At 58.2% G+C, this 57671-nt stretch carries 42 protein-coding genes, 1 tRNA gene and 1 pseudogene (1 of these 44 running past the window's edge); 24 read left to right on the top strand and 20 right to left on the bottom strand.

The window, feature by feature from the left end; all coding sequences use genetic code 11:
• The 12 genes from ACQY7R_RS11270 to ACQY7R_RS11215 all read right to left on the bottom strand — a co-directional run.
• Positions 1-251 carry the 5' end (the start) of a DUF1559 domain-containing protein gene (locus ACQY7R_RS11270; RefSeq protein ID WP_428305698.1) on the bottom strand. The gene continues 673 nt to the left of window position 1, outside the view, so the window shows 251 of its 924 coding nt (coding positions 1-251); the start codon lies at positions 249-251; its stop codon lies beyond the left edge, outside the window.
• A 278-nt stretch (positions 252-529) separates the two neighbouring features.
• Positions 530-2017, bottom strand: coding sequence for a Gfo/Idh/MocA family oxidoreductase (locus ACQY7R_RS11265; protein ID WP_428305697.1), 1488 nt, complete (start codon positions 2015-2017; stop codon positions 530-532).
• Between the two features lie 237 nt (positions 2018-2254).
• Positions 2255-3166, bottom strand: a complete 912-nt coding sequence (locus tag ACQY7R_RS11260) for a sugar phosphate isomerase/epimerase family protein (RefSeq protein ID WP_428305696.1) — start codon at positions 3164-3166, stop codon at positions 2255-2257.
• A 114-nt stretch (positions 3167-3280) separates the two neighbouring features.
• Positions 3281-4735: a DUF1501 domain-containing protein gene (locus ACQY7R_RS11255; RefSeq protein ID WP_428305695.1), complete on the bottom strand. Its 1455-nt coding sequence runs from the start codon at positions 4733-4735 to the stop codon at positions 3281-3283.
• Between the two features lie 35 nt (positions 4736-4770).
• Positions 4771-7143: a PSD1 and planctomycete cytochrome C domain-containing protein gene (locus ACQY7R_RS11250; protein ID WP_428305694.1), complete on the bottom strand. Its 2373-nt coding sequence runs from the start codon at positions 7141-7143 to the stop codon at positions 4771-4773.
• A 140-nt stretch (positions 7144-7283) separates the two neighbouring features.
• Positions 7284-8999 carry a LamG domain-containing protein gene (locus ACQY7R_RS11245; protein WP_428305693.1) on the bottom strand — a complete coding sequence of 572 codons (1716 nt, stop codon included), beginning with the start codon at positions 8997-8999 and terminating at the stop codon, positions 7284-7286.
• A 12-nt stretch (positions 9000-9011) separates the two neighbouring features.
• Entirely contained in the window at positions 9012-9464 is a 453-nt protein-coding gene (locus ACQY7R_RS11240) for a hypothetical protein (RefSeq protein ID WP_428305692.1), read from the bottom strand.
• A gap of 12 nt (positions 9465-9476) precedes the next feature.
• The gene (locus ACQY7R_RS11235; RefSeq protein WP_428305691.1) at positions 9477-10493 is read right to left on the bottom strand and encodes a DUF1559 domain-containing protein; all 1017 of its coding nucleotides are present in this window, start codon (positions 10491-10493) and stop codon (positions 9477-9479) included.
• A gap of 73 nt (positions 10494-10566) precedes the next feature.
• Positions 10567-11970, bottom strand: coding sequence for a dockerin type I domain-containing protein (locus tag ACQY7R_RS11230; protein WP_428305690.1), 1404 nt, complete (start codon positions 11968-11970; stop codon positions 10567-10569).
• Between the two features lie 308 nt (positions 11971-12278).
• The gene (locus ACQY7R_RS11225; RefSeq protein ID WP_428305689.1) at positions 12279-13400 is read right to left on the bottom strand and encodes a LamG domain-containing protein; all 1122 of its coding nucleotides are present in this window, start codon (positions 13398-13400) and stop codon (positions 12279-12281) included.
• Between the two features lie 617 nt (positions 13401-14017).
• On the bottom strand, positions 14018-14572 hold the full coding sequence (locus ACQY7R_RS11220) for a sigma-70 family RNA polymerase sigma factor (RefSeq protein ID WP_428305688.1): 555 nt from the start codon (positions 14570-14572) through the stop codon (positions 14018-14020).
• A gap of 474 nt (positions 14573-15046) precedes the next feature.
• On the bottom strand, positions 15047-15859 hold the full coding sequence (locus ACQY7R_RS11215) for a sugar phosphate isomerase/epimerase family protein (protein ID WP_428305687.1): 813 nt from the start codon (positions 15857-15859) through the stop codon (positions 15047-15049).
• A 538-nt stretch (positions 15860-16397) separates the two neighbouring features.
• On the opposite strand from ACQY7R_RS11215, the gene ACQY7R_RS11210 reads away from it, so the two are divergent.
• The 15 genes from ACQY7R_RS11210 to ACQY7R_RS11140 all read left to right on the top strand — a co-directional run bounded on the left by ACQY7R_RS11210 (position 16398) and on the right by ACQY7R_RS11140 (position 38982).
• Positions 16398-16925, top strand: coding sequence for a sigma-70 family RNA polymerase sigma factor (locus tag ACQY7R_RS11210; RefSeq protein WP_428305686.1), 528 nt, complete (start codon positions 16398-16400; stop codon positions 16923-16925).
• An 11-nt stretch (positions 16926-16936) separates the two neighbouring features.
• Positions 16937-18658 carry a LamG domain-containing protein gene (locus ACQY7R_RS11205; protein WP_428305685.1) on the top strand — a complete coding sequence of 574 codons (1722 nt, stop codon included), beginning with the start codon at positions 16937-16939 and terminating at the stop codon, positions 18656-18658.
• Between the two features lie 395 nt (positions 18659-19053).
• Entirely contained in the window at positions 19054-20469 is a 1416-nt protein-coding gene (locus ACQY7R_RS11200) for a hypothetical protein (protein WP_428305684.1), read from the top strand.
• Positions 20470-20550: 81 nt separating this feature from the next.
• Positions 20551-21630, top strand: a complete 1080-nt coding sequence (locus ACQY7R_RS11195; RefSeq protein WP_428305683.1) for a DUF1559 domain-containing protein — start codon at positions 20551-20553, stop codon at positions 21628-21630.
• Positions 21627-22019, top strand: coding sequence for a hypothetical protein (locus tag ACQY7R_RS11190; RefSeq protein ID WP_428305682.1), 393 nt, complete (start codon positions 21627-21629; stop codon positions 22017-22019). The genes ACQY7R_RS11195 and ACQY7R_RS11190 overlap by 4 nt, the downstream gene beginning before the upstream one ends.
• A gap of 98 nt (positions 22020-22117) precedes the next feature.
• Entirely contained in the window at positions 22118-23815 is a 1698-nt protein-coding gene (locus ACQY7R_RS11185) for a LamG-like jellyroll fold domain-containing protein (RefSeq protein WP_428305681.1), read from the top strand.
• Between the two features lie 249 nt (positions 23816-24064).
• On the top strand, positions 24065-25252 hold the full coding sequence (locus tag ACQY7R_RS11180) for a hypothetical protein (protein ID WP_428305680.1): 1188 nt from the start codon (positions 24065-24067) through the stop codon (positions 25250-25252).
• 139 nt (positions 25253-25391) lie between these two features.
• Positions 25392-27830 carry a PSD1 and planctomycete cytochrome C domain-containing protein gene (locus ACQY7R_RS11175; protein WP_428305679.1) on the top strand — a complete coding sequence of 813 codons (2439 nt, stop codon included), beginning with the start codon at positions 25392-25394 and terminating at the stop codon, positions 27828-27830.
• 4 nt (positions 27831-27834) lie between these two features.
• The gene (locus ACQY7R_RS11170) at positions 27835-29334 is read left to right on the top strand and encodes a DUF1501 domain-containing protein (protein ID WP_428305678.1); all 1500 of its coding nucleotides are present in this window, start codon (positions 27835-27837) and stop codon (positions 29332-29334) included.
• Between the two features lie 561 nt (positions 29335-29895).
• Entirely contained in the window at positions 29896-30201 is a 306-nt protein-coding gene (locus ACQY7R_RS11165) for a hypothetical protein (RefSeq protein ID WP_428305677.1), read from the top strand.
• A gap of 523 nt (positions 30202-30724) precedes the next feature.
• A complete protein-coding gene (locus tag ACQY7R_RS11160; protein WP_428305676.1) occupies positions 30725-31399 on the top strand; it encodes a response regulator transcription factor in 675 nt (224 codons plus the stop codon).
• A 5-nt stretch (positions 31400-31404) separates the two neighbouring features.
• Positions 31405-32823, top strand: a complete 1419-nt coding sequence (locus ACQY7R_RS11155) for a sensor histidine kinase (protein WP_428305675.1) — start codon at positions 31405-31407, stop codon at positions 32821-32823.
• A 47-nt stretch (positions 32824-32870) separates the two neighbouring features.
• Positions 32871-34157, top strand: a complete 1287-nt coding sequence (locus ACQY7R_RS11150; protein WP_428305674.1) for an efflux RND transporter periplasmic adaptor subunit — start codon at positions 32871-32873, stop codon at positions 34155-34157.
• Between the two features lie 45 nt (positions 34158-34202).
• Positions 34203-37280, top strand: a complete 3078-nt coding sequence (locus tag ACQY7R_RS11145) for an efflux RND transporter permease subunit (protein WP_428305673.1) — start codon at positions 34203-34205, stop codon at positions 37278-37280.
• Positions 37281-37674: 394 nt separating this feature from the next.
• Positions 37675-38982, top strand: a complete 1308-nt coding sequence (locus ACQY7R_RS11140; protein ID WP_428305672.1) for a TolC family protein — start codon at positions 37675-37677, stop codon at positions 38980-38982.
• Between the two features lie 587 nt (positions 38983-39569).
• Here the strand turns inward: ACQY7R_RS11140 and ACQY7R_RS11135 are convergent.
• Positions 39570-39875: a hypothetical protein gene (locus ACQY7R_RS11135; RefSeq protein WP_428305671.1), complete on the bottom strand. Its 306-nt coding sequence runs from the start codon at positions 39873-39875 to the stop codon at positions 39570-39572.
• 308 nt (positions 39876-40183) lie between these two features.
• Here ACQY7R_RS11135 and ACQY7R_RS11130 point away from each other — a divergent pair, with 308 nt between their 5' ends.
• Positions 40184-41455, top strand: a complete 1272-nt coding sequence (locus tag ACQY7R_RS11130; RefSeq protein WP_428305670.1) for a VWA domain-containing protein — start codon at positions 40184-40186, stop codon at positions 41453-41455.
• Here the strand turns inward: ACQY7R_RS11130 and ACQY7R_RS11125 are convergent.
• The 4 genes from ACQY7R_RS11125 to ACQY7R_RS11110 all read right to left on the bottom strand — a co-directional run bounded on the left by ACQY7R_RS11125 (position 41432) and on the right by ACQY7R_RS11110 (position 45573).
• Positions 41432-42334, bottom strand: a complete 903-nt coding sequence (locus tag ACQY7R_RS11125; protein WP_428305669.1) for a serine/threonine-protein kinase — start codon at positions 42332-42334, stop codon at positions 41432-41434. The genes ACQY7R_RS11130 and ACQY7R_RS11125 overlap by 24 nt on opposite strands.
• 133 nt (positions 42335-42467) lie before the next feature.
• Positions 42468-44216 carry an ATP-dependent nuclease gene (locus ACQY7R_RS11120; protein WP_428305668.1) on the bottom strand — a complete coding sequence of 583 codons (1749 nt, stop codon included), beginning with the start codon at positions 44214-44216 and terminating at the stop codon, positions 42468-42470.
• Positions 44217-44260: 44 nt separating this feature from the next.
• On the bottom strand, positions 44261-44887 hold the full coding sequence (locus ACQY7R_RS11115; protein WP_428305667.1) for a hypothetical protein: 627 nt from the start codon (positions 44885-44887) through the stop codon (positions 44261-44263).
• 428 nt (positions 44888-45315) lie between these two features.
• Complete coding sequence (locus ACQY7R_RS11110) at positions 45316-45573, bottom strand: hypothetical protein (RefSeq protein WP_428305666.1); 258 nt, start codon at positions 45571-45573, stop codon at positions 45316-45318.
• 357 nt (positions 45574-45930) lie between these two features.
• On the opposite strand from ACQY7R_RS11110, the gene ACQY7R_RS11105 reads away from it, so the two are divergent.
• From ACQY7R_RS11105 to ACQY7R_RS11095, 3 genes are all read left to right on the top strand, one after another.
• The gene (locus ACQY7R_RS11105; protein WP_428305665.1) at positions 45931-46506 is read left to right on the top strand and encodes a hypothetical protein; all 576 of its coding nucleotides are present in this window, start codon (positions 45931-45933) and stop codon (positions 46504-46506) included.
• 1042 nt (positions 46507-47548) lie between these two features.
• Positions 47549-47998: a phage integrase SAM-like domain-containing protein gene (locus ACQY7R_RS11100; RefSeq protein WP_428305664.1), complete on the top strand. Its 450-nt coding sequence runs from the start codon at positions 47549-47551 to the stop codon at positions 47996-47998.
• Between the two features lie 23 nt (positions 47999-48021).
• Complete coding sequence (locus ACQY7R_RS11095; RefSeq protein WP_428305663.1) at positions 48022-48792, top strand: tyrosine-type recombinase/integrase; 771 nt, start codon at positions 48022-48024, stop codon at positions 48790-48792.
• Positions 48793-48794: 2 nt separating this feature from the next.
• Here the strand turns inward: ACQY7R_RS11095 and ACQY7R_RS11090 are convergent.
• Positions 48795-48877, bottom strand: a tRNA-Ser gene (locus tag ACQY7R_RS11090).
• A 382-nt stretch (positions 48878-49259) separates the two neighbouring features.
• Between ACQY7R_RS11090 and ACQY7R_RS11085 the strand changes: the two genes are divergently transcribed.
• From ACQY7R_RS11085 to ACQY7R_RS11070, 4 genes and pseudogenes are all read left to right on the top strand, one after another.
• A complete protein-coding gene (locus ACQY7R_RS11085) occupies positions 49260-49553 on the top strand; it encodes a hypothetical protein (RefSeq protein WP_152100116.1) in 294 nt (97 codons plus the stop codon).
• A gap of 359 nt (positions 49554-49912) precedes the next feature.
• Entirely contained in the window at positions 49913-50935 is a 1023-nt protein-coding gene (locus ACQY7R_RS11080; protein ID WP_428305662.1) for an NADP-dependent oxidoreductase, read from the top strand.
• 438 nt (positions 50936-51373) lie between these two features.
• A pseudogene (locus ACQY7R_RS11075) lies at positions 51374-51697 on the top strand (AAA family ATPase); the annotation flags it as partial.
• A gap of 111 nt (positions 51698-51808) precedes the next feature.
• On the top strand, positions 51809-53080 hold the full coding sequence (locus ACQY7R_RS11070; protein WP_428308891.1) for an ATP-dependent nuclease: 1272 nt from the start codon (positions 51809-51811) through the stop codon (positions 53078-53080).
• Between the two features lie 1203 nt (positions 53081-54283).
• Here the strand turns inward: ACQY7R_RS11070 and ACQY7R_RS11065 are convergent.
• The gene (locus tag ACQY7R_RS11065; protein WP_428305661.1) at positions 54284-55660 is read right to left on the bottom strand and encodes a carbohydrate porin; all 1377 of its coding nucleotides are present in this window, start codon (positions 55658-55660) and stop codon (positions 54284-54286) included.
• A 195-nt stretch (positions 55661-55855) separates the two neighbouring features.
• Between ACQY7R_RS11065 and ACQY7R_RS11060 the strand changes: the two genes are divergently transcribed.
• Entirely contained in the window at positions 55856-56413 is a 558-nt protein-coding gene (locus tag ACQY7R_RS11060) for a hypothetical protein (RefSeq protein WP_428305660.1), read from the top strand.
• A gap of 171 nt (positions 56414-56584) precedes the next feature.
• On the opposite strand, the gene ACQY7R_RS11055 is transcribed toward ACQY7R_RS11060, so the two are convergent.
• Entirely contained in the window at positions 56585-57634 is a 1050-nt protein-coding gene (locus ACQY7R_RS11055) for a DUF1254 domain-containing protein (RefSeq protein WP_428305659.1), read from the bottom strand.
• Between the last annotated feature and the right edge of the window lie 37 nt (positions 57635-57671).

Genomic DNA, 57671 nt, shown 5'->3' with positions numbered 1-57671 from the left:
GCGAGCTGCCAAGCCGCCGGCAGGCGCCCCATGTGGTCGTGATGGCTTTGGAAGGCGATTCCAACTTGTCGCAGGTGGTTAACGCAGGTCGTTCGTCGAGCCGCTTCGCGGGCCGCCATGACCGCCGGCAACAACAGTGCGAGAAGCATCGTGATGCAGCCGATCACAATTAACAGTTCTAGCACTGTAAAGCCACGGTTGCGGTCTCGAAGGCCGTTCCTTACGCGCGACGTTAAATGTTCGCTTGCCATACCCTGCACCGGCTCGGAGTGTCGATAGAGCCGTTTTACTAGGTTCTTCGTAGTTAGGGCAACGCCAGTTTCAGGGGAACCCTTGCGCGAGGCGCTGCCGCTATCTAGGGACGCTGGCGCCGTAATCATGGTTCGGCTCGGCGGGCGTTGCCCACTACTGCGGAAATTCGGCTTGTCCAGTCTTGCGGCGCGTTTCACTGCTCTGCCAATTGCCGCGAAGAGGCAGGTTGTTCAACGGCGATTCTGTTTGCTGAAGAAGGCGCCAGTATTGCCATCGCCTAACGCTTCGCCGCGGTTGTCTCTTTTAGCTGGCTCTCAATGTCTGGGACGATGAAAGGTGCTCGACACTTGCGCTGCCACAGTTCGGCCGCCCGGTCGTTGGCCACAAATTGATCGGTGTTGGGATCAACGTCGAGCCACTCGCCGAGAGTCAGCGCCGGCTGGCTAACGTCGTCGATATCAACTTCGTTTCGTCGAACGTTGTCGCAGAGACGTCTGAAGCCTTCGGCGAGCAAGTTTGTGTCTTTGACGCGCTCGTCAATCTCTTGCGTTGAGGCCCTCTTACCAAGCCGATACGAAACATTTCCCGCGTGGCACAGACCGCTAGAAATGTGGCCATCGTAGACCGGCGCGTTGAGGAGCGAGGCGTCGTTGGCCTCAATTGCACGAAGCCAATTGTCGTGATGCGCCGGCTCGCCGCGCCAGCTTTTGATCTCGGTGCCGTCGCGATCGAATGCGTGCGCCTCTGTGTAATTGGGAATTAACAGGTGCCCCTTCTCGCACTGGACGACGACGCCCACGCTGGATCCTCGGTAGGAATCCATCGCATTGGTATTTTTGTTCTTTGGCAAACCATGGACTTCGAAGAGCAGCGGCGCCGCAGGATACTCATGGTAGATCAGTTGAGTGTTAGCCGTGGTTCCAGCGTCGTCGTAGCCAAGTCGTCCCCCGATGCTGAGCACGCGCGGCGCGAGTGCTGACTCGCCTAAGCACCAGCGAGCAACGTCCATTTGGTGGATGCCTTGATTGGCAAGGTCGCCGCCGCCGGTATTAAAGTCCCAATGCCAGTCGTAGTGAGGGTTCTCTACGCCTTGTGAGTTGATTGCGGGACGGTAGATCGCTTGATCCGCCGCTGGGCCAATCCAGAGATCGCGATGGATATGGCTGGGGAAGACGAGCGGCTTGTCGCTCTTGCCGATATCCGGCCGCCGTTTGTAGCAGGTCCCGACCGCGTACTGCACTCGGCCCAACCCTCCGTCGTGAAGCCAAGTAATCGCCTCTTTTAAGGCAGGACTTGAGCGGCTCTGCGTACCGATTTGCACCATCTTTCCGTGCTTGCGTGCAGCTGCCACCATTTGGCGGCCTTCCCATATATTGTGCGACGCGGGTTTCTCGCAGTAGACGTGCTTCCCGGCCTGAAGCGCAGCGATTGTTATTAAGGCATGAGTGTGATTGGGGGTGGCAATCGAGACGGCATCGATGTCGTTGCGTTCAAGCAACTTACGATAGTCGACGTACGTTGGGATCTTCTTGCCAGATGCGTCGTTATACTCAGCGGCTTTGCTGTTGAGCACATGCTCATCAACGTCGCATAGCGCGACTATATGGTCTCCAAGCGCAGAGAGGTGCGTTGCGCCTTGAGCACGGAATCCAATCTGCGCAACGCGAATGCCATCCGTGGATGCGGCGCGCGCAGGCTGACGTAGGGTGACCGCGGCGGCCGTAGCGAGCGAACATTTCAGAAAATGACGTCGATGGAGGTTCATCGTGTTTTCTCTTGGATGACGATTGGTGGCGTTAGACAGTTATTAGACTCAGTCTTAGTCGGAGATTGACGCATCGATTCCAGCGACCGACAAGTCGGTGCTTTTAGCCGTCTCCCAGCAGGGTCGCGGCACTCGCATTCATGCCGCGAGAATATTCTGCTTTGACGAGAGCCATAAACAAGCATTCCAGACTCTGTACCACCGTCCGCGAACGCGCAGCGAACTTTCTGCTAACAACTACGCGATCGCAGCTCGCAGTTCGTTCACGTACTTCTCACATTCCTCGCGGGCATCGCCATCCGTTTCAAGTTCTAAAACGACGTAGCCGCGATAGTTCGCAGTCCTCAGCATGCGTGCCAAGCGACCTAGATCAGCTGGTTGAACATCTTGGCCTTCCGGCTTGATGAGAACCTTCACCTGGACGTTGATTGCATAGGGAGCCAGCTTCGCCAAATCGCCGTAAACGTCCGCGCTGTAGAAATTGCCCGTATCCATGTTGACGCCGAACCATGGGCTCTCCACCGCGCGTACGATCGTCAGCATTTCGTCCACGTTCGCAGTGATTCCGCCATGATTCTCTAACGCGAGAAAGACGCCATATTTCGCCGCGTGTCGGCAACACTCTTCGATTGCTGCCGCAGCCAGCTTGCTGGCTTCCGCGAACGACTGCCCAGGCTGAGCGGCGCCGGCGAAAATGCGGATCACCGGCGCGTCCATCATGTCGGCGTATTCGATCCAACGTTTGACGTGGGCAATCTCGCCGTCGCGACGTTCTCCAGGCGGTAGACAAAAGTCATTGCGAATAGCGGTTCCGGAAACGTCGAGCCCGCGTCGGAACGCATCGCCTTTCAACCGACGGAGGTACTCGCCATTCAGTTCCGCTGGAAAGTAGTACGAAGTCAATTCCGCGCCGTCCAATCCCAGTCGTTCGCATTCGTCGAGGAAGTCGAGCATGCTCATCTGAGGCGGATCGGCTTGGAGCAACTCGCGGTAGCTATAGGCCGCGAGGCTAAGCTTAAAGTGGTGGCCGGCAACTCGCGGAATCGGCTCCATCGCCACGGATGACGATGCGGCCAACGCGCTGGTGCCCGCGGCGGCGGTTAGCGAAGAGCGAATGAAATCTCGTCGGCCGAGGGAAGAGTATGGCATGATTTCGAATGGCAGTCGCCGATGAGGAATCGATTGCAGTGAAAGAACTTTTTTCCGAGCGAGAAAGGCCACAGTGGGTTGGCACACGCTCGCAAGCTGAGCGCAACGAATACTCTACGACATAATCTCGTCGACTACCCGAGCCTCTTCGACGCCGGTCAGCTTCACGTGGAGGCCTTGGTAGCGAAACGTGAGCGAGTGGTGATCGATGCCCAGCAAATGGAGCATCGTGGCATGCAGGTCGCGCACATGGACGATGTTTTCAGCAGCGTGGTAACCGAGTTCATCCGTCGCGCCGTAGCCGAAGCCGCTCTTCACGCCGCCGCCCGCCATCCACAGCGAGAAGCCTTTGATGTGGTGATCTCGGCCTGGTCCGCCGCCGCCGTGCTGCACCATGGGAGTGCGACCAAACTCGCCTCCCCAGATAACTAGCGTGTCATCCAGCATTCCGCGCTGCTTGAGATCGGTGATCAGTGCATAGGAAGCTTGATCCGTATGTTGTGCGCAGCGCTGGATGTCTCGCTCAAGTTCGCCGTGATGATCCCAGCCGCGATGATAGAGATGAATAAACCGCACGCCACGCTCGGCAAGCCTTCTGGCAAGGAGGCAATTGGACGCGAAGGAGCCGTCGCCAGGCGTCGCGCCGTACAGCTTCAGCACGTGCGCCGGTTCCGCTGAGACGTCCATTAAGTCGGGGACGGAGGTTTGCATGCGGTACGCGGTTTCATAGGCGGCGATGCGAGTCTCAGTTTCGGGATCCGCAAGGAGTGCGTTGCGATGACGATCGAGTTGGTGAATCGCGTCGACGCTCGCACGCTGCAGATGCGGCGGGACTCCTGGCGGGTTGCGCACATAGTGAACCGGGTCGCCGCTCGAATTGAACTCGACCCCCTGAAAACGGCTTGGCAGAAATCCCGAACTCCACTGTCGCGACGCAATCGGCTGGTCCGGCTCGCGCCCCCCGATGCTCGTCAGGACCACAAAGCCTGGCAAGTCTTCGTTCTCCGAGCCGAGGCCGTAGTTCACCCACGAACCCATCGACGGACGGCCGCTGATCGCCGTGCCGCAGTTCAAGAATGTGTGGGCCGGGTCGTGGTTAATTTGCTCGGTGACCATCGAGCGGACGACGCAAATATCGTCGGCCAATTTGTGGTGCCACGGCAGCAAATCGCTCATCCACTGACCGCTTTGGCCGCGCCGAGCAAACTTGAACATCGGACGATGGGCGACCAGTTGCTGCCCTTGCAATTGGGCTACTGGCTGGCCGGCTGTGTACGACTCCGGCATCGGCTGGCCGTGAAGTTCCTCGAGCTTCGGTTTGTAGTCGAACGTCTCCAAGTGCGAAGGGCCGCCAGCCATGCACAGAAATATCACGCGCTTCGCCCGAGCGGCGATCCGCGGCAAACCGACCAAGCCGTGATACCCGACCGGAGCGGCGGTGGCTCCCTTCGCTAACTCGCCGTTTAGTAACGTTGAGGCCGCGATCGAACCGAGTCCGACGCCGATTTGCGAGAGAAATGCGCGCCGCTGGATCTGGCGAATCAATTTGGATTGTGGAGACTCAAACACGTGCGTTCCAATTGCGGTAGGCTCTGTGAAACTTGCTAGTTGCGCGTAGTGACTTCGCTGAGATTAAGGATTGTCCGTGCCACGCACGACCACGCCGCCAGTTCTGCTCGATCAATCTCTTGTGGCACGGGCGCCAGGCCGACTGCGAGCAACTCGCTGGCCTGCTGTGGATGCTCGCGGTAGTAGTAATGACTCTCTTGGAGGAGCTGCGCGAAGACTAACTCTTCTTCAGAATCGGGCGCGCGCGACGCAGCCTCGGCAAACGCAAACCGAAGCCTTTCCTCGGTCGCATGACCTCCCTCGCGGATGATCCGGGCTGCAAACGCCCTCGCTGCCTCGTTAAACGTCGGATCATTGAGCAATACCAGCGCCGCCAACGGCGTGTTTGACCGAGGGCGGTGCGCTGTGCACTCCTCACGCGTCGGTGCGTCGAACGCCTTCAGCATCGGATGCAAATACTGCCGCTGCCAATGCGTGTAGAGCCCCCGGCGCCATTGCTGGTCGCTGCCACTCGGCTGATATTCGCGCACGGGGAAGTTCAAATGCTTGTAGTACCCCGCGGGCTGGTACGGTCGGGCGCTCGGGCCGCCGATCGTCGGCTCCAACAAGCCACTGACCGCAAGGGCCGTGTCACGGACCGATTCCGCTGGAAATCGGAATCGCGCCTGCCGCGCGAACAACTTATTCAGCGGATCGCGTTCACGCGCTTCCTCAGTGACCAAGGAACTCTGACGATAAGCGTGACTGGTGACGATTGTCCGCACAATGCGCTTAACGTCCCAGCCGCTCTCGATGAACTCAAGAGATAGCGCATCGAGCAGTTCCGGCTGATCGGGAGGCGAACCTTGGCCGCCAAAATCGTCCAGGGAGAGAGAAAGTCCGCGGTCAAAAAATAGATACCACAATCGGTTCGCCATGACTCGGGCCGTCAGGCCGCCGGCTCCCGAGTGAGCGTCGGTGAGCCAATTTGCCAGATCGAGCCGGGTCGCTCGCCGGCCGCCAACGTCGAGTTTCCCCAGAAACTCGGGAATGGCGGGCTCTACGATCTCGCCGCTTTCGTCAAGCCAGTTGCCGCGCGGCAGGACGCGCGTGACTCGCGGAGCGATCGCCGAAGAGACCATTGTGCGCGGCGCCTGCTTGCGGATCTCGGCAGCTTTGCCAAGCGCCTGGTCAATGTCCTTTTGCAGCGAGTTCGCGGCGTTCTCATCGCCTCCACTCTTCGCACGCTCTTGTCGCTCGGTTAACTCGCGAACCTCGCTCTCCAAACCCTCCACGACAGCTTGTTCGTGCTCGGTTAGTATCTCGAGCTCCGGTGCGCGAATGGTGGGCGACAGGTCGACGCCCTCGGTCAGATGCCGCGCTTCGTCCAGGTCGGCAAAGAATGCCGACATCGCGTAGAAGTCTTTCGTTGTGTACGGGTCGAATTTGTGGTCATGGCACTGGGCGCACCCAAGCGTCGCCCCCATCCATACCGCCGACAAATTGCGAACATGATCAGCCGCGTAGATCGCCAGATACTCCTTGGGCTGGACGCCTCCTTCGTGAGACGTCTGCAGCACGCGATTGTAGCCGCTCGCTATTCGTTGCTGCGTCGTCGGCGATGGTAGCAGGTCGCCTGCGAGTTGCTCGCGCGTGAATTGATCAAACGGTCGGTTCTCGTTAAACGACTGGATGACGTAATCGCGATAGGGCCATATGTGATGCTCTTGGTCGCCATGATAGCCAACGGTATCAGCGTACCGAACTAAATCGAGCCAATAGACCGCCATTCGCTCGCCGAAGTGCGGCGATTGGAGAAGTCGGTCGACGAGTCGCTCATAAGCGTCGGGCGAAACGTCGGACAAAAAATCTTCGACTTGTGCAGGCGTCGGCGGCAGTCCGAGCAAATCGATGTAAATCCGCCGCACCAACGTCGTCTTGTCGGCGTCGGGCGATGGCGACAGTCCTTCCGACTCGATCTTCGCCAGGATGAAATAATCGACCCAGTTGCGCGGCCATGATTCGTTTTGCGGATTTGGCCGCTCGCGGTGCGCCGGCGGCACATAGGACCAAGACAACTGCCAGGGGGCCCCCTGATCAATCCAGCGAGTTAGTAGGTCAATCTGTCGCGGCGAGAGCGGCTTGCCATGCTCAGCCGGCGGCATGCGGTCGTCATCGCTGACGCTCGTGACCCGCGTGATTAATTCGCTTTCGGCGCTGTCGCCCGCCGCAATCGCCGCGTAACCGCCGCGGTCGGCTTTCGCCGAGCTCTCCCGGTCGAGACGAAGATCCGCCTCGCGAGATCCGGCGTCGGGCCCATGACAGGCGAAGCACTTATCCGACAGTATCGGGCGAATGTCGCGATTGAATTCGATCTCCTCCGCGAAGCTGCCGGAACTACAGTTCAACGCTAGCGCGGCAATTGCCACACAATTCCATCGCATCAACGCGGCGAAATGCGCAGTGACGCAGAATTGAGTCGGCGACTTGACTGACGTCAGTCTCGATTGAATCACTTCCTCAGACCCCATTCTTAGTTCGCCTGCTCTCCGTCATCCTCGCGCGAGCGCTACTTTTGAACCTTGCCGGCCAATTCTTCGATGGCGGCTTCACCGACGGCTCGGTCGTACAAACGGACCTCGCGGATTTTGCCGTTAAAGTGCGCCTGAGATCCGAAGCCGATTCTAAGCGGCGCGTCGCTGGCGGCGGAAATTGGCGTCGTCGCCGTCGAGTTCTCCGCAACGAGCTTGCCGTCAACGTAAAGCTTGAGCGAGTCTCCGCTTCGCACCGCGGCGACGTGTCGCCAGCCCGAGGCCAAATTGCGATCGAAGCTCACGCCCGGGCCTGTCTCGTAACAAAACACCTTTCCGCGAGGGTCGTTCGGGCGCGGTTGTTCAATCAAGGCGCGGTAGCAGGTCGCCGTGCTGCAAAACATCTTCCCCTGGAATAGTCGCATGCTCGATGCGCGCGACCAATCTTCGACATCCTCTTTTGCGTCATAGTCTTTAGGATCAAATAGCCGTCCGAGCGAAGTCCATTGATCCACCCCATCGAAGCGAAAAACTTCAGCGCGGGGAATCGAACCGCCGTACAGGCTGCCGTTGTAGACCAGCAACTGAACGACCTCGGTGGCGTCGCCGAGGCGGCCCATATCGACCCACTGACCTTCGCGTCGTACGGCTACCTTCCCCAGCGGCCACGTGCCGACATACAACTCGCCGTTGAAGACGCCTTGGGCGTGCAGCTGATTGCACAAATCCAAAGCGCCGTACGGATTATGTAAATTCTTCCAAACGCTTCCGTCATAATCGAAGACCTCGCCATTGGGGAACGCCGCGAACAACTGACCGTCATTAACAGAGGTTGTGTGAGGCCGGCCGAAGTCTCCGCACTGCGTCCACTTGTTTCCTTCTTCAAGGACGTAGACGCCGCCATGCGTTCCGTAGGTATCGATAGCGCAGGCGTAGAGTCGTCCGCGATAAGACGCGAGTGAGTTGATTCGATAATGCTTGCCGGGTTGCCCGACGTCTTCCCAGGACTTGCCCCCTCGGTAGCGGTAGACTCTGCCATAGTCGCCCGTGTTTGCTTTAGAACCGCTGTGCGGGCCCGCGGTTCCTGCGTAGAGGGCGCCGTCGTGCACGATCATCGCATAAACGCCGCGAGTTTTTCCTTCGCCCACGCGCCCGCAGTCTTCCCACCGCTGGCCGCCGGCGTACCGAAATACATGGGCCCAGTCCTTTTCGTCTGGTGCATCGGAAGTGCCGGCGTAGAGACTGCCGTCGAAAACCGTTAGAGCGTCGCTTGAGTAGGCGACGCCGCCAGGTCGCCCGCAGTCGATCCACTCGCCCTTGCAGTTGTCGTCGATCCCGAAGAAAAGTTGCCTAACGTCGCTTTGCGAGTTGTAGCCCGACGTATTGCTGGCGAACGTCAAGCTAAAGCCGCGCCGCTCTTTCAAATCGAATTTGCTGACAATATCGCCGACAACGTCATCCACGCCATCTTCAGTCCGTACTTCAATTTCAGCCGCGACGGTGAAGTCGCCTTTCCCGAGGTCGAGCGACGGCGTGGACGCTACCTCGACGTACGCCCCTCGACCGTCGAACGCGGAAGTCTCAAGATCAACGCCGTGATTCTTGCCGTGGCGACCATGGCCGGAGTGATCTTGGCAATCGCCTTGCAGCGTCCAGTACCCAACGAGACCTTCCTTCGCAGCGTCCTCGTGAGCGTTGCAAGAAGCGATCCAAATCAAACTCGATATGAGGCAGAAGCCGCTAAGTAACCGCATCGTCGTTCCTCGTTACTTCTTCAGTGGTACGTCTAACGTCAATTCAACGACGGTCGCCGAGGCATCAACGTCGAATTCAATAGGTTGATAGTCGCGTGGAATATGGTTTAGGCGTTCGAACGAGCCAGGATCTTTGTTGGACGGCTCGCCCTTCCAGCAACTGATAATTGCTCGGTAGCGCCCCGGAAGCAGGCCGTCGCCGGGAGCGAACGATGTTGCTTCGAACTCGCCGTCAGCTTGAAACTCAGCGGATCCCGGCCTTCGTGGCGTGTTCGCCCCGGCCTGCACCGGCGAGAAGGCGATCGCTCCTCCCGCCGGACAAGGGCCCCCGGCGAAGGTCACCTTCCCTCTAACGGGGATGGTTTGATGGTCCTTCGTTTCACACCCCGGCAGCATCATGAACGCAACGCAACAAGCGAGTGCGGCGCCAACCTTCTGCCGAGATGCATCCAACGCGCAGCGCATTGCGATTCCGTTTCAAAATTCCCCTGAAGTCGCCGCGTCGTCACTAGCGCGAGACCCCAGCTTGTTGTAAGCGAGGTAGTCAATCGATTCGGAGAGAAAACGTACGCTCGCATCGCCCATCACTACGCCAATCGTGGCCGGGTGAGAACTTTTGAAGCCAGTCGATTTGGAAAAATTGACGGCCAAGTCAGACTTAACCATCCACGAGTTCAAAGGGATGTGGGTCGATGAAACGGGGAAGTTGTCGCAGAATACGCAATTCCAAGCCCAATGAGACGGGATGGTCTCGCCCGCCATAATTGTGTTCGAGAGTCCGTCTGTTACAGTGCGAAACTTCATGCCTTCGTGACGCCGGCAGATCATTCCGGCGCAACTGTCAGTGCTGCCTGCCGGGTGAATCGCTGAGCAAGGCAGCAGCGTTTTTCCGTCTAGTCCGATCGTGCCAAATGAGCACCCCTGACAGGTATACGGGTAGGTACTCGAGCTTGGCGTATCGAACTCGCAGATGTCCGGAATTGTCGGCCCCATTGACCCCGTGTACCACAGGCCTTGAGCCGTGATGGGGTTGTGCGAACCCGCGCCCTGGCGTCTGTTCCGCAGGATAGGCTGAGCCGCGTCCTCATCGCTCGGACAGACGAGCGAGGGTATTGTTAGACTTGCCGCCAACTCCAAGTTGGGCGACTGATCAGAATACTTCTTAAAGTCGTACCGCGTGAACAGGGCCGTCTGCTCCAGATAAGGAGCGATCGCAACCACCCACGTACCCTTCGGCTCGGTTCGATCGTAACCCGCTCCGGCTGGCAAAGCCCCCTTGCCGCTCTCGTAGTTATGCAACGCAATGCCAACTTGCTTAAGATTGTTGGTGCATTGCGATCGACGCGCCGCTTCGCGCGCGGCTTGCACCGCGGGCAACAATAACGCGACCAGCACGCCGATAATTGCGATTACCACTAGCAATTCGACTAGCGTAAATGCATCGGATCGGCGTCGGCGTGCGCCACGATTTTTGGTGTGTCTCTTCATCGACATCAGTTCGCGCCTTCCAGTTACAACAGGCACTGTTTACTTTTCTGCTGCGAGCCTTCTATCGAACTGCGCTTGCCTAGTGGCGCGAGCTAAGTAGACCTCTGCGTGAAGCAAACAGGAGTACCCCAACGCCCACTAACGCAAAAGCCGATGGCTCCGGCACTGCAACAGTTGGCGACGGCGAGCTGAAGTCCTTCTGCCAAACCAGGAAGTCGTTGCCGTCGACGTCTTGATCGCCGTCAGCATCGCCGGTAGCGGTGGTTGCACCGGACGCGGTCCCAAAGTGAGCTTTCCAAATGGTCAGATCTGCCTGGCTCACCAATCCGTCTCCATTGAAGTCTCCCGCGATCGCTGGGTTGACTTCGCTCAGTTCGAAGCCATTCAGACGCGTGCCGCCGTAGTTCGCCGTGCTGGCCCCATGAATGGTCAGTGTGCTGGTCGTTGAGCTGACAATGATTGTCGTGGAGTAGTCGTTAAGCGACGCTGGCAAGGGCGTGGCAAATTGCGTCACCGAACCTGAAGTCCCTGAAGTACTGGAATTCGCCGCGGGACCGAACTGCGTCGGCGTCGAGTAAACGGTATTGTCTGCGTTATACGACCATACTTTTACCGCATATTGCTTATTTGGCACGACGCCATCGATCGTTAGGGTGAGGCCGCTGCCGTCGTTGAGATCAAGATTGTTGACAAGAGCGTCACCAAACAGTCCACGGATGCTTTCGTCAATCGCGGCGGCTCCGGAGTTTTGCTCGAACCCGACGCGCGAGTAGTCGGTGTCGTGATATGGGTCGCCTGAAACGGTCACGGTATACGAACCGAACGTGTTCGTTAGAGAAGGCGCCGGCGAATTTGCGCCTAGCGGAAAGTTACCGGACATTCCGTTGAAGCCTGGTTGGACCGGACTTGGCGGCGGTACGGGGACGCCTAAGTCAACCGACAGCACATCGGTCGAGCCGTCAGTGAGGCGAAATCCATTCAGGCGTGTGCCGCCTGAACCTGAAACGGTGCTCCCAAGCACATCGAGCACGCTCGTCGTCGACGAGACTTGGATGGTAGTGCTATAGTCTGCAAGCGTTGTGGGCGTAGGATCGGCAAAGTTAGTTATGAAGCTGCTGCCCCCGCTCGTATTAGAACCCGTCGGTCCCCAAACAGTATCAGTAGGACTGAAGAACTGATCTCCGTCGTACGACCAAAGCGTCAAGCTGTAGTCATGGTTGGGAATTACGTTCCCAATTGAGAGGGACACTCCCTCGCCTGGTAAGTCGCTGTTGTTGTAGTAATAGTCGCGATACAAGCCTCGCACTGACTGATCAATGGCCCCCGAGTGGCCACTCGACGCAGTTCCAAAGCCTTGGCCGGCAAGATTGACGGTGTACCCCCCGAGCGTGGCGCTGGCCGTTGCTTGGCTGGCATTACCCGCCACCTCCAAAAAGCCGGTCTGCGGCAAGATTCCCGCCGTACCGAAGTCGACCGCCAGCAAAGGCGCCGCCGTCCCTGAATTGGCGCTGAACGCCGTCGCCGTCAGGGCCAGAAGAAACGATCCCAATCGCCGCTCAGTTCTCACAGTGGTTTTCATGATTGCATCCTTTGGCGGCCAGCGGCCCGTTGATGACGTCGCCTACATTCGATTCAAAGTTTGATGCCAGGAGTCCGTCTCGTGACGACTAGCAGTGGATTGCAACTGCCGCTCGATTTGCAGCTACTATGCATCGCGCCGCTCCCACTCACTGGCCTGGCATCCAAGCTAGCGAGCGCGATTCGCGAGATTCGGGAAATGGCAGTTCAGCGTTATTGCGTATTCGGCTGAATAGGCTCTGCACTAGGTCGAGACAATCGGACGTGACTTTCGATTTCCGCGCCATCTAGTGCGCGGCCGTAGAGCGCGACTTCGTCTAACTCGCCGCCGAAGAGTCGCGAGGTTACTTCATCTCTCAATTGCGGGCTTTCAGGAAACAACTGGCCCATCAAAACTCGCAGTCCGGATGCGAGGCCGCCAGCGGCCGCCTCCGTTTGGACCAATTCACCGTCGACGTACAGCGTCATCGTCGCGGCGTCCTTCACCGCCACGATATGTTGCCACCGTCGCACTGCATAAGGCGCTGGAGAGAAGCATTCTGCGTCGAAGTTCTTTCTCACTTCGTGAATGAAACGGATTCGGCCGGGAGTCGAATCCGTAGACCGATATGGACTCGTGAATCCAGTCACTGGCCCGCATAGCTCAAGCGCCATGCGGTGCGTTCCTAGCGGCGATTGAGAGGGTATCCAATCAATCAGGCCGAACAACGTACCGTGGTGGTAATACGTCGGCTTTGCCCACAATTCAAGAGAGTAGGCCTCTTGCAAGTCATCTTTTAGCGAGTCGTCGCTGATGAGATACCCCGGGCCGCCGGCGACGCCGAATTCGACGCTTCCCCCTTCCGATCCAGCTCGCCAGCGGACTGCATCGCCCACCATCCGCAAGTGCAGTCGTTCGCTCACCTCGTTGTGCATGACGCCGCCAGCGTTGCGTTCGAATCTCCAGTACGCGATTGGATCTGCTTCAATGACTGCATCGACGTAGGCTTGCGGAATCGTCAATTGGCTTTCGGCAATTGCCTTCGGCGTCACGAACCAGCTTTCATGGGCCTGGTCGCGATTGATGTCCACCGCCCCGCCCGACTTCGCGTTCACCCGCAGCGAGCTTCCGGACACTACGGTGAGCTCATCGGCGACTTGGTCTAGACCCATCGTCCATAGCTTGAGCGTCGCGGAACCTGAAAAAACATGGAGCTCGACCTCGTTGGCCGCCGCCATCACTCCAATCGACGTATTGCCGGAAACAATAATTCGCCCGAGCGGAGTATCGAGCGCGAACTGGTCGTGGTCGCCTTGGAAGACGCCTATAATCTTTCCGTAGAATAAGTTCGGCATTCCCGTATTGGTAAACGTCAAAGCCAAGGGGCCTTCCAGTTGGAGAGACGTAATTTCTCCACTTGACGTTGATGTGTGAACTTCAGCGATCCCCTCCAGTAGGTGAAGAGATTCACCGGGACGCAGCATACTCCCGCGTTCGGGAATCGCCGAATTTGGGCCGAGATCCCAGCGACAATTGGAAGCGCGGACCAACGTCGTCGTGTAAGCATGCTTCAACGTCTCGCCGTCTGGAATGCTTTCATCGCTTATCTGAATGGGCGTCGACGTTCGATGCGAGGCTATCTGCCAAGTCACGACGCTGCTCACTGTCATCGCGATAAAGAGCAGTGCAGCGAGCAGGCCTGTCGAATTCCAAGCAGCTGCAACCCATCGTTCTCCCAGTGGCGCGGTCGGCGTAGCATTGCGAGAAGGGACGTCGCTGAGAGCTTTCGCACTGACGACTAAGCCAGCTTCGATGGCGGCGTATTCCCAGTACGCCTTTCGCGCATCCGAATGCGTCGACAAACACGCGTCTAGCTCTGCGAGCTCTGCGTCGACCAACGCTCCGCTGAAGTAATTCGAGATAAGTTGTTCGATGCGCGTAGCATCGTAAGGCGGACTAGATTCGCGAGAATTCAAGTAACTCCCTCCCCTCTTGAATACTGCGACAACGATCTCCGTACGCAGTCTCGCAAAAGGCTTCGAATGCGCGTCAGCGTTCTGTAAATGCGGCTGGGAGGAGCTCCAGTTTCGACGGCAATCTCCTCGGCTCTGGCGCCCCGTCCATAGAACGCTGCGACGACTGCGCGATCATACTCCCCCAATCGCATCAGGCAGCCGGCCAATGCGTCGCGGCGATCCTGAGCGAAGGTAGCCTCTTGAGGCCAGTCGACTGCGAGTTCTTGGATTGTCGTGTCACTAAACCAGAGACGCGACTTGGCTGATCTAGACCTGAAGTTACGAAGTTCAAGGATGGCAAATCCGAATGCCCAGGCGTTGAAGTCTTGATCTCGCTTGTATTGGCTCCGCTTCCGCCACAGCGCCAAATTTACTTCTTGCAGCACGTCGTCTGCATCTCCCCGGCACGGCGTCAACCCGACGACGTAAACTTGCAGCGCCGGCTGACACAGCGTGAGTTTGGTGACGAAATCTTCGTCGGCTCCTTCAGGATCACCTAAATCTTGGGTCATGAGGCCGAACGCTTGTGAACATCGTGCCGAGGCGACTGTGTGATCTACCTATACTCAAGGCGAGCGTGGCTTTTTATCCTTCGAAATTTCGAAAATCTCCGAAAATTCTTGGTTCCGGATGATGGAGAGCTTATCAGCGTTGTCGCGACCATTCGAAGTTACGTTACATAAACGTAAGCTGCCGCGCGCTTGCCCGAGAGTCTGAAATCGATCGCCGAAGATAAGCTGATAAACTTCGATTCTGCCGTGCTGAAGTGCGCTTAGCTGCCGCCATCAATTGCCACAAGGTTTGTCGTCTCTTGTGGAACGAGCGGAGCCATCTACTTGCTGAGGTTAAAGCTGCTGCGTGGGCGCCCAGCTGATGCTGGCCGCCCACGCGAGCAGTCCCCAAACCATCCGGACCGCCGGTCTTCGCTCACACGCGACCGCCCGAGTTGTCTTCCTTTGTTTACTATCTCAGCTCGTAGTTCTCTGCTATTTCAGAGTCATTCTGTCGAATGCAGCGCGCTGGTTCGCTAACGCGGCAATGCGATCCTTTGGCAGATCGTTGCCCTCGATGAGGAACCACCCCTCATACTCGGCGTCTAAGAGCTGACGGAACAGGTCGGCGTAGGGGTAGTTCGACCCCTCCAGTTCTCGCCCATGGACTGTGGCCCCCAGACGATTGCGAACCATCGCAAAGTTGTCGATAAGCCCTGCTCCCTCCAAATCTTGCGGATTCGAATTCCAGCAAACGCTGACGTTCGGGCAATCGGCTACCTCCATGATCGAAGCAATGATGGGCAGAGGCGCGCATTGCCCGTGCACCTCAAGCCGAAGCTGCTGCCCCAGATCCGATGCATAGGAGCCGACCTCGTTGAGGGCGCGGCCAATTTGTTCAATCGTCTGCTGATGAGGAACGCCCTCGGGAAGGTCGTTCGGCTTCACTTTGACGCCGCTGGCGCCGACGTCGTGGCTGAGTTTGACAAACTCCTTGGCGCGCTCAATTGACGCTTTCAGCGATGCAGGATCGACGTCGTGAAAATCCTCGTTGCTCCCCAATCCCACAAGCGTGATCGAGCTATCGGCGAAACGACTCTTCACTTCACGGCGCGCGGCGTCCGATAGCGTCGGCTCCACTCCGTGCGCGTGTTGCGTGCGAAGTTCAACTCCTTCAGCGCCCGCTTTTTCACAGTTCGCCAGCAACGTTGGTAAGTCCCAATCATGGCCCCACATGTAAGTGACGAGCCCGAATCGTATTGCCGCCGCACTCGACTGCGAATTCAGTCCGGCTGCGAAAGCGCTCATCGGATTAGAATCCACGCGCCACCCGAAGGCTGCGACGCCCATGGTGGCGCCGATGGTAGTGCGGAGTAGTTCTCTCCGGTTAAGCATGTTCACCCACCTTATGGCAATGTGGTAACTGCGCTGCGCGAACGGTCGGTTGGCCCGCCGTGACAGGCGGCATCGACTCCGGTGAAGATCAAATCAAGTTGACGATCCCGTGCGACGCCTGCGCGCTTGAGGCTAAACAGGGGCGCTGCTCTTGCCGTTAAGGTTTGCGACGCCCCTTATAATCAAACCGGGATTCGTTTTTTGTCATTGGAAATTTGAAAAATCTGGAAAAACGCGAGGCCTAGTTGTTTCGGGATGCCATTCGATCGGTACTCGGGCGACGAGAGGTGTCAGTTGCGGCTGGTTTCCTCAAAGCGAAGCAATACGCGTCAAACGTAGTACCGTCGCATAAGAAAAATAGAACTTTTCAAAAAAATCGTGTAACGCTTTCGCAACTTTATGAAAGTTAATTTACGAGCATCATTCCACCACCTCGTCCCGCAGTCATCGCATGCACTCACAAGGCTCCGAACAGTTGGCGCGGCTGTGGACGGAATCCCAGCCAGTGGTTGGCGCGTACATTCATTCGCTGGTGCCGAATTTCCACCAAGCTGAAGACGTTCTGCAGCAAGTAGCAGTCATGCTGGTTCGCGAGTTTGATAAATACGATGCATCGCGTCCCTTCCTGCCATGGGCGCTGGGCATTGCGAGAAATCTAGCCATGGCTTCGCGTCGCACTGCGGCTCGAAGCGTGGAGTGTTGTCTCAGCGATGACTTGGTCGGACGGATTCAAGTCGCGTTCCAAGAGCAGGGCGACAGTTGGGCCGGCGTGCGGCAGGCACTGCGGATGTGCATGAAAAAGCAACCGCAGAAAGTCGTCGAAGTGTTGAAGTTACGGTATGCGTACGACCTCAAGTATGGCGACGTCGCCAAGCGGATGGGCATCACCGACGGAGCTGCCCGGGTCATGTTGCATCGAGCGCGCGAAGTTTTACGTCGCTGCATTCAACAGCATGCTGGAGGTACGACGAAGTGGTAGTAAACTTCGAAATGCTGATTGACCGCTACATGGACGGCGACCTGGATGCTCAGGGAAGCAACGATTTGAATGCGTGGCTAGCCGCCGACGAAGTGAATGTGCGCATGTTCGTTCGCCGTGCATTTGTGCACTGGCAGCTACGAGAGAATCTGGTTGCTGAGAACACGGCGCTCGCGCTGAGCGAGGTCGAGCCGAGCCAAGAGTCGCTGGCGTCTGCTATGTTTGGCGGGACCGCAGACGCTTCCGGCGGTTTCCGGCGATGGATGGCGCATCCAGCAGCGCTGTTGGCGGCCACAATCGCGGGCGTATTGGTTGGAGGCGTTTCCGCGTGGCAGGTGGCGACGCGGTCGGTCACGACCTTGCCTGTCGCTCGTGCGCCCGTTCAGGATTCGCTTGCACCGCGCGATTTGTACGTTGCCGAGCTAGTGAACGTCACCAATTGCCGTTGGGATACCGCCCGAAGCACCGCAGATTTGCGGACCGGCAGCACGCTACGCGCCGGCGAGTCGCTTCATCTCTTGGAAGGCGTGGCGCAAATTCGGACAGGCCTAAGCGATAATTCGCCTACAGTGCAACTTGAAGGTCCCGCAGCAATCTCGCTCGCAAGCGACGGGCCCCCTGCACTTCTTTACGGAAAGCTTACCGTCTCGTTGCCCGCGCACGCGACGCGTTTCGATTTCACAACGCCGCTCGGATGCGTCCACGTCTCTAGCGACTCGTCGGTCGGGGTGATGAGTTCGCCGAATAGCGTCGAATTGCACGTCTTCCGAGGCGCAGCAACGCTAGAGCCAGGTTTGCTAGGCGCTGCAGAAACCCAAGAGATTAGCGTCGACAGCGGCGCCTCAATGAGAGCCACGACTTCGGCGCACGGCGTCATCTCGACGGTGCACGGGAAAGCGCACGAAAGCTGGTTCGTAACGCCAGCGGCGCTGACGGAAAGCCAACTTCCTATTTCCGAGAAGTACGTCGATGCCGTCTACAACGCGAACCCTGTCGCGTATTGGCGGTTCGAGAGCGACGAGGGCGGCGTCGTTCGTAATCAGATGTCAGACCGGCTGCATTGCCGTCTGGTGGGCGACGCAGTGCGTCTTCGACCTAACTCTCAGAACGGCACTGCGGAATTCGGGCTGACGGCCGGACCTGGATACTTACTCTCGGACGATCTAATTGATCTTCCGGACGATAGCTACACGCTGGAAGCGTGGATGAAGCCGACTTACTACCACCATGGCACCATGTTTTCGCTGATCGATTGGAAGCCGTCGGAATCGCCGCTTGGCTCTCACCGTCTTGAGGTCGAATTGGTGGGCCCGGTTTCCGGCTTTCCTCAGGCGTTTCGACCAACGGAGTTTAACCCCGGCCGCATTCGCTACATCCATCAGAACTCAGAGGCCTTTTCGGCGACTCCATACATCGTGCGAAAGTGGCAGCATCTGGCTACGGTGAAAAATGGCGCCGAGATGAAGATCTATCTCGACGGAAAGCTCGTTGCTTCAAACAGGGACGAGCGACCCGTTGGCCCTCAACTTCGCGTGCTCATGGGTCAACTCTTTCCGCAGAGCCCTCACATCGAAGACGAAGTTACCTCTCGTTTGTACGTAGGGCAGCTTGACGAGGTGGCGCTATACGATCGCGCGTTAAGCGAAGAGGAGCTGCGTCGGCACGTTCAATTGGCCAAGCCAATGCTTCCTGCCGTCGACCCTGACGGGATCAACCGCGATGAGACGCTGTGAAGTTCCAACTGCATTCAATGAAGGAGGACAAATATGAAGTGAGAACGCATGCGATGGGCGGCAATGAAAGGAATAGTTGTAGGGGCAAACAGAGCAGCTTCCGTCTGATCAAACCGGATTCACTGAGGATGGCAAGCCTCGGCGCTGGTTAGGTATGTGTTTGGAATGCCGTTAACGCACCGCACGCGCGGATTGCGATAAGCGGTGCAGTACGAGCGAATCAGCTCGATTGACCGTATTTCTGCCATTCCACGTTTTACGTGTGTATTAAGCGTGGGGCTCGCACGGGCAGTCTTGAGAATCACCCGCTGTCGAACGCTCGACGATGTCCCGCTCAAATTTTGTTCAATCCGCCCCAATGACTGTTGGGCGCAACTTCTGAGGAGAACGATTCCATGATGCTCAACGCCGTGAAGGCCGCACTCGCACTCACGTTACTTCTGCTGTTCGACTCCGCCGCACATGCCGCACCGTTATTGGCCGTCGACTTCGCCAGGGACTACGAGAGCGGCGTGCAGAGCGGCTTCTCGGAGCTGACCGGCGAAACCAGTCAAACCGCCGCGACCGGGACCTTCGGCGCCTACACGGTGAATTTGACGGGGCAAGGGTTCGCTGACTCGAACTTCGGCAGCGCCGTCACGCCGGCCGTTCGCCCCCTTTTCCGTGACTACTACTACAATAACTCTGACATCAATGGCGAGGGCGTTACGCTTTCAATCACTGGCGTCACGCCCAATCATCCCTACACGCTCCAGCTTTGGTCTTACGACGCCGACCAATCGTTCAGCTCAACCGAAACGACTTGGGCGCCTTACTTGGATAGTTCAGGCACGAACGGGAGCATTACGAATTTTGCGACCCCTCGACCCGCGACGCTCAACGACCGCAGCGCCACTATTTCCGTTTCGTCGACGACAGGAACGCTCGACATCTTTGGCACGACGGCTTCAGGGTTCGGCGGTACGCGGCTCAACGGCTTTCGTCTCAACGACGGTGCTGCCGACGTCGTTTCCGTCGACTTTGGCCGACCGTTAAAGCAACCGTACCCGGTGCAAACTGGCTACACCGCGATGCGAGGGCTCGCGATTCAAGGGTCGGCGACGCAAACCATCGGTCAATACACGTTGACCGTCGAGGGCCAGGGATTTGAAGACACTTCAGATGGCAACGCAAACGCCATTGATGCAAGTATCCGCGATCTCTACCGAGGAGTTTACTACAATAACAGCGACGTTAATGGACAAGGAATTCACCTCACGATCGCTGGCGTCACGCCGAACACTGACTACGACGTCAAAGTATGGTCATACGATCCCGCGCAGTCTTTTAGCTCGACGCCGACTTTGTGGAGCCCGATGGGCAACACCACAGGCGGCACGGGTAACATCACCAACTTCGCCTTCCCTCGCCCCGCTACGATCAATGACTATAGCGCCGTCATTCGCGTTCGCTCCACGTCTAACGTACTAGAGCTATTTGGCACGACGACGGCGGGCTTCGGCGGAACACGCCTGAACGCGGTGGAGTTGAACGCAGTTAGCACCGCGACTCCCGGCGACTTCAACAGCGACGGCAGCGTAAATAACGCCGACCTTGTGATTTGGAGGAGCAACTTCGGGACGGGCAATGCCCTCGCGACAGGAGACGCCGATGGCGATCAAGACGTCGATGGCGCCGATTTTTTGATTTGGCAACGTAATTTCAGCCAAGCCGGAGCGGTGCAAAGCGTTCCCGAACCCAGCGTGCTTGCACTGGGAATCGTCGGGATGACCTTATCGCTTTGTGCAACTCGCCGGAGTCGCCTTGCTTGAACGCGAGGCGGCGTCTTCTGCGACTACCGTACCACGGCGCTCCATAAAACTTACGTTGCCTTAGGCAGTTAGGGATGTCACATGATTCGTCGTCCGCTTAGCCGCTGGTGCGCATTGAAACGCCGCGCATTAACGTCGCAGCGCGGTTTCACGCTCGTAGAACTGCTCGTGGTTATCGCAATCATCGGTACGCTCGTTGCCTTGCTTTTGCCTGCAGTGCAAGCAGCTCGCGAAGCGTCGCGACGCATGGCGTGCATGAACAACATTCGGCAAGTGGGCATTGCGTTATTGAATTACCACGACGCGACGACGCGCTTCCCGCATGGGTCGTACAACTACATCGACATCCATACATCGACGCCGTCGCCGTACGACGGCGCGCAGAATCGCCGTTGCTGGATGCAAGACGTCTTGCCCTACATGGAACAGCAAGCACTGTACGCGCGTTTCAGCGCCTTCATGAAGACGCACAACTTTGCCTACGACTTTCCCGAATGCAGCACGCCAATTTCAATGCTGATGTGCCCCTCTGATCCGGCGAACCCCAAGACGCAAACGTTCTCGTTCTCCTCGGCCGGCGTCACTGGGCCGCCGGCGTCGTTGGACGGGATGGGAGCCAGTCAGGGGTTCTCCGGGAACTACGTAACATGCTCGGGCAGCACCTATTTCAATCCGGGGCCAGCTCTGCCGAACAAGCCCGCGTACAAGAACAGCGCAGATCTTGACGGGCTGTTTTTCGCGGTATCGAAAATTCGGATGAAAGATGTGTTAGACGGAAGTTCGAACACCGCGATGTTGGGGGAGCTGATTCTCTCCCCGGACAGCGGCGACGACGATATGCGCGGGCGTTACTACAACTCCTGCGGCGGCGTCGTTAATTTCACTACCCTCTACCCTCCCAACACCTCGACGGCTGATCGTACGAACTGGTTGTCTCAGAACGCCGTCCCGGAAGCGCCAGCGTTCCCTTGCTCTCGCTGCTTTCAGCAAGACGCTTACCTATCTACGCGAAGCTACCATCAGGGCGGAGCGAGCATGGTAAATGCGGATGGTTCGGTTCATTTTGTGGCCGACGGCATCGATCCTCGAGTCTATCAAGGGTTTGGCAGCCGCAATGGCAGCCCGGATCCGAACGCCACCGAAGTCGGAGGCTCGCTATGAGCACGGCTGCCTGTTGTAAAGTTCCCTTCGCCCTGCTGCTCGTCTGGGCCGTCGGTTGCTCGCAGCCTGAGTTCTTGGAAGTTTCAGGAACGGTGAACTGGCAAGGGAATCCCGTTGAGGTTGGTGAAATCATCTTTCATCCGACAGACCCCTCAGTGAGCGCTGCCGCAGGGAGAATTCGCGGCGGCGCGTTCAAGTTTTTGAGTAAGTGCGGCAAGATGAGAGTCGACATTCAGGCGGTCCGAAAAACAGGCAAACGCGACCCCATCGAAGGGTTTGAAATTACCGAGCTGTACATTCCCGAAAAGTTCAATGCTCGCTCGGAGCTGGAGATCGAAGTGACTCGCGACGCGGAGAATCACTTCACCTTCGATCTCACTGACGGCTGACCGCTCGCGAGTCTTCTGTTTACATCCTCACCTGCGGCTTTGAATAAATTATGGAACCAATCCGAAAATATGCGCGCATTTTTTTCCTGACGCTCTGCGTGCAAATAGCGAGCGCGTACGGCGTCGACGACGTCGGCCTTGTAGGTTACTGGAAAATTGCGGGCGATTGCCGCGACTATTCAGGCGGCGAGCATCATGGAACTAACCACGGCGTTCACCTTTCGGAAAGCCTTTTCGACGGGAACGAGGCCTACATCGAAATTCCCGATGCGCCAGCGATGCAGTTCGGGAAGAGGGATTTCTCGATCAGTGCGGACGTCTACACCGATGCGGCGCTCACCGACGTCATCGGAGACATTGTCACTAAGTTCGACGGATCGGCGCGCCGTGGCCTCAACCTGACGGTGTCCGAAAGCAATCCTGGCTACAATTCGCAAGCAGATACGCGGAACGTCTTCTTCGGCGTCGACGACGGTACGACGGGACAGTGGCAAGACTGTGGACGACCCGGCGGAGGCGCAACTCACATCAGCGACGCACTGACGGTATTCGACGGCCATCTTTACGCTGGAACGACGGACGGCGAAAAGGAGTCCGATTGGGCGCACGTTTACCGTTACGATGGAAACAAGAAGTGGATTGATTGCGGTCGATTGGGCGACGGCAAGACGCGCGGCGTCTACGCCATGATCGTTCACGACGGCGAGTTGTACGCCGCAACGACTTCCAGTCATGGCCAGCAACCGCCGGAGATGGATGCAGGACGCGTGTACCGCTATCGGGGCGAGAAGAATTGGGAAGACCTCGGAGCGCCAGGTAAGAACTGCCGCGTCAACGCTCTCGCTACGTTCAACGGCAAGCTCTACGCCGCCGCGTTCAATATCAATTACACGAGCAAAGCTGAACCAGGACACTGCTACGTCTATGAGGGCGGCAAGACATGGCGTGAGTGTGGCGAATTCAATGGCTGGCCCCACTCGCTCGCCGTGAACGACGGCCGTCTTTACGCCGCCTACCCACAGGGAGAGGTGTACGAATACGACGGAACGTCGTGGCGCAATCTCGGCAACCCCCATCGCACGCACGAAGCGTGCAACCAAATCCACTCACTAGGCGTGTATCGCGGAGAGCTATACGAAGGCAGCTGGCCTCAAGGAAGAGTCGCCGTCTGGCGCAATGGCCAGTGGATCGATCTCGGGCAACTCGGCGATTCTACGGAGGTGATCGGTCTCACCGTATACAACGGCTGCTTCTACGCGGGGACAATCCCTCGCGCTGAGGTGTTCCGCTTTGATCCTGGCGACAAATGGACGTCGGTTGGGCGTCTGTACGACCCGCCTGAATTCGAACCGGCGCCGGTTGGCTCAGGCGCGCACGAAGTTCAGGATTGGACTCGCGCCTCGAGCTTGGCAGTTTTTGACGGCAAGTTGTTTTCCAGCACTGCAACATGCTATCGCGAGATGATCGATCCCGCGGTTTCCAGTGAAGCCCGCGGCACGGTGTATTCGTACGCCGCCGGGGCAGGGCTTTCACTGGACCGCGATCTCGGCGCCGGGTGGCATAGCGTGGCTGCGGTACGGCGAGGCAAAACGCTGTCGATCTACGCGGACGGGAAGCTGGCGATGACGCGCACTTGCGACGAGGATCCGCTCGACGTTTCCAACGCGGAGCCCTTACTGATCGGCAACGGCCCTCAAGGTCCGTTCTCAGGCAAGATTCGTGAGGTGAGGCTATACAATCGAGCGTTGGCCGACAGCGAGGTTTTAGAATTGGAAAAGACGCTTCCTGATCGCTGACAACCTGCGATTCTCGCCTCCAGTCTCGCCGTCAATTGGGCAACTTCTACCGCAGCGAATTGTTCGACAAGGACGATTCGGATTGTAGGCCTCGCGGAGCTGCGCGGTTGGTTGCATTTCATCCCCTCGTGATTCAACTTCGACGCTATGCCCTCGACAGTCGGGGCAACTTTTGCAGAGGCACTGACTACAGTGAATCGATCATTGCATACTCGACGCCGTTTTCTTCAGGCCGGCGCCGTCGCTGCCATGGCGACAAGCTTGGCCCGGGCTGAAACGCCGGAGTCTTCGCCGCCGCCGGTGCGAGTGATCACGCACGGCCCCAAGCACCATTGGTTTGGCTACTACGATAAGCTCGAATTTGATCCCACCGATCGTTTTGTGCTCAGCATGGAAGTCGACTTCCAGCACCGCTCCCCGACTCCTGACGATGAAATCAAGATCGGCATGGTCGATCTGGTGGACGACGACCGTTGGATCGAGCTGGGGACGAGTCGAGCGTGGTGTTGGCAACAAGGCTGCATGCTGCAGTGGGTTCCGCAGACTGAATCGACCATCCTCTGGAATGATCGAGACGGCGATCACTTTGTTTGTCGCATTATGGATGTGGCGACTCGCAAGCTACGCACGATTCCTCATCCCGTCTACGCGCTGCACTCAAACGGGAAGACGGCCGTATCCACCAGTTTCAGTCGTCTCGCGGAAGTGCGGCCTGGTTACGGTTACGCAGGCGTGCCCGATCCGGATCGCGATGATCCCGCTCCCAGCCACAGCGGAATCTCTTCGATCGATCTGACGACAGGCGAACAGCGGCTGATCCTGTCGTTAGCGGAAGTTGCGCAGTTCGGCCCTCCGATGCGGACGATGGCAGGCGCGAAGCACAAATTCAATCATCTGCTTTACAGTCCGGACGGAAGTCGTTTCGCATTCTTGCATCGGTGGACCGGTCCTTTGGGCCGCCAAACGCGACTTCTCACCGCCAAGCCGGACGGAACCGATCTGCGCGTCGTCGACGATAACGGCCTGACGTCGCATTACTGGTGGCGAGATCCCGGGCACATCCTTGCGCTTTCCAGCCATCCGCCCTACGGGATGCGGTTTTTTCTATTCGAAGACGGCGGTAAGAAAAGTATCGAGGTCGTGGGCGCCGATGCCATGATCGGCGATGGCCACTGCAGCTATCTGCCTGGGGGCGAGTGGATCTTGAACGACACCTACCCGCAGGATGGGTTTCAATATCCGTACCTCTATCACCCCCAAACCAGTCGTAAGGTGTCGCTTGGGCGCTTTCGCGCACCGGAGCAGTACGTCGGCGAATGGCGTTGCGATACGCATCCAAGATTCAGTCGCGATGGCAAGAGCGTTGTGATCGACGCGCCGAGTAGTCGCGACGGTAGGCAACTGCACTTGATCGACGTCAGCGGCATTGTGGGATGACGTCGCGGCGCGAACGCTCTGAATGCAATGTTTAGGCGCTTCTAGAGGCGTATGTCCTGCCAGCCGATCGAATCGCCGCACTATCGGATTAGCGCTCTGCGTTTGAGCGATTAATTGCAGGCCACTGAGATCCTTTTCCATGTCTTGCGACGCGTTATCTAGGATTGTTTGTGCAATCTTCTGCGCGAGTATCTCCCTCTGCAGTCGCTCGTTCGCTCAAACGACCGCTGCTGATTTGGAGAAACTGCCCGCCCCAGCCACTGAAGTTGTTGATTACGCTAACGACGTTCAACAGATCTTTGCTGCTCATTGTTATGACTGCCATGGACCTGATTCCCAAGAATCGGGCCTTCGACTCGATCTTCGTAAAACAGCGCTGGCAGGCGCCGATAGCGGTCTCGTTATCGTGCCCGGCAAAAGCGCTGAAAGTCGCCTTATTCATGTGGTGGCCGGCCTCGACGAGGAGGTGGGGCAGATGCCGCCAGAAGGCGCGGGAGATCCGCTGAGCGAGCGTCAGATCGCGGTGCTCCGCGCCTGGATCGACCAGGGCGCGACTTGGCCCGACGAGCTGGCAGGCGTCGAGCCAGAACATCCGGCGGCGGAGCACTGGTCGTTTCAGCCGATCAGTGCTCCTCAAGTTCCTGCTGTGAAGAACAGCAAGTGGGTACGAAACCCCATCGACGCCTTCATCCTGGCCAAACTCGAAAACGAGCAAGTCGAGCCCTCGCGTGAGGCAGACAGGCCAACGCTATTACGGCGAGTATCTCTCGATCTCATCGGGCTCCCTCCCACGCCGCCGGAAGTTTCCGCCTTCGTAGCTGATGAGTCGCCCGATGCTTACGAACGCGCGGTCGACAACTTGCTGCAGTCTCCGCACTACGGCGAGCGATGGGGGAGGCATTGGCTCGATGCCGCACGATACGCCGACAGCGATGGCTACGAAAAAGATCCTGGCCGCCCCTTCGCATGGCGATATCGAGATTGGGTCATTGGCGCACTGAATGTGGACATGCCATTCGACGTGTTCACCATTCAGCAACTCGCTGGCGACTTGCTCGCGCCAGCCGACGCTGAGTTTGACGGCGGAGCCAGAGTGGCAACTGGTTTCCACCGCAATACCCTGCGAAACACGGAAGGTGGCGTCGATCCTGAAGAAGACCGAGTAAAACGCACCATCGATCGCACGAACACCATCGGCTCCGTCTGGCTGGGCTTGACGGTGGGGTGCGCCAACTGCCACACGCACAAGTACGACCCTATTACGCAGCGCGAGTACTTCGGCCTTTACGCTTTCTTCAACAACTTGTCAGAAGTTGATCTTCCGGTGGCGCCGCAGGGTCAGCTTGACCGCTGGCGGAGCGACAGAGCGGAACTGCCTCAGGGACGCACCGGCCAATCGGCGGCCACGGCCGGCGAGGAGGCTTCGCGCCAAGCAGCTCGGCGAGCCGAGGATGAAAAGTACTCGTCTTTTCAGGCCATTGGGGAGGACTCGGCGTCGCGCGTTACCTACGTCCACGTGCGAGGTGATTTTCTTTCAAAAGGTCCGCAAGTTGCACCGCACACGCCAGAAATCTTGCCGGCCATCTCCTCTCGAGGCATCGCCCCGGATCGGCTTGATCTCGCTCGCTGGATCGTCAGCGAGAGCAATCCATTGACGGCGCGCGTCGTCGCGAATCGAATCTGGCAACTGCACTTCGGGCGAGGCCTCGTCAGCACGGGAGACGACTTCGGCACGCAAGGCGAGCCGCCTTCGCATCCCGAACTGCTCGAGTGGCTTGCTCACGAATTTCGTTCCAACGGATGGCTGATGAAGCCAATCCATCGGCTGATCGTCACGTCCGCCGCGTATCGTCAGTCGTCGGTTAGCCGCCCCGAACTGATGGATCGCGACCCCTACAATACCTGGCTTGCTCGCCAGAATCGTTTTCGAATCGAAGCCGAAACGGTTCGTGACGTCGCCCTCTCGGCAAGCGCGCTCCTGAACCTGTCAGTTGGCGGTCCAAGCGTCCGTCCGCCGCAACCAGCGGGCGTCGCGGAACTCGTCTTCGATAACCAAGCCCCTTGGGTCGAAAGCACGGGAGCAGATCGCTTCAGGCGAGGACTCTACACTTGGTATCAGCGCACTAGCCCGCACCCATCGCTGTCAACGTTCGACGCGCCCGAAGCCAATCTCGCTTGCACGCGGCGGGAGCGAAGCAACACCCCGCTGCAGGCGCTGACTCTGCTCAACGACGTCGCGTTCGTCGAATGCGCCCAGGCGTTCGGGCGTCGAATAATGGCAGAGTCTGGTCGCGACGCGGCTTCGTCCAGCGACGTCGTTGGCGCGCGGATCAGGTTCGCAATCAACGCGGCAGTCTCGCGCGATCCTTCAAGCGACGAGTTGCTCATTTTGCGTCGACTCTACAGCGACGCTGTGAGGCATTGCCAAATTGATGCTGTGGCGACCGAGCAGATCGTAGGTCGATTGCAAAAGGAAGAGCACACAGCTTCAGAAACGCCGATCGACGCCGAGGCCGCCGCTTGCGTAATTTTGGCTCGCGCCGTGCTCAATCTCGACGAATTTGTCACGAGAGAATAAAGCAATGTCTGCTCAACATAACGCCTTCTCGCGCACGCGCCGCCACTTCTTGACTTCGACCGCGAGCGGGATCGGGCTCGCGGCATTGGCATGCCAGTTTCGGGACGACGGACTACTAATGTCTAGCGCTGTGGCTGGAGGAACAGCGACTCCAGCGGGCGATTCGAAGACGCTCCACGCTCCGCCGCTTCTTCCTTCCGCCAAACGATGCATTTGCATTTTCATGGAGGGAGGGCCCAGTCAACTCGATCTCTTCGATCCGAAGCCGGAACTCACGCGGCTCGACGGCCAAAAGATGCCCGAGTCGCTCACCACCAATGTCCGCTTCGCTTTCATCAAGAAGGAAACGGCAACGATCATGGGTAGCCGGCGCATTTTCCGGAAGCACGGCGAATGCGGCATGGAGTTGTCCGACTTGCTCCCTAACCTCGCCGGGTGCGCCGACGATATCGCGCTCGTCCGCTCGATGCATACCGAGGCGTTCAATCACCATCCCGGCCAGCTACTGATGAACAGCGGCGTATCGCGCTTCGGCCGGCCGACGCTCGGGTCGTGGTTGTACTACGGACTTGGCAGCGAGTCCCGCGATCTGCCTGGGTACGTCGTGCTGAACTCGGGCCGCGGCACGAGCGGCGGGGCTTCCAACTGGACGAGCGGCTTCTTGCCAACTTCGTACGCCGGCGTCGTGTTCCGCAGCAAGGGCGAGCCGGTGTTAAATCTAGAAAACCCGGCGGGAATTGACCGATACCTTCAACGTCGCACGATCGACGCCGTGGGCGAGCTTAATCGCGCACATTTTTCGCAATTCGGCGACGACGAAATCAACAGTCGTATTTCCGCGTACGAGTTGGCGTTTCGCATGCAGGCGGCGGCGCCGGAGCTAATTGATTTCACCAGCGAAAGCCAAACAACTTTGGACGCGTACGGAGTCGACCGCGAAGATCCCCGCATCAAGTCCGACAGACCCGGCGGGCCTGGGCAATATCGATCGTTTGCAACTAATTGCCTCCTAGCACGACGACTGATCGAACGCGGGGTGCGGTTCGTCAACATTTATCACGCTTCGTGGGATCATCATAGCAATCTCGAAGCCGAATTGCCCTTCAATTGCGGCATGGCGGATCAGCCAGTGGCAGCGCTACTAAAAGATTTAAAACAACGTGGATTGCTCGATGACACGCTGGTGATCTGGTGCAGCGAGTTTGGCAGAACGCCCTTGGGTGAGAATCGACCAGGCTATGCCAAGGTCACGGGCCGCGACCATCATCCATTTGCATTTAGCACATGGGTTGCCGGAGGCGGCGTGAAGGGCGGTCAAGTCATCGGGCGAACGGACGACATCGGCTGGGGCGTTGTCGAGGATCCCGTCCACGTCAACGATTTCCACGCCACGATCTTGCGATTGTTCGGCATCGACCATCTCCAGCTAAAAGTGCGCTTCAATGGTCTCGACATTCGCCTGACGAACCTTGCAGGTAAAGTCGTCGACAAACTATTGGCGTAGAGATTTTCGTGGACACTGCGCACTGAACGCATCAACAGCTCTGGTGAGCGATGGATGCGCAGTGAACTTGTAAGCTCTTTCGTGCGGCAAGACTACGCCCCTCGACGGCCATCCGACTTCTGCGTCTCCTCGGCGAGACCCAGAAGTCGAAGCGAGCGATCGCGGTGATACTCCAGCGGCTAGCGGCCGTGGGGTGATCGTGGCGACTAGATGCGCTAAAGCGCGGAGTATATTGGGACTCGCAGCACAACGCCGAAGACGTCTCGGCAGGCCTTTGGAGCCGGCAAGGTAACGTTTCCGGTAGCATTGCCCAAGAAACGCCAACAGCCGCGACGAGCGCGGCTGCAAGTGAAGAGCGTGGGGCGTTGCAGAGCAACACCTCTACAGAGCGGAACGCATGGGACCCTCCCCCCTCCCTGCCGTAACCGCCTGTTGGCGAACAGTTTCGGGCTTAACGTCGATACAGGTAATGGGTTGCGCCCTTCCCATCGTCTCTCGGCAATTCCGGTTGCACCCCATCGTGGAGGTCAGCAACGAAGACAAGCCCGAGACAACTTTTTGATGCGTCGTATTACAGGGCTTAAGCTAACGCCCGTCCTCGCGGCAGTGCTTGGCGGCTTATCGCCAGCACGCGAATATCTCTGGCTAACTGCTGCCGCGTTTCCAGAGCGCTTCGCGAGCAGCTACCTCCCTCTTGCTGACAGTCTGGTTGTCGGATCGATGGTCGCCGAGTCTAACGAGCGGCACATGACCGGCAAGGTCGACGTTGAGGCGATGAATCGGTTGGCAGCGATTGGGTTTATAGCTTGCAGCGAACTATCCGCGGTACAGTGGCCGCCGGCAACAACAGTGCGAGAAGCATCGTGATGCAGCCGATCGCAATCAGCAATTCTCGGGCTGTAAAGCCACGGTTGCAGTCCTGAAGACCTTCCCGTCCGTGTGAAGTTGAATGCTCGCTTACCATATCTTACACCGGCTCGTTGTGCCGACGGAGCGTTTGTACTAAGTTCTTCGTAGTTGGGCAGCGCCGTTTTTGAGGGGCCTCAGGGGCATTCAAGGCTAACTAAGTAGTGCGCGCCTATCAGCGATAGGCGAATCAAGCCTCGGCAGAAGGTTGGCCGCTAATGCGCGCCTCAGGATACGTTCATGTCCTTGCAGCGATGCGGTGATAGACGTCAGCCAATGAGAATCGTCATGGCCATGGTCGTCGCGGCGAGAGGTAAAGCAGGTCGCATCTATGCGAAAAACCGGCAGCAATTGCTGCGGCAAACGGCTAAATGAACTTTAGTTTATGCGGCGGGTATACCTTGGTGGCGCGGGATAGGATGGGAGAAATGCCCGCATCCAGAGGCACAAACCGTAAACCTTTGACCTGCGCCTTCAGCATCGCATGGCTCACATTCTCGTCATCGAAGACCATCTCAGCCTTTTGCGGAGCGTCTCTGCGTCGCTCCGGGAGTCTGGCTGGCAGGTAGACGGGGTCCTTACTCTCGCCGAAGCCGATAGCCGGCTGGATTCGTCAATCGATCTCATCATTCTGGACCTCACGCTTCCTGATGGATCAGGAATCGATTGGCTGACTCGGCTCAGGCTCGCCGGATTGAAAACGCGCGTCTTAATTCTCACGGCAAGGGATGCGGTTGAAGACCGCGTAACTGGGCTTGATGCCGGCGCTGACGATTATCTCGTGAAACCGTTCGCACTCAACGAGTTGCTTGCGCGGGTCCGGGCGATCCTTCGTCGCGACTCCGTGCAGGAACCACATTCGCTTAGCCTCCTGAGTCTTTCAATCGATTTGGTGAACCGAAAGGCTATTCGAGCCGGCCGTCTGCTTTCTTTACAGAATCGGCAGTTTGAGCTGCTCGCATACCTGTTGAAGTTTCCCAATCAGATCGTCACGCGAGAAATGATCGCCCGCGACGTCTGGAAGGAGCAGACAGCCACGTGGACGAACGTGATTGAAGTGCAAATCAATCAACTGCGCAAACAGCTCGATCTCCCCGGCGAAACGCCTTTGCTTCACACCGTTCGCAATCAGGGCTATGTGCTGGGAGAGGCGTCATGAGGGGCTTGTCGATCCGCTGGCGGCTCACTCTTTGGTATGGGTTGTCCATTGCCGCAGTTCTAGTCGCATTCTGTCTCTTGCTTTTCATTTTGCTACGCCAGCAAATTGTCGCTCGTGTGGACGATGGACTTGCCGAAGAGGTCAAGGAAGTTGGCTTGGAGGTCGAACTAGCCAGCAGCGCCGATGGCTTCAATACCGCAGCCCAGGCGAGGTTTTCTCAGCACTCGTTCTATAGGTTTCTCGTACGAGACAGCGCCGGTCGTGGGGTCTTCACAAGTCCCAATTTCGCACCGCCATCCGCGAGTATGAAGAAGCTTGGCATCCCCAACGGCCAGATTCGCTTCGCTGCATTGGACGATGAGGCAGGGGAATCGCATCGCGTGGCCATGCAATCTATTGCGAGCGCCTTCGGGACGCTTGATGTATACGTCTTTCGCTCCCTTGCGCCCCTAAACGCTGACCTGGCAAGCTTGAAGTGGATCATGACGCTGCTGCTGCCGGTAGGCGTCGCGTTCTCCCTCGGCATCGGTCATTTGCTAACCGGCCGCGCGCTGGCGCCCGTACAGCAGGTGATTGAAGCTGCGAACTCCATCAACATCAGTTGCCTTGATCGGCGGATCGACGTCCTCAACCCTCATGACGAAATCGGCCGTCTTTCGCTTTCTCTTAATTCGCTGATCGCAAGACTTGAGCGTGCTGTGAGCGAAATCCGTCGATTCACCGCCGATGCCTCGCATGAGATTCGCACACCGCTTGCGACATTGCGGATTGAAGCTGAGAGCGCACTGCAAGCCGACCGGCCGGCTGAAGAGTATCGGCGGGCGCTCCGCGTCGTCGTCGACGAGGCGACAAGACTCAGTAGATTGACCAATCAGCTACTACACTTGAGCCGCTTTGACGCGGGCATCATCAGCTCCCAAACCGACATAGTCCAACTCGACGCGCTCGCGCAGGACGTGGCCGACCAGCTACGGCCGCTGGCTGAGCATCGCGGCGTCGACCTGGCCGTTCATCTCGATCAACCCGTCGAGGTGTTAGGCGATGATATTCAACTCAGCCAAGCGTTGTTCAATGTGCTGGACAACGCCGTCAAGTACAGCCTGTGCGGCGGCAGGGTCGAATTGTCGATCAGCGCCACGAGTGCTGAGGCCGCGGTGACTGTCAAAGACTCAGGCATCGGTATTCCGGCGGAGTACGTACCTCACGTCTTCGACCGATTCTTCAGGGGGACCCAATCTCGGGAGCTTGACGGCGATGGGACTGGGCTAGGTCTCGCGATCGCGCGCACGGCGATCATGGCACATGGAGGCGAAATCACGCTGCAAAGCTCTCAGGAGCAGGGAACGGTCGTACGCATCAGCATTCCACTAGCCTCACGACCTGAGGCGGCTGCGCAGATCCAAGCCGCTGCGCCGGAAAGATAGCGACCTCAGAAGAATCACCTCCGCTTCGCACACGAACTCGAACTGCCATGATGCCCAATAAGTTGCTTTCCCTCGTGACAGTGGGGGCGATTGCCGCCGCAGCACTCACTCTGTGGGGCTGTGGCGACAAGCCCGCCAAATCCTCGGGTGAATCTGAAAAGTCCGCAAGCCATGCTGCGGCCGCGGCAACGATCGACGAAGCGTCGCTCAATGTCGTTCAACTCTCAGCGGCGGCGGCTCAGCGGTTAGGACTGGAGGTCCAAGCGATCGAGCAACGAAACATGCCACGGCTCAAGCCTTATGGCGCCGAACTGGCGCTTCCGATCGGGGCGGCGGTTGTCGTCACTTCACCGCTGGCCGGAACCATTCAGGTCAGGTCCGGCTCGAAGTTTCCGCAAATCGGCGAGGCCGTGACCGCAGAACAGCCGCTCTTGCTCTTGATGCCGATGCTCACGCCGGAGCGAGAGGTGCTTACGCCTGCCGAGAGGATACGGTTTGCAGAGGCAAAAGCCACTGTCGCGCAAAGCCAGATTGATGCGGACGGCTTATTTCAGCAAGCGGCGGTGCAAGTAGAAGCGGCCAAGATCGCACTCGCGAGAGCTGAGCGCTTGCATCAGGACAACGTCGGGACGCTCCGCGCCGTTGATGATGCCAAGGCACAGCTCGACGTAGCGGTCAAAGCCCATGATGCTGCCCGCCAGCGAAAGGCGTTAGTCGATAACATCAAACTCGACGAAGAAGCGGGCACGTTAGAGCCCCTAACGATTACTTCGCCGCTCGCAGGCATCGTTCGTGCGACGCAAGTACAACCGGGACAAATCGTCTCAACCGGCGCGCCGCTCTTCGAAGTGATGAACGACGACAAGATGTGGGTAAAGACTCCAATCTACGTCGGCGAGTTGGAGCTGATCGACGCCAGCGCTCCGGTGCGAGTGACTGCGATGAACGGCGCCCAAAGCGATAAGGACGTCGAAGCCCGCCCGATCTCGCTGCCGCCTACGGCAGTGCCGCTTTCATCCTCAGTCGACGTCTACTACGAAGTCGATAATTCCGATCACCGTTTCCGCCCGGGCGAACGCGTTGTCGCCTATCTCCCGCTCAAGGGCCAAACCAAGGTAGACGCAGTGCCATGGTCGTCGGTCTATCACGACGTGTACGGCGGGCAGTGGGTTTACGAGGACCGCGGCGACTATCGTTATGCCCGCCGCCGAGTCGAAGTCGGCTGGGTACAAGGAGGCTGGGCCGCCCTGCTGAGGGGGCCTAGCGTCGGAACGCGGGTTCTCGTATCGGGCGTCGCTGAACTCTCAGGCGTTGAGTTCGGTTTTGCCAAGTAAGTGCGTTACCGTCCCATCATCGGTTGAGATCTCTAGGGGATTGTTATGCGTTGGCTTGTAGAAGCAGCACTACGACTTCGGATCGCGGTCGTCGCAGCCGCGGTGCTGCTAGTCGTAGGCGGTTTGCGCATGATCCCGAACATGCCGCTCGACGTGTTTCCTGAGTTCGCGCCGCCCTACATTGAGGTGCAGACTGAGGCGCCGGGGCTTTCCGCCGAAGAAGTCGAGAACCTCATCACGTTTCCGTTGGAGAACTCCCTCGTGGGCACGCCGGGGCTTGAGACGCTCCGCTCGAAGTCGGTGTTGGGCCTATCGTCGATCCGCTTGCTGCTCAATGAGAGCGCCGATCTCTACCGCGCCCGGCAGCTGGTGCAGGAGCGGCTGGCCGTCGAAGCGCCGAGGCTGCCTGCGGTCGCGCGTCCCCCGGCCATTCTTCAACCTCTTTCGTCCTTGAGTCGCATGCTCAAGATCGGCATGTGGTCGGATAAGCTCACGCAGCAGCAAGTGTCGGAGCTGGCTGTCTGGACTATTCGGCCACGGCTGATGGCCATCCCCGGCGTCGCCAACGTCGCGATCTGGGGGCAACGCGACAAGCAGCTACAGGTGTTGGTAGATATTGATCGCTTGCAATCGCATCAAATCACCCTCGACGCGGTCTTGCGCGCTGCCGGCGACGCCGTGGTCCTAGACGCCGGCGGGTTCGTCGACACTCCCAACCAGCGGATGGCTGTGCGGCAACTAGCGGCCGTGGAAGACCCGGAAGGCTTGTCGAACACCGTCGTCGCGTTCAATCAAGGCTCGCCCCTGACGCTGGGCGAGGTGGCCGACGTGCGCTTCGGTACGCCGCCGCCTATCGGCGACGCGATCATTAACGACCAACCCGGGATTCTGCTGATCGTCGAGAAGCAGCCGGCCGCCAACATGCTCGAAGTGACGCGAAACGTCGAGGCAGCGCTCGACTTGCTCAAGCCAGGTCTTCAGGATGTCGAGATTGATTCGACGATCTTCCGTCCGGCGACGTTTATTGAGCGATCAATCGACAACCTGACTCACGCGCTGATGGTCGGCTGCATCCTCGTCGTGATCGTCCTGATTGCCTTCCTCTACGATTGGCGGACGGCAATCATCAGCCTCACCGCTATCCCCCTGTCGCTCATCGCTGCCGTTCTGTTGATCAACTGGTGGGGAATGACGATCAATACGATGATCATCGCGGGGTTAGTCATCGCGCTCGGCGAAGTGGTCGATGATGCCGTGATCGACGTAGAAAACATCGTCCGGCGACTGCGACTCAATCGCTCCGCAGAGAAACCGATGTCGAGCTTTCGCGTCGTGCTGGAAGCGTCGGTGGAAGTGCGAAGCGCCATCGTCTACGCGACGGCGATCATCATCCTCGTCTTCCTCCCGGTCTATTTCCTCGAAGGGCTGCCAGGGGCATTTTTTCGACCACTTGCCATTGGCTATGTCTTGGCCATCCTTGCGTCGCTTGCCGTGGCGGTTGTCGTTACCCCGGCGATGTCGTTGATTATGCTTCCGTCGTCCACGACGACTGATCACGAGCCGCCGCTAACTCGGATCATTAAAGTGCCATACCGACGAATCCTGCCTTGGTTCGTCGTGCGTCCGAAGACGGCAATCGCCACTCTCGCCGTTTCCTTCGTGTGCACGATTGCGTTGGTGCGCACGCTCGGCCAGGAGTTCTTGCCTAACTTCAAAGAGACCGATTTCCTGATGCATTTCGTCGAGAAGCCGGGAACATCGATCGATGCCATGGACCGCATCACCGTTCGGGCTAGTCGCGAGCTTAGGTCAATCCCCGGCGTGCGAAACTTTGGCAGCCATATCGGCCGCGCAGAGGTGGCCGATGAAGTCGTTGGTCCAAATTTCACGGAGCTGTGGATTAGCATCGATGAATCCGTCGACTACGACGCCACGCTGGCGAGAGTCGAAGCGGCGATCAATGGCTACCCCGGTTTGTACCGCGACGTGCTCACCTATCTGCGAGAACGCGTCAAGGAAGTGCTGACCGGCGCCAGCTCCAGCATCGTGGTCCGCATCTACGGTCCCAATCTCGATGAGCTGCGATCGCATGCACAGCAAGTCGCAGCCGCGATCAAGGGAATTCCCGGGGTCAGCAATCTGAAAGTCGAACCGCAAGTCCTGGTGCCTCAGGTCGACGTACGGCTCAAGCCCGCTGCGGCTGAACGGTTCGGGCTAACGGCCGGGCAGGTACGTCGCGCCGTCACGACGTTGTTACGAGGCACGAAAGTCGGCGAGGTCTACGAGAATCAACAAAAGGTCGACGTCGTGGTATGGGGCGCGGAAAACGCTCGCACCGACTTAACGTCCCTGCATGACCTTCAGATTGACGTTCCCGCAGGCGGGCATGTGCCTCTGCGCGAGGTGGCCGAGATCGGCATCGTGCCGGCTCCCAATGAAGTGAAGCGCGAGAACGGGTCGCGGCGAATTGACGTTACCTGCGATGCCAAAGGCCGGGATTTAGGCTCGGTCGCGTCGGAAATAGAAACCGCGGTGAACAATGTGCAATTCGCGCAAGGATATCACCCGGAGTTCCTTGGCGAGTACGCGGAACTGCAAGCTTCTCAAAAGCGATTGTTGCTGCTTGGCGCTCTAGCGATGGTCGGCATCATCCTGATTCTGTACGTCGATTTTCAATCCATTCGCCTGACGATGCTCGTGTGCCTCACGATTCCCTTCGCGTTGATCGGAGCCGTCGTCGCGGTATGGCTCGAGGGAGGAGTCCTGTCGCTGGGATCGCTGGTGGGATTCGTCACCGTTTTGGGAATCGCTGCTCGCAACGGCATCATGCTGGTGAGCCACTACCGACACTTAAACGCATCGGAAGGCGTTCCATTCGGGATGGAACTCGTCCTGCGCGGAGCGGAAGAGCGACTCTCGCCAATCATCATGACCGTGCTGACGACCTCGCTTGCACTCGTCCCGCTAATCATTTCCGGGAACAAGCCTGGCCATGAGATCGAGTACCCGCTCGCCGTCGTAATCGTGGGCGGGCTCTTCACGTCGACGATACTGAATTTGTTCTTGCTGCCGCCTCTTTACTTTGCTTGGGGCGGGGGCGAATCCCCCAGCGTCGAAGAGTAAGCAATGAGCGAGTTCTTGATGAGGTCGCTCGTCAAAGTCAAACCAGCCTGCCGCGATTGCCACGAGTGATAGCACTTCTTCGACTGTTAGATTAACTCTTAATTACCGAGAGCAATCGAACTGATGGCAACGATCGCTTTTTCGCGAATGAGTGAGAGGACAAAGGAGGCGCCTGGGGCAGCTCCTTCACCGGTCACGACGACTGCGAGAGCGTGGAATGGGTTTGTTTTACCGTCGCGTTGCGATTCTGGCTTTGGGGGCCTTGTGCGGCTGCAAGTCTGGCAAGACCACGGGTTCGGGATACTTTTCTCATTCCACTACCGTTGCCGCTGAGCAATCGACGACGCCGAAGGAGTCAGGCTCGGCCCAGCCTCCGACTGCGGACATTCAACAGGTGGCCGCCGAACTGCCCGTCGCCCCCGAAGTCATTGATCCGGGGATGCCAGACCGAAAGGCGCCGGCTGACGAGCGATCGCCGCTGATCGACGCACTTTCCATCTCACTGGCGCAAAATCCAGATCTAATCGCGCGGAGGCAATCAGAAGGCGTCGGCGTGGCTGCCGTTGGCGTGGCTTACACCTACCCGTTCAACCCCTTCGTACAGGTCCAAGCGACCCCGTACCAAGAGAACAAAGGCACGACGGCGCACTATGTATTGCTCATGCAGCGCATTCAGCTGGCGCATCAGCAGCAATATCGCGAGGAATCGGCAGAGGCGCTGCTGACGGGTATTCGCTGGAACATCCTCCAGGCGGAACTGCAGACGGTATCGACGACCTCGCAGCTCTACTTCACGATGCTCTATCGGCGCGGTTTGCGTGATATTGCGAATGCTAGCTACGAGAACAACCGGCTGTTGCTCGATTCAGCGGAGAAACGATTGAATGCGGGCGACGCCGCAGCGTCAGATGTTGCAACCGTTCGCTTCGACGCCGACGCGACCCTCCAGCAACTGCAACTTGCAGAGACGAACTATCAATCAGCCATTCGCGATTTGCTTCGCCAACTCGGCATGCCTGCGAATGCGACGTACGAGTTCGACGGCGACATTCGCAAGATCCGCTGGAGGCTTCCGAGCGAGGTCTCCGGCACTGCCATGCACTGCCAGCCCCTGGGCATTGGACAATCGCAAGTGCTGGACGAGACGTGGGTGCGCGGCTGGACCTCCGCGCGGCCAGACGTCATGGCAGCGCGTGCTAACGTAGCGGCCGCTCGCGCGAGTTATCGTTTAGCAGCGGCCAACCGAGTGCCCGACGTGCAGGTTGGCCCCTACTACCAACAAACCCCAGATGGGGACTCGCACGTTGGCTTTCGGGCCGACATGAATTTGCCGGTCATCGATACCGGCGTGCCCATGCAAATGCAACGGTCCGCCGAGCTAAATCAGCAGTCGATTACGTGGCAGCAACTGGATATCCGGGCCGGCCTGGAGGGCCTTGCAGCATCCGAGCGTTACAAGCAGGCGTTCTTGGCACTGGAACGCGACCCCGCCAAAGACCTATTTGAACTCCCAGCGGAGCTCGAATCACTGGAAAGACAGTTCCGCGAAGGCGAGGTGGATGTCGTACGGGCGATCCAAGCCAGAACCAGCATGCTGCAGAATCAGCGGGCACGCCTCGACCTGATCAACGAGGCCGCACAGTCCGCGGCGATCTTGGTCGGCGCCACCGGAGTTCCAATTGAGCAGTTGATCGAACCCTAGAGCAGCCTCCCCCCGTGCGACCACTGAGATCGGGAGCGGCGAGACCCCTTGGGCTCGTCAAAGGCGTTGTCTCAATGAGACTGCGGTCTTCTAACAGCTCAGACAGATGTGGGCGACAACGCGACCGTGCGACTGGTCGGCTTCTACATCGCAGCTAGCGGCGGTCCATCGCTCTTCCGCAGCGGAATCAGAAAGAAACCAACACCGCGGTAGAGAGTGGATCGTCAGTAACGACGGCAATACGCTCTACGACCACGCGTTGCTTCTCAATAATTCGAAAGTCGACTGCGTGGACACGACCCAAGCAATCCCGTTCCCAAGCGACCAGAAGCGACCGGAAGCTTCCTCGTAGTTCGATCGAATTTCGCAGTAAATACTTGACTATTGCTCTGGTATTACTTCCAATTGACCGGCTGGTTGAGAAGGACCGTCGGTGATGCACGTCGAGCGGATTCAGCGCCTAGAAACCGAGGCGAGCCAGCAGAGGCGAGCTGCTCGGCAGAACGGCAAGTGATAACCGTCGCTTAGTCGGAGTTCTTTGACAATTTGACCCGCTCCGCCGGAGTTGCGAACCGCGCGGAGCACCCCTACGGGGCCGAGGACGCGTCGCGGCGCGTGTTGGCCTCGATGTCGACGAGAAGTGCGATTGCTTCGATCGTTGCCATCGACCAAAGATAAGCGACGGTCACTCCGGCCGCGAGCAGGATTCCGGTAATCAACCGCGACAACGCAATAGCCGTGAAGTTCCCTAGGAAGCTCAACGCGCTGAACATCATGAGCAGGACCGCTGCGAGAGCTATCGCGAAGGCGACATTGGTCGCGACCCTAAGCCAGTAGAGGAAGCTATCTAAGCGCTGGCGGCCTGCGTCTTGCGACGGTGAGAAGTTCGACATTCTGTAGCTCCAAGCCGATGTGTTCCCGCGGCCGGCGGTCCCGGCCTGACGCTCTTTGACATCTTACCCGCCCCGCCGATGTCGCGAATCGCGCGGGGTGCTTTTTATTCTAGCTGACACCTGACCTTGAATCAGTTTTTATCGCTAATGAATGTAGCATTTGCCGCAGCATTGTGAGAAATTGTTACCCACAAAGTTACCTTGAGATGGAACTCATTTCGTGAAACGCCGAGACGCTCGAAGCATTCGGGGTATCGTTTCCTCACGAGTGTGGAAGAACTTATCGCACATTCAGGAGCCAGACGCCCATGGCGGACTCAATCTGGGTTGTATTACTTGACACCTCGGGCTCAATGGGCGAGCCATTCACTCAAGTCGGGAAGCCGACAGGAATGTACGAGTCGGGCGGGTGGTCTTCAAAAATTGAAGCGGCTAAAGACCTGCTAATCCGCAGAATGGGTGCGCTGCGGACCCCCGATATCGCAGTTATCGAATTTAAGGAATTCCCTACTCTCCTCTTTAATGAACCGGCCACGCGATTTCACGAGTACATTGATTCTATTCGTGATCTACGCTCAGGCGGTGGTACTGATCTCGCAGCTGCAATAAGTTCAGCGGCTACAATAACGGCGCTGGCATCATACGCGCAAGTTAGACTTCTAATTGTATCAGACGGCCTCACTGATTCTGAAGCCGCTGGCATCGCCGCGGACGAACTCCGGATAACGGTCCCCCAAGCGACGGTCAGCGTTTTGCTGATTGATCAGACCGACCAGGGTGACGAAACCGCATTCCGTGTAGCCACCAACGATGACGTTACTTATGCATACAGCTACGCCGATGTCTCCTCTGCAATCACCGGTAGTGCCGCCGACTTGCTTGCGTTTGAGATTGGCACGTTGGCTCGGAAGCAGCGGCTGCTCGTGAGCGAACTCCTCGACGTGCAGGAACGGCCGAGCTTGCGAACGCTAGAGTTTGAAGGGTCTGAAGCGACACGACTCACGGCAGACGTACTCACGAACGAAGTCATTCCAGTCCTTAAGTCGATGGAGGCACTGCAGGGGATTGCCGACTCGTCTCGAAACACCGCAACTAGAATCCAGGTTACCAATATTTCGCAAACGTCTCCGATTAAGGCGAGCGTTTCCGGCATAGCGAAGGCAGTAGAGGTGCTGGATGAACGACTGACTCCTTGGAAACGAGAGCATTCGAAGGAAATGGCGAATCTTGCCGAGCGAAGGCTGAAGCTGCAGCTCTCTAAGCTGGAATGTGAAGCACTACATTACGAAGGCATGGCCAAGGCCGAGCTTCGCAGAGCGAATGCCGAGGCCGAGCGGTTTGAGCTAGAGAATGAGGAGAGGCGGCTGAAGTTGGACGAATCGCGTTTCGAGCAGAAGTTGCTGGTCTTGGCCTGGGAAGTTGCGCGAGACTTATTGCGTGATGGGTATGTAGATCACAATGGGCTCGCCTATCATCAAGTAGACGCACTAAACGCAATAAAAGACTACATGAAGACTCGTTTTAACGCGAGGCTCTTCGATGATCAATCGTCAGGATTAAGCGCCCAGCATGGCCTTTAAGGCTTCAGCTGTTTCGGATGCAGTTTGAAGTCGATCGCGTGGGTCCATTGCAAGAAGCGAAGTCACTATCTCGTACAATGCTCCGCCTGTCGGGTCCGCGCGGCGTGAGGGGATGCCTGCGACAATTTGATTGGTCGCTAAAAACCAGACAATTAGTCCGATCTGGAATAAGTCGGAGTGACTCCCGACCTGATGCGATTTATCTCGAGCGTATGCCAGGAGCTCCGGTGAGGCAAAGTTAGCCGGGCCAATGAATTCATGCAATGAGGTCAGGTCGTCCATCTTCCGACCCGACACATCTTCACTTACATATTTTGCTATGCCGAAATCGATAAGGAATATATTGTCTCTGTCGTCTTCAGTTGCCCAGACAAGATTCGCGGGTTTGAGGTCGCGGTGAATTATTCCGTTGGCGTGGCAGTGCCCAACAGCATCGCAAAGCTGTATTCCTACGCCAGCGACTGTCGGCATGTCGAGTGGGGCCTTGTGGGAGTCAAGGTACTGACGGAGGTTCTTGTCGCCTAACGTCATTGCCATCCATGGCACTTCAATCTGCTGATCGCCTAGCGCCTGGCGGCCATATCCAAAAACCCTTGTAATATTGGGATGATTCAGTGCAGTGAGAATACGGACTTCATTGTCGAACCTATCCTGACGGACATCACTGAGCTCCCTTAGCAGCTTGACTGCGCACAAGCCTTCGTCATGGCCATCCGGACTGAGGCACGTGGCCTCGAATACAATTCCGTTGCCTCCCGATTTAATCGCTTGGCCAAGTTTAAATCGCAGCCCATCAGCCCCTATGAGTTCAAAGCCATAGGCGAAGCTGAGCTTAATTGGAGCGCTATATGGCTCCATTCGCACCGTTACATAAGACATTTTCAGTCCTCTTTTGACGGCATGGATGCCCTGATACTACTTAATTGCTGGCATTCGCGACATGTCACCTGATTGATGGTCAGGCGACTTGCGGTATGCAGTAATGACTTGCATTGCGACGCTACCTAATCAGCTACTCCGTGATCGCAGGGGCGGGGCCGATCGGGTCTGCTGATCGATTCCATTTAGCAATTTCGCGACACACCTCGCCCACTTTTTGTCGCAGGTCCAATACATCGAACGCGTTGGTGCAGTCGAGCTTGCTGCTCACTTCTGCCGCAAATTGCACTTTCTTCTTGGCGAAGGACTTGCCCCATTTTTCGTCTATAGCGGCGATGTGCTTATCAAACTTCGCGAATGCAGTAACTTGCTTAACTGGCTTTCCTAGTATCGATGAAGTTACGGACGCTGGAATGTAGTTTTCAATTTCGCGTCCCTTAGTAACCCAGGCCAAGCCACCCGCCGACTCAACTTCATCCTGCAATCGCTTCTTAGTAGGCCTGATAGGTTCCGATTCGCTGTCCAGGTCACTGTCCATCACAATGCAGCAGTTCCGGTTGACAGTGAGGATCGAGATTAAATCCTCTGAATCATCAATCGCGGTCATATGGGAGAGTAGTTTGCCGCCGTAGAACAAAATCTGATAGTGAACATTCTCCTGCAACCTTCCCTTGGACATCAGTTCAATCCAACGATTAAGGTAGATTTTATCTGACGGTCCCTCGACCCATATTACGCCATTCGACTGCAGCAGGTCGCTCGCTCTCACGTCGAGCTCATCGAGGATGATCCTTGATTCGCCGAAGTGGCTCACGGTGGTGCATACGGATTCTTCGCCGTCTCGCGTTACGTGAACTAGCTGGCAGTGTGCTTGCTGGCTAAGCACGTCGATGGCGACGTTCGAGTGGGTAGTGAGGAAGATTGGGCACTCGTTGGTGCGAGCAAAAGTCCACAGATATACAAGAAGTCTACGCAGCAGAGCCGGATGAAGATTATTCTCCAATTCCTCAAGTGCAAAAATGCACTTATCGACAGGCTTGCCGTCAAGCTCCGGCATGACAATGAGATTTAAGAGCGTGAGGATCACCGATTTGATGCCGCTTCCAGACTGAGAGAGCGCTATCGAGCCGGTACTAACCTCTTCCAGGTAAATTTCGTAAGTGTTTGATTGCTTGTCGATGCGCTGGGGAAGGATGCGGATGAAATGAAGGTCGGGATTGAAGATTGAATTTAGGTCATCAAGCAGTATGGCCTCAATCAAGTTGCTATCTAAATCCGCGTCCATTAGGACCGATTTGATAAGATTGGTTGCTCCGTCACCGTTAGCACGCAGCAGGTACGCGCCTTCCTGTTCTGGAACAATGTGACGCTCCGCGGCGAGCCGCCTGAAGTGCACTCCTGCCAATGCATTTGGCACAACGCTCGCCAGTAGTTGTTTGAGACGGACCTGCGTCTTTGGGTCGCGTATGTTGTCGGGGTGGATAAGCGATTTTGGAATGCTCTCTATCGAATGGTACTCATGACTAGGGGACAACCGCTTAGTCACCAAGCTTCCACGGTACACAAAGCAGCATTCCCTAGGTGATCCCCCACCAGGCAGTCCCGGAATTCTTTCATTTTCTGGAACACACTGCACTACCTGTTCGTCAGTGATGGCGTGCTGTGCGAAGAACGCTGGTTTCGAGCTTTGATGATGGAGCGGCGATGGGACCTCGAAGTCATTGGTCGTCATTCGCTCAATTACATCGATCAGAGCGGACTTTCCAGCATTGTTCCTTCCAATAATCACGTTGAAGAGTTCGATGCGTTCAAATCCCTGCGGCGCCGCTCCGAAGCATTTAAAGTTTGAAACTTTGATGCCAAAGCTCTCGTGCCATTTCAATTGCTAGTCTCCCTTTACAGTTCATTCGTCAGTTCGAAATATCCTTACTCGTGCCAAGGCCCATGCTGCTCGAGCCAGCGGGTGTGGTGCTCAGAGCCGCTCGGGTACGCGGTCGGGTAATCGTCAGGCCCGTAGTCGGTATACATCGTGTTATCGCGCACCATGAATTTGCCTCTTGGCCCTCCGTCGAACGACCGCGGAACGAACTCCTCGAACCCGACGCGTTGAAGTTCCGGCAACGTCCAGTTCGCGTAGTAGCCGAATGCGATGGCTGACTCAGTCCCAAAGATCCGGCAGAACGAATCGAGCACTGCGAGCTTTGCTTCGTTGAACTCCGGGTGTAACTCGAAACGATGGAGCAAGACGAACGGCTCGGCGATGCCACTGAAGTCCGGTCCGCCGACGCCGTCGGGTGGAAAGAGGGAAGTGAGGGCTTCGAGCAGCCCGTGGCTGTCGGAGTCTCCTACCTCGTAAATCGTCTCACCGTGCTCTTCCACGTCGTAGCGGCGGATCTCGTCGGCCATGAGCCTGCCCACCACGAAAGAGTCCGGGCCGCTTGGCAGGCGATCTAAGTCGACCATGGCGTGGACTTCGACACACCACCGGACGATCCAGTCGCTCGGGTCCTGTTTGTGGACGTGGTGGCGGGATTTGCTTTCGAGCCAAAGCATAGCGTGGCGCGGCGAGATGAGAGGTCACCTGATCCGATATCAGAGCGACGAGCATTGTAGGGCAACGGGTTACGGCGATGCGATACCCAGATGGCTACTTACTTCGGCTTGTTACGTCGTATAGTTTCCGCTGATTCAACTCGCAGTTGACGGAACTCTTCCCGCATTTCCGAGCGAAGCTGGTCGAGCCGGATTTGGAATTCGGACCGGAGCGAGGCCTTCAGGCGCCTGAGTAGCCAAGATCGCATCAAGAACGTCAGTGTCCCCATCACGACGGTTGTGATCGTGATGCAACCGATCATGGCGCGCATGAGTTCCGACATTCCAGCTCCAAACTGCAGTCGCGGAGAAAAGTGAACGCCGGACACATCGCTCCGTGCGATCGGAGCGGCTGGCGTGACCGCGGAGTCACCTTAGTCGAGGTCTTGCTACCGCGGCCCTGTAGGCGTCCTAGTGTCGATGGCGATTTTCGATGCTCGCTGAGCCCTCCCGAGAGCGTACCGCTGGCACGTATCGCGGATCGCGTAGAGGTTAGCCAGCGAAAGACTGTCAGCGGCGAACGGGTCTGCCGTGATCGCTTTGGCTTGCGCCAGCAGCTCGCGGTCGTCCATTGTGTCGCAGCGGACGTGGCGCCCGGTGATTTGGATGTGTTGCGGGTGGTTGTCTTTCTTCATAGTCGTCTTCATCGCGGGGTGATCGCGGCCGAGGCAATATTGACACTGGGCATTGAGGCAGTCCATACTGTCCCTGTCAGCATACCGCTGACCGCGTCTGGAAAACGCGAACGTGAGGAACAATTCGATGACTGATCGTCAGACCGTAGGCCCGGTAGTGTGGGCACGTACCAGAGCAGCGATCCGCGTTGGCGGGGAGTTAGGTGCGTGCGGGAGACTCACGTCTTCTTTTCCACCGCATTACCGGGCCTACGGTCTTTTCGCGTCGTCATCGGGTTGTCAGAGTCGCCTCAGTGATAGGGGCGATCGCCCCGCTGGGGCGGCTTCTTTTCGCGACTATCCGAGCGGCGCCATGGAAGGATTCGAACCATGCAGGTCTCGGAAACTATCGTTCTCGAATTGAAGGATGGCCTCGCAACCGTTTCGACCGCCGATCTGATGCGGATTATCGAGATGCCATCTGGCAGGGTCGTCGGTGATCTCGCCGAGATGGAAGAGACTTCAATGGAAGTCACGTCGGACGACGACCGCAAGCGATTTGGGCCATGGCGGATCGCAGTCGACTACCACCTCCTTAGCATCCTGGAGCGCTCCCAGGTAACGCTGCACGAACTCGCCGTTCCGCCGATTCCGAAGGGTCACTGCCACTACTGCGGCGCATGGGGGCACAAGGAAAAGGGGAAGCGTAAGTACAGCTGCGGCACCATCAGCAAGAGAGACAAGAAACTCGGCTACTGGCGCAAGGGCGAGCAGACGATCGAGTGTCGCACCGGCGAGCTAGAGCGGCTGCACATCATGGTGCAGAAGTCAGAGTTGCTGCGGAAGGTGCTAACGGACGCTGGCGTGGTGATCGACAATCCGGAGTACTGGTGGCTGATCGACGGTCGCCCGGATGACAGCCAGTTCACGACGATGCCGCACGGACGGTATGCGGAGAGTGCGTGACGACCGCCGCATTCCCACCGCGGGCAGGCGGCGGCTGTTTTATGTCGCCATTGAATTTGTTGTTGCGTGGCAACGACTTAAAGGCGATCGGCGACTCTAAAACGGCGATCTTGTCGCCACCCCCCGCAGGAGCAGTAACCCTGAAGGCTATGTGGACGTGTAGACAAATTAAGAGAAGGCGTCAGGGAACTCCTCACGAGCCTGCGATTGCGGAATTACATGAGCCTCGCGATCACCATATCGCCAATAGGCATTGCACACATCGCACTTATGCAGAAAAGCATGCTGTTCCATTGATTCCGAAATTTGCCGCGGTGACGCCAAGGACGCCGAAAGTACGCCGGCCCGGCAAGCTTCGCATCCTTGGGTCTTCCACCTGTCCCTCGGAGTTACGTCGTCCATCAGAGTTACGATCCACCAAGTTCGAATAGCGTCAACAGATTCTAAATCCGGACCGTGGGAGGGGCAATCAAAACGGCCGCCGATCACAGTTAACGTGTTGCCAGTTAGCGACTTAACCCCGTGACGAAGCCTCTCCGCGATCGCGCGCACCAACCGGGACCGAATCAGTCCGTTTTCGTTGACGTCGAGCAGAAAAGCCCGGGAAAAGTGCCGGGGAGTGAGCGGGACCGGGGTGCAGCCAAGTTACTCACGGAACGCAGCGGCAACCGCAGCACCTGCTAGTGCACCGAGAATCGCATACTGCATCGCGAGAACAGGGGCTCCGCCACACGTCGTGGCGCTGAAGGGCGAAAAAGCGATGATGCCAAAGCACATCCATGCGGCGAGACTGAAGGGTTGCCCTACCCAGCCCGAACGGGCCTCGGGGGGCCGCTCAAGCTTTCCAATCGCGTTCAGAGCGGCGCAGGCGATCAGTGTAACGCCGAATGCGAAGTAACCGTTCACTCCCCCAGCGACCGCGGTGACCCCAAAGCCTACGGCTGCTGAAATGGCGATCGCAGGAAGTGGCCCAACTCGCTCGATCATGGCGCCAGTATATCGATTTGTTTCCTTTCCCCCTAACTCTTTGGAGACCGCTCTGATGAGTGACCAAATCAAAGTCCACGTCGTGAAGTACAAGTCACGGCCCAACCTCGTGCTGCGGTACGTTGACCCGGTGACCGGCAAGCAAGTGGCGAAGTCTGCAAAGACCTCGCGCCGTCGGGACGCCGAGCGCGCCGCGGCGAAGTGGGAGGCAGAGTTGCGCGAGGGCCGCTACCAGCGTCAGAGCCGCATGACTTGGGCGGAGTTCCGCGAGCGGTACCAAGAAGAGAAGATGGCGACCCTGTCGGGCAAGACGCTCGCCGCTTGGGAAGCCGCTGCCAATCACCTCGAGCGAGTGATCTCGCCGAAGTTGCTGGCGACCGTCGATTCCAACGTGCTGAGCCAGTTTCAGGCGAAGTTGCTCGCCGGCGGCATGAAGCAAACCACCCTGGCCAGTCACCTGCGATCGCTGCGCGCCGCGTTCAGTTGGGCGGGCGTCGGTCGCTAATCACCAAGGCGCCACGGGTGGACATGCCGAAGCTCACCAAGGGCGATCGCACGATGCGCGGGCGGCCGATCACAGCGGAAGAATACGAGCGAATGCTGACTAAGGTCGCGGGCGTGCGTAAGGGCGACGCCGAGCTCTGGAAGCGGCTGCTGCGGGGCCTTTGGCTGTCGGGTCTGCGGTTGAGCGAGGCGCTGCAGCTGTCGTGGGACGCGGACGCGGCGATCACCGTGCGGCTTGGCGGTCGCTACCCGATGCTGCGGATCTTCGCGGAGGCCCAGAAGTCGAAGCGTGACGCCCTGCTGCCGATCGCGCCGGAGTTCGCTGAGTTCCTGCTTGCGACGCCCGAGGCTGACCGTCACGGCCTAGTGTTCGGCATCGAGGGGCTGGTGCGCGGCAAGCCGGTCGACACCCAGCGGGCCAGCCGGATCGTCGCCAAGATCGGTGAGGAGGCGCTCGTCGTCGTCGACCCTAACATCGTCCGGCTGCGCGTCTGCAAGAAGACCGGCGCCGTCACCAAGGTGCCGAAGTGCGCGACGGCTCACGACCTTCGCCGGGCGTTCGGAACCCGGTGGTCGAAGCGCGTGATGCCGGTGATGCTCCAGCGGCTGATGCGCCACGCGTCGATCGAGACGACGATGCGCTATTACGTGGAGCACAACGCCGACGATATCTCAGCAGACCTTTGGAACTGGCAAGGTAACGTTTCAGGTAGCGTTGCCCCAGAAACGCAATCAGCCGCGACGAGCGCGGCTGAGAGTGAAGAGCGTAAGCCGTTGGTAGGCAACGACCTCTAGAGCGGAGGGCAGGGGATTCGAACCCCCAACCCCTTTCGGGGCACCTGATTTCGAGTCAGGCTGCTGGCCAATTCGCTTACCCTCCAGCAGAGACCTGATAATTTAGCCGCGCCGCCGTAAACGGGCAATGACGACTCGCCCGCCTGCCCCGTTTGTCCGCGTTGCCGCGTCATTGCAACCCGATTTTCCCGTCAATTCCGCGCGTCGCTGCCCTCTCACTCCGGACTGCGGCGCGGCGTTTCCCACGGCGAAGTTGCTCGTCTCGCCCCCGCAAACTCCCCCGAGGCGTTCCCCCTTCCGCGCCCCGCGTCGCATTGCGCCGGCAGCGCGGGCTACGCCCAGTTCTAGCGGTTTCGCGCAGTATGCCTGGTGCGCGCTGCAGCATCAAAACCTTCGCCCGCCCCGCCCCGGCACGCCGATAGCTGCAATATCCTGAAGCACCCCCTCTCACCTCCCCCGGCAGCTCCATGGCGAAGGAAAAAACTTACCGAATCGTCACGCGCGGCAAGAACGGCGAACTCCGCGCTCGTGACTACGAGCACCAGGACGCTGTCCTGCGGATGCACACTCAGATCGGCATCGACGACTGCAGCACCGACCTCACGCTCCGCGGCATGCCGGTCTTCCGCGGCCTGATCGGCCCGATGCCTGAAGGCAAGGGCGTGGTGCGTTACGAGACGCCCGAGGTGTTCGAAACCCTCACGAAAGAATGGGGCGCGACGAGCAGCGGTCGCAAGTCGCGTCGACGCGTCAGCGGGTGACGCGGACGGCGCTCAGCTGAAGAAGGGCGGCGGGGCCCATCAATCATGCTGAGCAGCCTCAAGTGATGCCAAGCAACGCGAAGCATCTGGCCTGACGAGCAGCGAACCAATCCACTTAGCGAACCGGGTGACAATCGACGACGCTGACGGGACTGGGTGGTCCCTCACGACAAGTGGATGACGCGAACGCCGCCTCGGGAACGCCCCGAGCGGCGTTTTTTATTGGCCGCCGCCAACTCTCCGCAACCAATACAATTTCCATCAGCGAGCCCCCTACCCTCCCCCACGCGCACCCCGCCGCTCGCAACTGACCACTGACAACTGACAACGGACCAGCCCTCCCTCCTGGAGCCCACCCCATGCCGTCTGTAAACAACCGCCAAATCCTCCTCGCCTCCCGCCCCCACGGCGAGCCGACCCTCGACAACTTCCAACTCGTCGAAACGCAACTCCCCTCCCCTGCCCCGGGCCAACTCCTCCTCCGCAGTCTCTACCTCTCGCTCGACCCCTACATGCGCGGCCGGATGAGCGAGGAAAAGTCATACGCCTCGCCCGTCGAAGTCGGCGGCGTCATGGGCGGCCAGGCAATTGCAGAGGTCGTTGAATCAAACCACCCCGACCACCGCGTCGGCGAAATCGTGCTCGCCCCCATCGGCTGGCAAGAGTACGCCCTCAGCGACGGCGACGGCCTCCAAGAAATCGACCCCGCCCTCGGCCCCGTCTCCTACGCCCTCGGCGTCCTCGGCATGCCCGGCCTCACCGCGTACACCGGCCTGCTCAACATCGGCCAACCGAAGCCGGGCGAAACGCTCGTCGTCGCCGCCGCGTCGGGCGCCGTCGGTTCGGTCGTCGGCCAAATCGCCAAACTAAAAGGCTGCCGCGTCATCGGCATCGCCGGCGGCGCCGAGAAGTGCCGCTACGTGAAGGACGAACTCGGCTTCGACGACTGCCTCGACCACCGCGCACCCAACCTCGCCGACCGCCTCCGCACGGCCTGCCCCGGCGGCATCGACATTTACTTTGAGAACGTCGGCGGCGACGTCTTCACCGCCGTCTTCCCGCTGCTCAACAGCTTCGCACGCATCCCCGTCTGCGGACTGATCGCCCACTACAACGCCACCGAAGCCCCCGCCGGCCCCGACCGCCTGCCGCAGCTAATGAAGCAGATCCTCGTGAAGCGCCTCACCTTCCGCGGCTACATCGTCAGCGACTTCGCGTCGCAGTATCCGCAGTTTTTAGAGGAAGTCGGCGGCTGGTTGCGCGAGGGAAAGCTGAAGTACAAGGAAGACGTCACCGAGGGATTGGAAAACGCCCCGCGCGAACTCATCGGCGTGCTGCGCGGGGAGAATTTTGGGAAGAAGATTATCAAAGTGGGCAAGTAAGGATCGTCAAAGCGTTCTTCATCGCTTGACCTTCACTGGTTCCAGGTCGGCTTCGAGGAACTTCTCGTTGAATCGTTGAGCTTCTGCGATTGATGCGCCAGCATGAACGTCATCGGTTTTCTATCACCGAGCTCGGGGTTGATCGCGAAAGCGATCTATCTCGGGGGCGCGAGTGACCACTACAGCCAACTCGAAGAGAGTTGCATCTCATTGCTCACTCATCAATTCAGCCCTCAAAGGGGGCGGTGAAGCGACTTACTTACCCTGGGGAGATTGCGTTAGCAAACAATCCAGGATTGCATGATTGAGTCCCGCTGGAACTCGAAATTCCAAATAGAGATACTTGTCGTCGATTGACCGCCCGGGTTCACCAAAAACTCCTTGGCGATATACTGCCACTAGTGTGGTTGGAATTCTCGTCTGTCTGGAATCCATCAGATGATACTGAAAAGCGTCGAGCCTTGCTATTTCGGCCCATTTCGCGAAGGCGCACGCCTAGATGTCGACAAAAACGTGACTGTAGTTACAGGTGCTAACGACGCGGGGAAAACATCGCTGCTGCGACTGATTCGCGCTGCGTTTGATCCATCACCAAGCTACTCAGCTACGGAATCCGACGTTAATAGAAGCCAGCTATTGGAGGCATCTAAGCCCTGGCAGTCAGATGAGCGAATCGGAGTAAGAATCGGTTTCGAGATCAGCGAACCAGAAGATCAGAGGTTCTTAAAGCTAGATAGAATAGTCGTTGGGACTAACATTTCCACGAAGTTTAAGCTCGCACCAAAACTCGCAACCACAGACAAAGTGAGAGCATGCGATGTAAGCGAAGTTTCATCGTCAAGGGGGCCCAGACACTATGATGCAATCGGCCGGATGCCGCAGGTCCTGTATTTAGAAAGTGGGCAAGCGGATAGTTCTTCAATTGAACTGAAGATGCCTAATCCCTTTGAGAGAGCGTTCATAGAATGCGCGTTCGGGCCTGATTTCGAGTTCAATTCATTTGCAGCAATGAGTGAGTTGGTTTCCGAAGAATCGCTCGAAGTTGCTCAGGAACGTCTTTCAAGTGCATGTAGGGCCGCGCTGCCAAAGTCGTTGCATTATCAGTTCAAACTCTCTCGCGTTCCGTCTGAGCCGGCAAAGCTGCACGTGAGAGCGTCTGATGCCTTTGGTGGAAGGATACCGTTGCAGGGACGAGGTGCAGGTGCAAAAAAACTGATTGGTTTATACTTGTCGCTGATTTCTTTCGTTCGCGACACTCCATGTCTGGTTCTGCTTGATGAGCCTGAAAATTCACTGCACGCAGATGCTCAAAGGGCCTTGCGAGGATTTCTAGACAGCCTTGGTAGTCGTGATGGGGTGCAAATTATCTATTCGACGCACTCTCCGGTGATGATAGACCCGCAACGAGCGGATAGGGTGCGGCTAGTGCTGCAAAGGTCGCTGAATGGAGTCGCGGAGTCGGTAATCGACAACAAACCGTATAGCGAGAATTTCAGGCAGGTTCGTGCAAGCTTAGGAATGTCTACTACCGACACGTTGCTGTATTCCGATGTTAGTCTGATAGTCGAAGGCGAAACCGAGATAGTCTCGCTTCCGATACTACTAATGCGACTTAGCACTCTAGACGCCAGGTTTAAGTCGGTTGGCAAGTGGCTGGCCGATATACATTTAATCAATGGCTTGGGGGACAGCTTCGACAAGCTTTGCAGTGTCGCTAAGGGGTTCGGTGTTAAGCCCGCCGTCTTTCTTGACGGGGACAAAATAAAGAGGTTGAGAGAATCTAGATTTTTCACCAAGCATCCTGACGTTCCGGTTGTTCACCTTCCTGAAGGTGTGGAGATTGAACAAATGGTTCCCATGTCCCTATACATTGAGTGTGTCGCGGCAGTACATCGATTGAAGTCTGAAGAAGCGACCAAAGATACCTTCCTGGCGTGGATGCAAGGGTGCAGTGATCGGTGGATCGAGAAACTGGCATTCAGTAAACAAGTAGACTCATGGCTGGGAGCGGAATTTGCCGTGAATCTAAACAAGGTGCAGGTGATGAAGCGAGCCGCCGAAACTGTAGAGATCGGTTCCATTTCACACTTGGACTGCCTCGAGAGCGTGGCCCAGAAGGTTGAAGAATTACTCAACGCAAAGTAACAATACCTCCGACCGAAGGCATGCTGTCGCCGAGCGTCGGCATTTTGCGCTCAGTTGCTTGTCCGCAGGTGGATTTGGCATGCCTGAGCCAGCTTGGCAGCAGATCGCGCAATCGCGTTGAATCGCAAACCATAAAGAACGCCAACGGCGTTCCATCATCCAGCCCGGGGTTGATCGCACCAGCGATCTACCCCGAGAACACGGCGGCCATCATCGCCAACCCTGCAAGGGTTGCAGCACTTCAACGGCAACCGGACGATTCAACCCCTGCAGGGTTGAGACGAACTGCGATGACCTAACCCTGGGTAGATTGCCTCCGCAATCAAACCCAGGGCTGGATGATTGAATCCCGCTGGGATTCGAAATGCCAAGACAGCCACGACGGGTGGCATGCCGTCGCGCAGCGTCGGCATGCTGCGTTAGGCTCCACCCCGAAACGATTTACTCAGGGTGAGCGGCGCATGTAAGCGAGCGACCAAGAATGCGTCCCAGCGGGACGACCGATAATAGCCCAGCAATTCATTGCTGGGTAAAAAGCCCCGGCGCATCAATAAGTCCCGTAGGGACGATTGAATGGCTCCGGAATTCAATTGTCCCTACGGGACATCGGTTCTTCCGGCGGAATCATTACCCAGCAATAAATTGCTGGGCTATTGTCGAATCTCCCTCCGGGAGAAAAAGACGCAACTCGCTCCGAAGAGCACTTTTGGGACAAAGTCTAGGGCGAAGCCCAGCCACCCAGGGGTGGCAGAAAATAGGGCGCTGAAGCCCCCTCGCATCTTTGCTACGGTGAAATTGTCGAGGGAGACGCCGCGCCGACTAGAGGTTCGAGCGGGCCCCATGCCGTCGCAACGCGTCGGCATGGTGCGCCGGGTTGTTGGCCTCCACAAGAGTTCAGCATGTCGACGCTAGCGCGACAACGTGGCACCGAGGGGAATCGCAACTAGGTCGCAGCACTCGACCCATCACCAGCCGACGCGGCTCAAAACGAGAATCGCAGCCTCACGAGCACCAACCATGACGCGACAAAAAGAACTCTGTCGCCAACCAACAATTCACAACCACAGGAGCCAAAGCAACTTACGAATTCTGTCGCCAAAAATCGCATCCGCGACAAAATGCCGCCCACGACAAAATCCCGATTTGCGACAGAACTCGCTGCAAACAACAAACATCGCCGCCGCGCAACATCAGAAGCCACAATTACAGCTGCAGCACGGCCCGCAAGCCCGCGACAACCGCCGTGTCGTACTGCGTTTCCGCCGGCTCAATGACTTGCAAATCAGTCGTCACATTAAAACAAGGCGCCAGCGACATGTTGTAGTAAATCTCAACGCCGTCGACGTCGCGCAAATCAAACACCGGGCTGAGGCTGTTCACAAAATCGTTGCTCAACCCTGTATGGAAATAGCCGACGCCGATCGCGTCGTTCGGCCGCGACCGACTCAGCCCCTTCGTTTGAATCGCTGCGTTGCACGTCCACGCGAACGGGCTCGTCTCTTCTTCCGCGAGGCACCACTGCGTCAGGAAGCCGACGTTGCGGCCATCCTTCGCTCCGTCGGTCCACAACGTTTGCTCGCCGATGTAAATGAGCGAGTAGGCGCCATGTTGCTTCACGGCGCCGACGCCCTGCCCCGGGATAATGACGAAGCTGAGCGGATCGTACGAGACGTACTCGCCCGTGGCCCAAATGCCGCCCGCCATGTGCGAACCAGGCAGCCCGCCGAACATGGTGTAGTAACGGTACGTCGCCATGATGTTGGCGCCGTTGTCGAACATGTCGTCGAAGCCGCTCGTGGTCGTGACGTCTTGATTGTCGAACGCCATCACCGCGAACGTCGGCCGGCCGTCGACGAACTTCGTAATACCGGCGCCCATGAACGACAGCGGCACCACTCGCCCGACGCCGAGCGGAATGATCGCGCTCGCGTTCATGAACCCGTTCACGCCGCGGCCCGTCTGCGGGTAGAGGGCGTAGAACATATCGAGCGCGTTCACCTTGCCCGCCGAGACTTGCCAATCTTCCGAGAGGTACTGCGTAAGCGTGAGGCCGGTGATCGCCGTGTCATGCTCGCCGGCGTTCGGGTAGAGCATCGCGACGTTCACCGGCGCCATGCCGACCGCTTCGGCGTTCACGTCTTGTCCGTACCGCGTTTCGACGTGCGTCGTCACGCCGAAACCTTCGACGCCGAGCAGCTTACCGCCGTCGATGACGAGATACTGATCGACCTTGCCGCCATACTCGAAGCCGCGGTCGCGCCCGCCGTCGGCGACGCCCTGGTAAAACTGCGGCGTGATAATGTGGTACACGACCCCCGAATCCGCCATCCGCTTCATCGCGGCTTCCATCTCTTCCATGAGAGACGAACCGCCGCCCTGCGAGCAGAGCGCGTACGGCGACGGCGCAGATTCGCGATAGTCGACGAGGCTGGCGTTCTCGCTCGCCCACGAACGGCTGATCGCCGAAACCTCGGCAGCGGCGGATGTGGCCGCGACTTCGTCCGCGCGCCCGGCCGGGCCGATCGCCAGGCTCAGCGCCGCACACCATCCGCCCACGGCACGCTTACGAAAGATCGACACCGCCTGTACTCCAGTGGATCGAAGACGATTTCTCCAACAGGCTCGATCGTCGCGAACCGCTGGCCGGATGAGCATTCTGGCGCTTTTGCTGACGGGAGGGGTGGTAACGGTTGCAGCGGGGCCGGCTGTCGTGGCCCCGCCGCAGCATTTACACTTCATACTGCTGCCGCCACTCCAGGGAACGAACGCAATCCAGTGCGAAAGATCACCAAAACCTACGCCGACCCGCTCGACCTTGTTTGGACCCACGCCGCCGCGCAAATTGGGATCCAAATCGTGCGCAGCGCTGAAGTAAATGCGTCGTGGAATGGCGCCGGCGTGCTCGCGATCGGCACGCCCGAGACGCTCGATCCCGACGACTCGCTCGCGCAGATGATTTTGCACGAGACCTGCCACGCGCTGTGCGAAGGGTCTGACTGTTTGAGCTTGCCCGACTGGGGGCTCGACAATTTCAATCCGGCCAAACGTGTCCACGAACACGCTTGCCTCCGCCTGCAAGCGGCGCTCGCCGACCAGCATGGCCTCCGCGAGTTCTTCGCGTCGACGACAATGTTCCGCGCGTACTACGATCGGCTCCCGGCCGACCCGCTCGCCGACGGCGACGACCCGGCCATCGAGATGGCCCGCGCCGCCTGGCAGCGCGCCCAAACAGGCCCCTGGTCCGCCCCCCTCCGCGCAGCCCTCGAGCGCACCGCCCTCATCGCCCGCGCGCTCGAAGGCGCGACGACGCCCGAGTCGATCTGGCACAAGTAGGGTGGGTGCTTGCACCCACCTTCAACGCTTCAAGCGCAGGACGCCTCGCAATCAACTTGGCACGGTCGCTGTGCGAGCCGTTTTGATCAGATCACAGAGGCGAAGCGCTTCATGCTGAGCAAGGTGGGTGCGAGCACCCACCCTACATCGGAGCCCGTCAGAACAACTTTCTTACTGCACCGGCTCAGCCGCCGGAAACGTCCACTTCCCATCGAGAATCTCCGCCCGCGGCCGATACATCCGCACCGTGTAATTCCACCCCGGCACGATCGGCAAGCAATTCGGCGTCTTCCCGTCGCACCCGCCGAACTGGATCACGTACGACCCATCCGCACTCGGCTTCGCCGTGACGCTGTTGAGCGAGTAGGCGTTCGCGGCGTTCTTCACAAAGTAGCCGTCGGCGTTGTAGACGCTGATCGACCAAAACCCGTCGACCGGCACGTCCTTCACGGTGAGGCGATAAACCGTCTTGCCGTCGTTCTGCGCCGGCTCGACGCCGTCGTACATCGCCGCCGTCGCCGGGTTGCCGCCCCAGCCGGCCGCAGTGCCGATGAGGTGCTGGATCGGATCGACCTGATTCTTCCGCCCGAACATCCGCCGCGAGTCGAGCCCGCCGTTCGCCGCGGCGAGGTTGATGAGCGCCGCCCGGACTTTATCTTGCGACGTCGCATCCCACTTGGCGACTTTAAACTCGCCCGGCGCCTTGTGCTCAATCTTGATCGCGTCTTGCAGCTTGTGAACCTCGGCCACGTCGGCCGGACTGTTCGGATCGACGAACGTCCGCACCGCCAACGCCACGTACCGCGTCCCGGCCGACTCCTGCGAAATCGTAAATGCCCCTGGCGCGTAGTACACGTCGGGAGCGTAATGATCCTCGTTGATTACCTGCAGCGCCATGTACCGCTTGCCGACCTTCGGTAACGTCACAGTCACCGGACCCGCAGCAAGGTCGAAGACGCCGAACGAATAGAGCGTATCGCGATTGAGCCGCACGACCGTCTGATGATCGATCGCCGCCACTTCTCGCTCGTGATGAAACTTGCCAAACCCGCCATCCTTCACAAACCGCGAGAAGTAAAGGTCTGACTCCGCTTGCGGAAAGTTATCGACCGTCACCCGAATCGGCGTCTCCTTCGCGGCCGCCGCATCTTGTGCACGAGCCGGTAACGCAACGACCACAACGGCGAGCATCGCCAAACACCGAATCACAGAAGAGTTCATCGCAATACCTTGCAAGCATGAGAGAAGTACACGTTTA

The organism is Lacipirellula sp., assembly GCF_965279485.1.
Taxonomy (GTDB): Bacteria; Planctomycetota; Planctomycetia; order Pirellulales; family Lacipirellulaceae; genus Lacipirellula.
Note: the sequence above shows the minus strand (reverse complement) of the source record. Positions and strands in the feature narration are given on the sequence as shown.

Coding starts and splice junctions, on each gene's coding strand:
- ACQY7R_RS11240 (WP_428305692.1), bottom strand. CDS start 9,464: ATGCGCTGCGCGTTGGATGCATCTCGGCAGAAGGTTGGCGCCGCACTC.
- ACQY7R_RS11070 (WP_428308891.1), top strand. CDS start 51,809: ATGCCGCAGGTCCTGTATTTAGAAAGTGGGCAAGCGGATAGTTCTTCA.
- ACQY7R_RS11210 (WP_428305686.1), top strand. CDS start 16,398: ATGCACTCACAAGGCTCCGAACAGTTGGCGCGGCTGTGGACGGAATCC.
- ACQY7R_RS11150 (WP_428305674.1), top strand. CDS start 32,871: ATGATGCCCAATAAGTTGCTTTCCCTCGTGACAGTGGGGGCGATTGCC.
- ACQY7R_RS11235 (WP_428305691.1), bottom strand. CDS start 10,493: ATGTCGATGAAGAGACACACCAAAAATCGTGGCGCACGCCGACGCCGA.
- ACQY7R_RS11080 (WP_428305662.1), top strand. CDS start 49,913: ATGCCGTCTGTAAACAACCGCCAAATCCTCCTCGCCTCCCGCCCCCAC.
- ACQY7R_RS11055 (WP_428305659.1), bottom strand. CDS start 57,634: ATGAACTCTTCTGTGATTCGGTGTTTGGCGATGCTCGCCGTTGTGGTC.
- ACQY7R_RS11125 (WP_428305669.1), bottom strand. CDS start 42,334: ATGTCTTATGTAACGGTGCGAATGGAGCCATATAGCGCTCCAATTAAG.
- ACQY7R_RS11115 (WP_428305667.1), bottom strand. CDS start 44,887: ATGCTTTGGCTCGAAAGCAAATCCCGCCACCACGTCCACAAACAGGAC.
- ACQY7R_RS11195 (WP_428305683.1), top strand. CDS start 20,551: ATGATTCGTCGTCCGCTTAGCCGCTGGTGCGCATTGAAACGCCGCGCA.
- ACQY7R_RS11225 (WP_428305689.1), bottom strand. CDS start 13,400: ATGCCGAACTTATTCTACGGAAAGATTATAGGCGTCTTCCAAGGCGAC.
- ACQY7R_RS11170 (WP_428305678.1), top strand. CDS start 27,835: ATGTCTGCTCAACATAACGCCTTCTCGCGCACGCGCCGCCACTTCTTG.
- ACQY7R_RS11245 (WP_428305693.1), bottom strand. CDS start 8,999: ATGCGGTTACTTAGCGGCTTCTGCCTCATATCGAGTTTGATTTGGATC.
- ACQY7R_RS11100 (WP_428305664.1), top strand. CDS start 47,549: ATGAGTGACCAAATCAAAGTCCACGTCGTGAAGTACAAGTCACGGCCC.
- ACQY7R_RS11175 (WP_428305679.1), top strand. CDS start 25,392: ATGTCTTGCGACGCGTTATCTAGGATTGTTTGTGCAATCTTCTGCGCG.
- ACQY7R_RS11110 (WP_428305666.1), bottom strand. CDS start 45,573: ATGAAGACGACTATGAAGAAAGACAACCACCCGCAACACATCCAAATC.
- ACQY7R_RS11180 (WP_428305680.1), top strand. CDS start 24,065: ATGGCGACAAGCTTGGCCCGGGCTGAAACGCCGGAGTCTTCGCCGCCG.
- ACQY7R_RS11085 (WP_152100116.1), top strand. CDS start 49,260: ATGGCGAAGGAAAAAACTTACCGAATCGTCACGCGCGGCAAGAACGGC.
- ACQY7R_RS11130 (WP_428305670.1), top strand. CDS start 40,184: ATGGCGGACTCAATCTGGGTTGTATTACTTGACACCTCGGGCTCAATG.
- ACQY7R_RS11105 (WP_428305665.1), top strand. CDS start 45,931: ATGCAGGTCTCGGAAACTATCGTTCTCGAATTGAAGGATGGCCTCGCA.
- ACQY7R_RS11200 (WP_428305684.1), top strand. CDS start 19,054: ATGATGCTCAACGCCGTGAAGGCCGCACTCGCACTCACGTTACTTCTG.
- ACQY7R_RS11145 (WP_428305673.1), top strand. CDS start 34,203: ATGCGTTGGCTTGTAGAAGCAGCACTACGACTTCGGATCGCGGTCGTC.
- ACQY7R_RS11220 (WP_428305688.1), bottom strand. CDS start 14,572: ATGACCCAAGATTTAGGTGATCCTGAAGGAGCCGACGAAGATTTCGTC.
- ACQY7R_RS11165 (WP_428305677.1), top strand. CDS start 29,896: ATGCGTCGTATTACAGGGCTTAAGCTAACGCCCGTCCTCGCGGCAGTG.
- ACQY7R_RS11260 (WP_428305696.1), bottom strand. CDS start 3,166: ATGCCATACTCTTCCCTCGGCCGACGAGATTTCATTCGCTCTTCGCTA.
- ACQY7R_RS11190 (WP_428305682.1), top strand. CDS start 21,627: ATGAGCACGGCTGCCTGTTGTAAAGTTCCCTTCGCCCTGCTGCTCGTC.
- ACQY7R_RS11205 (WP_428305685.1), top strand. CDS start 16,937: ATGCTGATTGACCGCTACATGGACGGCGACCTGGATGCTCAGGGAAGC.
- ACQY7R_RS11135 (WP_428305671.1), bottom strand. CDS start 39,875: ATGTCGAACTTCTCACCGTCGCAAGACGCAGGCCGCCAGCGCTTAGAT.
- ACQY7R_RS11215 (WP_428305687.1), bottom strand. CDS start 15,859: ATGAGCGCTTTCGCAGCCGGACTGAATTCGCAGTCGAGTGCGGCGGCA.
- ACQY7R_RS11160 (WP_428305676.1), top strand. CDS start 30,725: ATGGCTCACATTCTCGTCATCGAAGACCATCTCAGCCTTTTGCGGAGC.
- ACQY7R_RS11265 (WP_428305697.1), bottom strand. CDS start 2,017: ATGAACCTCCATCGACGTCATTTTCTGAAATGTTCGCTCGCTACGGCC.
- ACQY7R_RS11095 (WP_428305663.1), top strand. CDS start 48,022: ATGCCGAAGCTCACCAAGGGCGATCGCACGATGCGCGGGCGGCCGATC.